The organism is Pedobacter sp. AK017, from assembly GCF_014200825.1.
Taxonomy (GTDB): domain Bacteria; phylum Bacteroidota; class Bacteroidia; order Sphingobacteriales; family Sphingobacteriaceae; genus Pedobacter; species Pedobacter heparinus.
The window spans coordinates 132046-189269 of sequence record NZ_JACHCW010000001.1; the positions used below are offsets into that span (position 1 = coordinate 132046).

The 57224-nt window shown below is 41.4% G+C and carries 60 protein-coding genes, 1 tRNA gene and 1 riboswitch (2 of these 62 only partly in view); of the genes, 28 read left to right on the forward strand and 33 right to left on the reverse strand.

Features of this window, described 5'->3' with window-relative positions:
- On the reverse strand, positions 1 to 386 hold the 5' portion of the coding sequence (locus HDC92_RS00590; protein ID WP_183871625.1) for a histidine phosphatase family protein. Its footprint begins 226 nt before the window's first position; the window shows 386 of its 612 coding nt (coding positions 1-386); it begins with the start codon at positions 384 to 386; the stop codon falls past the left edge of the window.
- A complete protein-coding gene (gene mqnE, locus HDC92_RS00595) occupies positions 387 to 1580 on the reverse strand; it encodes an aminofutalosine synthase MqnE (protein WP_015807702.1) in 1194 nt (397 codons plus the stop codon). It abuts the gene before it with no gap.
- Positions 1581 to 1693: 113 nt separating this feature from the next.
- Here mqnE and HDC92_RS00600 point away from each other — a divergent pair, with 113 nt between their 5' ends.
- Both HDC92_RS00600 and HDC92_RS00605 read left to right on the forward strand, forming a co-directional pair.
- Positions 1694 to 1903: a DUF6965 family protein gene (locus tag HDC92_RS00600; RefSeq protein WP_015807701.1), complete on the forward strand. Its 210-nt coding sequence runs from the start codon at positions 1694 to 1696 to the stop codon at positions 1901 to 1903.
- Complete coding sequence (locus HDC92_RS00605) at positions 1896 to 2675, forward strand: NIPSNAP family protein (protein ID WP_183871627.1); 780 nt, start codon at positions 1896 to 1898, stop codon at positions 2673 to 2675. Before HDC92_RS00600 ends, HDC92_RS00605 begins: the two co-directional genes overlap by 8 nt.
- A 158-nt stretch (positions 2676 to 2833) precedes the next feature.
- Here HDC92_RS00605 and HDC92_RS00610 read toward each other — a convergent pair whose 3' ends face one another.
- Positions 2834 to 3325 (reverse strand): lipocalin family protein, encoded by a 492-nt coding sequence (locus tag HDC92_RS00610; RefSeq protein WP_183871629.1) that lies wholly within the window; start codon positions 3323 to 3325, stop codon positions 2834 to 2836.
- Positions 3326 to 3440: 115 nt separating this feature from the next.
- On the opposite strand from HDC92_RS00610, the gene HDC92_RS00615 reads away from it, so the two are divergent.
- From HDC92_RS00615 to HDC92_RS00630, 4 genes are all read left to right on the forward strand, one after another.
- On the forward strand, positions 3441 to 4556 hold the full coding sequence (locus HDC92_RS00615; protein WP_015807698.1) for a trans-sulfuration enzyme family protein: 1116 nt from the start codon (positions 3441 to 3443) through the stop codon (positions 4554 to 4556).
- Between the two features lie 162 nt (positions 4557 to 4718).
- Positions 4719 to 4832, forward strand: a riboswitch (SAM riboswitch).
- Positions 4833 to 5058: 226 nt separating this feature from the next.
- Complete coding sequence (locus HDC92_RS00620; protein WP_015807697.1) at positions 5059 to 6363, forward strand: O-acetylhomoserine aminocarboxypropyltransferase/cysteine synthase family protein; 1305 nt, start codon at positions 5059 to 5061, stop codon at positions 6361 to 6363.
- Between the two features lie 33 nt (positions 6364 to 6396).
- Positions 6397 to 7455, forward strand: a complete 1059-nt coding sequence (gene metX, locus HDC92_RS00625) for a homoserine O-acetyltransferase family protein (protein WP_015807696.1) — start codon at positions 6397 to 6399, stop codon at positions 7453 to 7455.
- An 8-nt stretch (positions 7456 to 7463) separates the two neighbouring features.
- On the forward strand, positions 7464 to 8705 hold the full coding sequence (locus HDC92_RS00630; RefSeq protein ID WP_015807695.1) for a homoserine dehydrogenase: 1242 nt from the start codon (positions 7464 to 7466) through the stop codon (positions 8703 to 8705).
- 71 nt (positions 8706 to 8776) lie between these two features.
- Here the strand turns inward: HDC92_RS00630 and HDC92_RS00635 are convergent, their stop codons facing one another.
- Genes HDC92_RS00635 through HDC92_RS00645 form a run of 3 tightly spaced genes read right to left on the reverse strand, consistent with a single transcriptional unit; the run spans position 8777 to position 14060 of the window.
- Positions 8777 to 10099, reverse strand: a complete 1323-nt coding sequence (locus tag HDC92_RS00635; protein ID WP_183871631.1) for a dihydrolipoamide acetyltransferase family protein — start codon at positions 10097 to 10099, stop codon at positions 8777 to 8779.
- A gap of 50 nt (positions 10100 to 10149) precedes the next feature.
- On the reverse strand, positions 10150 to 11397 hold the full coding sequence (locus HDC92_RS00640) for a competence/damage-inducible protein A (protein WP_183871633.1): 1248 nt from the start codon (positions 11395 to 11397) through the stop codon (positions 10150 to 10152).
- Positions 11398 to 11411: 14 nt separating this feature from the next.
- Positions 11412 to 14060, reverse strand: coding sequence for a putative LPS assembly protein LptD (locus HDC92_RS00645; protein ID WP_183871636.1), 2649 nt, complete (start codon positions 14058 to 14060; stop codon positions 11412 to 11414).
- Positions 14061 to 14149: 89 nt separating this feature from the next.
- On the opposite strand from HDC92_RS00645, the gene HDC92_RS00650 reads away from it, so the two are divergent.
- From HDC92_RS00650 to HDC92_RS00660, 3 genes are all read left to right on the forward strand, one after another.
- The gene (locus HDC92_RS00650) at positions 14150 to 15028 is read left to right on the forward strand and encodes an N-acetylmuramoyl-L-alanine amidase (RefSeq protein WP_238326457.1); all 879 of its coding nucleotides are present in this window, start codon (positions 14150 to 14152) and stop codon (positions 15026 to 15028) included.
- 29 nt (positions 15029 to 15057) lie between these two features.
- On the forward strand, positions 15058 to 15903 hold the full coding sequence (locus HDC92_RS00655) for an N-acetylmuramoyl-L-alanine amidase (RefSeq protein ID WP_015807690.1): 846 nt from the start codon (positions 15058 to 15060) through the stop codon (positions 15901 to 15903).
- Positions 15904 to 15967: 64 nt separating this feature from the next.
- The gene (locus tag HDC92_RS00660; protein ID WP_015807689.1) at positions 15968 to 16918 is read left to right on the forward strand and encodes an MlaD family protein; all 951 of its coding nucleotides are present in this window, start codon (positions 15968 to 15970) and stop codon (positions 16916 to 16918) included.
- Here HDC92_RS00660 and HDC92_RS00665 read toward each other — a convergent pair.
- The 4 genes from HDC92_RS00665 to HDC92_RS00680 all read right to left on the reverse strand — a co-directional run bounded on the left by HDC92_RS00665 (position 16915) and on the right by HDC92_RS00680 (position 20216).
- Positions 16915 to 17826, reverse strand: a complete 912-nt coding sequence (locus HDC92_RS00665) for a ribonuclease Z (RefSeq protein WP_015807688.1) — start codon at positions 17824 to 17826, stop codon at positions 16915 to 16917. The genes HDC92_RS00660 and HDC92_RS00665 overlap by 4 nt on opposite strands.
- On the reverse strand, positions 17826 to 18212 hold the full coding sequence (locus tag HDC92_RS00670) for an STAS domain-containing protein (protein WP_015807687.1): 387 nt from the start codon (positions 18210 to 18212) through the stop codon (positions 17826 to 17828). Before HDC92_RS00670 ends, HDC92_RS00665 begins: the two co-directional genes overlap by 1 nt.
- 79 nt (positions 18213 to 18291) lie before the next feature.
- Positions 18292 to 19242 (reverse strand): phosphoribosylaminoimidazolesuccinocarboxamide synthase, encoded by a 951-nt coding sequence (locus tag HDC92_RS00675; protein WP_183871638.1) that lies wholly within the window; start codon positions 19240 to 19242, stop codon positions 18292 to 18294.
- 5 nt (positions 19243 to 19247) lie between these two features.
- Positions 19248 to 20216 (reverse strand): PhoH family protein, encoded by a 969-nt coding sequence (locus tag HDC92_RS00680; protein WP_015807685.1) that lies wholly within the window; start codon positions 20214 to 20216, stop codon positions 19248 to 19250.
- Positions 20217 to 20318: 102 nt separating this feature from the next.
- On the opposite strand from HDC92_RS00680, the gene HDC92_RS00685 reads away from it, so the two are divergent.
- The 3 genes from HDC92_RS00685 to HDC92_RS00695 are packed head-to-tail and all read left to right on the forward strand — an operon-like array spanning position 20319 to position 21788.
- Positions 20319 to 21098 carry an S-adenosyl-l-methionine hydroxide adenosyltransferase family protein gene (locus HDC92_RS00685; RefSeq protein ID WP_015807684.1) on the forward strand — a complete coding sequence of 260 codons (780 nt, stop codon included), beginning with the start codon at positions 20319 to 20321 and terminating at the stop codon, positions 21096 to 21098.
- A 40-nt stretch (positions 21099 to 21138) separates the two neighbouring features.
- Positions 21139 to 21648, forward strand: a complete 510-nt coding sequence (locus HDC92_RS00690) for a hypothetical protein (RefSeq protein WP_015807683.1) — start codon at positions 21139 to 21141, stop codon at positions 21646 to 21648.
- Positions 21645 to 21788, forward strand: a complete 144-nt coding sequence (locus HDC92_RS00695; RefSeq protein ID WP_015807682.1) for a hypothetical protein — start codon at positions 21645 to 21647, stop codon at positions 21786 to 21788. Before HDC92_RS00690 ends, HDC92_RS00695 begins: the two co-directional genes overlap by 4 nt.
- Here the strand turns inward: HDC92_RS00695 and HDC92_RS00700 are convergent.
- From HDC92_RS00700 to rpsO, 7 genes are all read right to left on the reverse strand, one after another.
- Positions 21785 to 23029, reverse strand: a complete 1245-nt coding sequence (locus HDC92_RS00700; protein ID WP_183871640.1) for a DUF1015 domain-containing protein — start codon at positions 23027 to 23029, stop codon at positions 21785 to 21787. The two genes, HDC92_RS00695 and HDC92_RS00700, sit on opposite strands and share 4 nt — an antisense overlap.
- Positions 23030 to 23095: 66 nt before the next feature.
- Positions 23096 to 24046 carry a D-2-hydroxyacid dehydrogenase gene (locus HDC92_RS00705; RefSeq protein WP_015807680.1) on the reverse strand — a complete coding sequence of 317 codons (951 nt, stop codon included), beginning with the start codon at positions 24044 to 24046 and terminating at the stop codon, positions 23096 to 23098.
- 11 nt (positions 24047 to 24057) lie between these two features.
- The gene (gene serC / locus HDC92_RS00710) at positions 24058 to 25122 is read right to left on the reverse strand and encodes a 3-phosphoserine/phosphohydroxythreonine transaminase (RefSeq protein WP_015807679.1); all 1065 of its coding nucleotides are present in this window, start codon (positions 25120 to 25122) and stop codon (positions 24058 to 24060) included.
- Positions 25123 to 25172: 50 nt separating this feature from the next.
- Positions 25173 to 27551: a TonB-dependent receptor gene (locus HDC92_RS00715; protein WP_183871642.1), complete on the reverse strand. Its 2379-nt coding sequence runs from the start codon at positions 27549 to 27551 to the stop codon at positions 25173 to 25175.
- 21 nt (positions 27552 to 27572) lie between these two features.
- Positions 27573 to 28247: a ribulose-phosphate 3-epimerase gene (rpe, locus tag HDC92_RS00720; RefSeq protein ID WP_183871644.1), complete on the reverse strand. Its 675-nt coding sequence runs from the start codon at positions 28245 to 28247 to the stop codon at positions 27573 to 27575.
- Between the two features lie 156 nt (positions 28248 to 28403).
- A complete protein-coding gene (gene pnp, locus HDC92_RS00725; protein WP_015807676.1) occupies positions 28404 to 30554 on the reverse strand; it encodes a polyribonucleotide nucleotidyltransferase in 2151 nt (716 codons plus the stop codon).
- Between the two features lie 149 nt (positions 30555 to 30703).
- Positions 30704 to 30982, reverse strand: coding sequence for a 30S ribosomal protein S15 (rpsO, locus tag HDC92_RS00730; RefSeq protein ID WP_015807675.1), 279 nt, complete (start codon positions 30980 to 30982; stop codon positions 30704 to 30706).
- 121 nt (positions 30983 to 31103) lie between these two features.
- Between rpsO and HDC92_RS00735 the strand changes: the two genes are divergently transcribed.
- Both HDC92_RS00735 and HDC92_RS00740 read left to right on the forward strand, forming a co-directional pair.
- Positions 31104 to 31523 (forward strand): acyl-CoA thioesterase, encoded by a 420-nt coding sequence (locus tag HDC92_RS00735; protein ID WP_015807674.1) that lies wholly within the window; start codon positions 31104 to 31106, stop codon positions 31521 to 31523.
- Between the two features lie 186 nt (positions 31524 to 31709).
- Positions 31710 to 33137, forward strand: coding sequence for an MATE family efflux transporter (locus HDC92_RS00740; RefSeq protein ID WP_015807673.1), 1428 nt, complete (start codon positions 31710 to 31712; stop codon positions 33135 to 33137).
- Here HDC92_RS00740 and HDC92_RS00745 read toward each other — a convergent pair.
- Positions 33127 to 33513, reverse strand: a complete 387-nt coding sequence (locus tag HDC92_RS00745; protein ID WP_015807672.1) for a hypothetical protein — start codon at positions 33511 to 33513, stop codon at positions 33127 to 33129. The two genes, HDC92_RS00740 and HDC92_RS00745, sit on opposite strands and share 11 nt — an antisense overlap.
- A gap of 58 nt (positions 33514 to 33571) precedes the next feature.
- A complete protein-coding gene (locus tag HDC92_RS00750) occupies positions 33572 to 34159 on the reverse strand; it encodes a Crp/Fnr family transcriptional regulator (RefSeq protein WP_015807671.1) in 588 nt (195 codons plus the stop codon).
- A gap of 127 nt (positions 34160 to 34286) precedes the next feature.
- Here HDC92_RS00750 and HDC92_RS00755 point away from each other — a divergent pair, with 127 nt between their 5' ends.
- On the forward strand, positions 34287 to 35057 hold the full coding sequence (locus tag HDC92_RS00755) for a DUF3575 domain-containing protein (RefSeq protein WP_183871646.1): 771 nt from the start codon (positions 34287 to 34289) through the stop codon (positions 35055 to 35057).
- A 68-nt stretch (positions 35058 to 35125) separates the two neighbouring features.
- On the opposite strand, the gene HDC92_RS00760 is transcribed toward HDC92_RS00755, so the two are convergent.
- Positions 35126 to 36112, reverse strand: coding sequence for a D-alanine--D-alanine ligase (locus HDC92_RS00760; RefSeq protein ID WP_015807669.1), 987 nt, complete (start codon positions 36110 to 36112; stop codon positions 35126 to 35128).
- A gap of 165 nt (positions 36113 to 36277) precedes the next feature.
- Between HDC92_RS00760 and HDC92_RS00765 the strand changes: the two genes are divergently transcribed.
- The 4 genes from HDC92_RS00765 (at position 36278) to HDC92_RS00780 (ending at position 39300) form a co-directional block, all read left to right on the forward strand.
- Complete coding sequence (locus HDC92_RS00765; RefSeq protein ID WP_015807668.1) at positions 36278 to 37042, forward strand: PASTA domain-containing protein; 765 nt, start codon at positions 36278 to 36280, stop codon at positions 37040 to 37042.
- A 20-nt stretch (positions 37043 to 37062) separates the two neighbouring features.
- Positions 37063 to 38109, forward strand: coding sequence for an endolytic transglycosylase MltG (gene mltG, locus HDC92_RS00770; protein ID WP_015807667.1), 1047 nt, complete (start codon positions 37063 to 37065; stop codon positions 38107 to 38109).
- 19 nt (positions 38110 to 38128) lie between these two features.
- On the forward strand, positions 38129 to 39121 hold the full coding sequence (locus HDC92_RS00775; protein ID WP_015807666.1) for a YihY/virulence factor BrkB family protein: 993 nt from the start codon (positions 38129 to 38131) through the stop codon (positions 39119 to 39121).
- Positions 39122 to 39215: 94 nt separating this feature from the next.
- A tRNA-Ser gene (locus HDC92_RS00780) sits at positions 39216 to 39300 on the forward strand.
- Positions 39301 to 39456: 156 nt separating this feature from the next.
- Here the strand turns inward: HDC92_RS00780 and HDC92_RS00785 are convergent.
- Positions 39457 to 39831 carry an NAD(P)H-binding protein gene (locus HDC92_RS00785; protein WP_183871648.1) on the reverse strand — a complete coding sequence of 125 codons (375 nt, stop codon included), beginning with the start codon at positions 39829 to 39831 and terminating at the stop codon, positions 39457 to 39459.
- Positions 39832 to 40054: 223 nt separating this feature from the next.
- On the opposite strand from HDC92_RS00785, the gene HDC92_RS00790 reads away from it, so the two are divergent.
- The 4 genes from HDC92_RS00790 to HDC92_RS00805 all read left to right on the forward strand — a co-directional run bounded on the left by HDC92_RS00790 (position 40055) and on the right by HDC92_RS00805 (position 45252).
- Positions 40055 to 41125, forward strand: coding sequence for a sensor histidine kinase (locus HDC92_RS00790; protein ID WP_183871650.1), 1071 nt, complete (start codon positions 40055 to 40057; stop codon positions 41123 to 41125).
- 3 nt (positions 41126 to 41128) lie between these two features.
- Positions 41129 to 41866: a LytR/AlgR family response regulator transcription factor gene (locus tag HDC92_RS00795; RefSeq protein WP_183871652.1), complete on the forward strand. Its 738-nt coding sequence runs from the start codon at positions 41129 to 41131 to the stop codon at positions 41864 to 41866.
- A gap of 195 nt (positions 41867 to 42061) precedes the next feature.
- Positions 42062 to 43633 carry a hypothetical protein gene (locus tag HDC92_RS00800; protein WP_255484302.1) on the forward strand — a complete coding sequence of 524 codons (1572 nt, stop codon included), beginning with the start codon at positions 42062 to 42064 and terminating at the stop codon, positions 43631 to 43633.
- An 11-nt stretch (positions 43634 to 43644) separates the two neighbouring features.
- A complete protein-coding gene (locus HDC92_RS00805) occupies positions 43645 to 45252 on the forward strand; it encodes a putative Ig domain-containing protein (protein WP_183871656.1) in 1608 nt (535 codons plus the stop codon).
- Positions 45253 to 45260: 8 nt separating this feature from the next.
- Here HDC92_RS00805 and HDC92_RS00810 read toward each other — a convergent pair whose 3' ends face one another.
- Positions 45261 to 45650, reverse strand: a complete 390-nt coding sequence (locus HDC92_RS00810; protein WP_183871658.1) for a group III truncated hemoglobin — start codon at positions 45648 to 45650, stop codon at positions 45261 to 45263.
- Positions 45651 to 45834: 184 nt separating this feature from the next.
- Here HDC92_RS00810 and HDC92_RS00815 point away from each other — a divergent pair, with 184 nt between their 5' ends.
- Positions 45835 to 46206, forward strand: coding sequence for a DoxX family protein (locus HDC92_RS00815; protein WP_015807659.1), 372 nt, complete (start codon positions 45835 to 45837; stop codon positions 46204 to 46206).
- 68 nt (positions 46207 to 46274) lie between these two features.
- Here the strand turns inward: HDC92_RS00815 and HDC92_RS00820 are convergent, their stop codons facing one another.
- From HDC92_RS00820 to HDC92_RS00845, 6 genes are all read right to left on the reverse strand, one after another.
- Complete coding sequence (locus HDC92_RS00820) at positions 46275 to 46652, reverse strand: GreA/GreB family elongation factor (RefSeq protein WP_183871660.1); 378 nt, start codon at positions 46650 to 46652, stop codon at positions 46275 to 46277.
- Positions 46653 to 47078: 426 nt separating this feature from the next.
- Complete coding sequence (locus HDC92_RS00825) at positions 47079 to 47714, reverse strand: DUF6266 family protein (protein WP_183871662.1); 636 nt, start codon at positions 47712 to 47714, stop codon at positions 47079 to 47081.
- Between the two features lie 6 nt (positions 47715 to 47720).
- Complete coding sequence (locus HDC92_RS00830) at positions 47721 to 48332, reverse strand: peptidoglycan-binding protein (RefSeq protein WP_255484303.1); 612 nt, start codon at positions 48330 to 48332, stop codon at positions 47721 to 47723.
- Positions 48251 to 48631 (reverse strand): hypothetical protein, encoded by a 381-nt coding sequence (locus tag HDC92_RS00835; RefSeq protein WP_183871664.1) that lies wholly within the window; start codon positions 48629 to 48631, stop codon positions 48251 to 48253. Before HDC92_RS00835 ends, HDC92_RS00830 begins: the two co-directional genes overlap by 82 nt.
- 164 nt (positions 48632 to 48795) lie before the next feature.
- Entirely contained in the window at positions 48796 to 49248 is a 453-nt protein-coding gene (locus tag HDC92_RS00840; RefSeq protein WP_183871666.1) for a DUF6266 family protein, read from the reverse strand.
- A gap of 374 nt (positions 49249 to 49622) precedes the next feature.
- Positions 49623 to 50786 carry a hypothetical protein gene (locus tag HDC92_RS00845; RefSeq protein ID WP_183871668.1) on the reverse strand — a complete coding sequence of 388 codons (1164 nt, stop codon included), beginning with the start codon at positions 50784 to 50786 and terminating at the stop codon, positions 49623 to 49625.
- A gap of 134 nt (positions 50787 to 50920) precedes the next feature.
- On the opposite strand from HDC92_RS00845, the gene HDC92_RS00850 reads away from it, so the two are divergent.
- Positions 50921 to 53137 (forward strand): hypothetical protein, encoded by a 2217-nt coding sequence (locus tag HDC92_RS00850; protein ID WP_183871670.1) that lies wholly within the window; start codon positions 50921 to 50923, stop codon positions 53135 to 53137.
- 299 nt (positions 53138 to 53436) lie between these two features.
- On the opposite strand, the gene HDC92_RS00855 is transcribed toward HDC92_RS00850, so the two are convergent.
- Complete coding sequence (locus HDC92_RS00855) at positions 53437 to 54060, reverse strand: class I SAM-dependent methyltransferase (RefSeq protein WP_183871672.1); 624 nt, start codon at positions 54058 to 54060, stop codon at positions 53437 to 53439.
- Between the two features lie 65 nt (positions 54061 to 54125).
- On the reverse strand, positions 54126 to 55115 hold the full coding sequence (locus HDC92_RS00860) for a DUF6602 domain-containing protein (protein WP_183871674.1): 990 nt from the start codon (positions 55113 to 55115) through the stop codon (positions 54126 to 54128).
- 405 nt (positions 55116 to 55520) lie between these two features.
- Here HDC92_RS00860 and HDC92_RS00865 point away from each other — a divergent pair, with 405 nt between their 5' ends.
- Entirely contained in the window at positions 55521 to 55673 is a 153-nt protein-coding gene (locus HDC92_RS00865; protein ID WP_183871676.1) for a hypothetical protein, read from the forward strand.
- Between the two features lie 3 nt (positions 55674 to 55676).
- Here the strand turns inward: HDC92_RS00865 and HDC92_RS25045 are convergent, their stop codons facing one another.
- The 3 genes from HDC92_RS25045 to HDC92_RS00875 form a co-directional block, all read right to left on the reverse strand.
- Positions 55677 to 55847, reverse strand: a complete 171-nt coding sequence (locus HDC92_RS25045; protein WP_255484304.1) for a hypothetical protein — start codon at positions 55845 to 55847, stop codon at positions 55677 to 55679.
- Positions 55841 to 55951, reverse strand: a complete 111-nt coding sequence (locus HDC92_RS25050; protein WP_255484402.1) for a hypothetical protein — start codon at positions 55949 to 55951, stop codon at positions 55841 to 55843. Before HDC92_RS25050 ends, HDC92_RS25045 begins: the two co-directional genes overlap by 7 nt.
- A 151-nt stretch (positions 55952 to 56102) precedes the next feature.
- Positions 56103 to 56480, reverse strand: coding sequence for a hypothetical protein (locus HDC92_RS00875; protein WP_183871678.1), 378 nt, complete (start codon positions 56478 to 56480; stop codon positions 56103 to 56105).
- A 346-nt stretch (positions 56481 to 56826) separates the two neighbouring features.
- Between HDC92_RS00875 and HDC92_RS25055 the strand changes: the two genes are divergently transcribed.
- Complete coding sequence (locus tag HDC92_RS25055) at positions 56827 to 56985, forward strand: hypothetical protein (RefSeq protein WP_255484305.1); 159 nt, start codon at positions 56827 to 56829, stop codon at positions 56983 to 56985.
- Positions 56986 to 57041: 56 nt separating this feature from the next.
- Positions 57042 to 57224, forward strand: partial view of a hypothetical protein gene (locus HDC92_RS25060; RefSeq protein WP_255484307.1) — the 5' portion only. The gene runs 60 nt beyond the window's last position; 183 of the gene's 243 nt are visible here — the first part of the coding sequence; it begins with the start codon at positions 57042 to 57044; its stop codon lies off the right edge, out of view.

Below are 57224 nucleotides of genomic sequence, written 5' to 3' on the forward strand. Positions count from 1 at the left end.
CTAACCACATCATTTGGACTTTCACCCCCCTCAAAATGGGCATCATAATCGCCGGCTTCCCAAGCCTCCATCAGGCCTTTAAATGCAGTAATGGCATGTTCATCATTAGGTTTACCTTCCCATATCCCCCAGGCCAGTTCATCCAGTCCGGCCAGTTGCTCCCAGGGGGTACCGGCATCAATAAAACCTTTAACTGTCTGATGTGTACGCTTTAATTCAGAGGTATATACTTTATCAAAAGGTATGTTTTTATACGCTTCGTAAAAAGCTGCCGCCTGTGCCTTTCCGGTATCATTCAGGTCGCTGTTGATGCCCCTGCCCTGTACTATTCCCTGTTTGTTTAAATCTGTTTCACCATGTCTGATGATATATATTTCCTTATCCATTTAATTGATTACTGGCAATTTATAATATTGTGGTTTTACTTCATCCTCAAAGGTAACCTGGCTGTAATCCGTTACTACGTTATACAGTGTATCCCTTTCTATTGGTTTCCGTTTTACCTGTTTGATGAGGTCGACCAGGTCGCGGGTACTCATTGCCGGGTGTTGTTCCTCTGCACCTGCCATAGAATAGATCTTGGTCGTATCGTCTAAAGTACCATCTATATCATCAACACCAAAGTTTAGCGACAACTGCGCGGTTTGCCTGCTGATCATTGCCCAATAGGCTTTAATGTGGTCAAAATTATCCATGTAAATACGGGCAATGGCATAATTTCGCAAATCTTCTATCACCGAAACCTCCGGAACATGGTCCATCTGGTTGTGCTGGTTCCTGAATTTAAGCGGAATAAAAGCCTGAAAGCCTCCGGTCTTGTCCTGTTGCCGGCGCAAACGCTCCATATGGTCTACCCTGTGCCAGAATTGCTCTATATGACCATAAAGCATGGTAGCATTTGTTTTCATGCCCAGTTTATGCGCCTGTTCGTGAATATCGAGCCATTGCTCGGCATTGCATTTATCGTGTGCAATTTTTTCCCGTACTTCCGGATGAAAGATCTCTGCCCCACCGCCGGGCATGGAATCCAAACCGGCTTCCTGCATGTATTTCATCCCGTCATAATGGCTCAGTTTCGCCTTTTTAAAGATATAATAATACTCAACAGGAGTTAATGCCTTGATGTGCAGCTCCGGGCGGTGTGCTTTTGCCCTTCTGAAAAAATCGCTGTAAAATTCAAGGTTCTGTTTAGGCACTACCCCGCCGGTAATGTGCACCTCTGTTACGGGTTCATGGTCATATTTCTTCAATACCTCCATCATACCGTCCACACTCATTTCCCAACCTTCTTCTTTCTGTTTGATCAGACGGGAGTAAGAGCAGAATTTACAATCGTACACGCAAACATTCGTAGGTTCTATATGAAAATTCCGGTTGAAATAGGTATTGTCGCCGTGCTTTTGTTCCCTGATGTAATTGGCTAAAACACCCAGATAGCCCAGTTCCGCATTTTCATACAGGTAAACGCCCTCATCAAAGGTAATCCTTTCCTGGTTCTGAACTTTTAGGGCAATTGCTTTGAGTGCTGCCGGAAGATCAGCATCTGCTAAGATCAATGCAAGTTTTGAAGTAGTATCCATCTGTTAGGTATAATGGACAAAAATAGCATAAAATCATTAGATACCTGTTTTTTAAACCGATTTAACCTGTCAGCATTGTGTAAAAGAGCTTCACTAACCTTATATTTGCGACTATGACAATTGAAGAACTAGAAGCCCATTTTTCAGGAATAGATTTACCCCAATCGATAAACCTTTGTCCAGGTACCAGAATAAATGATGTTGCCCATTGTGTACAAACCCACCTGGTAGTTTTAAAGATACACGGTAATGTAAGGCCCTTTGAATGCTTTTATGACCGTCTGATCAAAATCAAAGAAATTATAGAAACCAACCATGCCTAAACTTATCACTATTTTCATTGGTATACTCCTGCCGGTAACCCAGCTTCTTGCCAATGCACCTGACAAAGATTTTTATCAGATCAGGATTTATCATCTGAAAAACGCGGAGCAGGAAAAAACCGTAGATGATTTTCTAAAACTGGCTTACCTTCCTGCGCTACATCGTGCAGGCATTGCTAAAGTTGGTGTTTTTAAACCCGTCCGGACAGATGATCCCCAGGCCGAAAAACTGATCTATGTATTTATTCCCTTTCGTTCCTACCAGCAGTTTTCCAGCCTGGAAAATGTATTGGAAAAGGACAGTAAATTGAAGGAAGACGGGAAAGCCTATCTCGATGCCTTACATACGGCCGCGCCTTATGAAAGGATGGAAAATATATTGTTAACTGCTTTTGAAGGACATCGGAATCTTAAAATGCCAAATTTGTCTTCAGCAAAAGCAGAACGCATTTACGAACTGCGCAGCTATGAAAGCCCGACCGAAAAGCGCGCTAAGAACAAAATAGAAATGTTTAATAAAGGAGATGAAATAGGCTTATTTAAACGTCTGAATTTCAATGCCGTTTTTTATGCTGAGGTGATTGCAGGCAGCAGAATGCCCAACCTCATGTATCTGACCACCTTTGAAAATAAAGCAGACAGGGACGAACACTGGAAGACCTTCGGAAAAGATGAGCAATGGCAAAAACTAAAAAACATGCCGGAATATCAGAACAATGTATCCAAAAACGACACCCGGTTCTTATATCCTGTTGATTATTCGGATATATAAAAAAATTATATATGCTATAATAACAAATCAAGGTGCCGTTTGGGCACCCTGATTTGTTATTACTTGAAAGAAAAATCACCTTCTCAGAAAAGTCCTGGCATCTTTGCGCTTTTTCAGCGCAATTATGCAGACTTAGAAGAGAAGGGTTATTTTTCCCCTTATTTTGCAGCTTTATTAAAATTCAGCACAATGTAAGCTGTTGCACTGCCATATTCAACCGGTGTTTTGATCACCATATTTTCACCATTGGTTGAGGCCAGTAACATCCTGTAGCCTTCTGTTACATTTTTAGGCTTATCACCTTCGTATATTTTTTTAAACTGGAAAGTGTCCTCTTTTGTGCTGGCCGACCAGTAAATGGTTTGTGTTTTAGCGGCACAGCCTGTTCCACCCGGCAAGCTATAACTACCATTGCCACTGTTGGTTAACCGCCATGTACTGCCTACAAAACAAGTGTAGGAGCCTTCTCCGAACAAGGATTTTACGGAAGATTGAGGGATTCCTTCGAAAGTAATGTCATTTAACACCCAGCTACCTGTAATGTTACCTCTTTTTAAAGGTTGTGTAGTGGCTGCACCTTTTGGTGAACAGCCTTGCAATACCATTAATGCACTGCAAAAAATGGCTGCTATCAGGAATATTCTTTTCATATCTTAATTTTTTACTTTTTAAATACATAAATCCTGCCAAAACTTCAGCATAATAATTTTTACCTTTAACCTCATTATACCTTTACGCTATATTTTAGCATTTAACCCCATAATAATGAGAGCAGAAACATTGGCCATACATGCTGGAAATTTATATGAACCCCATACAAAAGATGTTACAGCACCGATAAATTTATCTACAACTTTTTTAAGGGACGCTGACGGTGGATACTCTGGTGGACATATGTATAGCAGAATGAGTAACCCTAACCGAGCTGCATTGGAAAAAACAATGGCAGAGCTGGAAAAGGGTGCGGATGCCTGTGCTTTTTCATCAGGCAATACTGCCGGAATGAGTGTTTTTCAGGCTTTAAAACCGGGCAGTCACATTCTGGCACCGGACGACATGTACTGGGGTTTTAAAAGACAGTTACAAAGCATATTTGCCGATACCATTGAGATCGACTTTATCGATTTGACAAACCCGGACCTGATTGGCGGGCACATCAGGAAAAACACTGTGATGATCTGGGTAGAAACCCCATCGAACCCCCTGCTGAAGATTACCGACATTGCTGCGATTGCACAAATCGCCAGATCAAAGGGGTTGATATTGGCCTGCGACAGTACCTTTGCTTCGCCATGCCTGCAAAACCCGATCGCACTGGGTGCTAATATTGTGATGCATTCTTCAACCAAATACATAGGCGGACATAGCGATGTGCTGGGCGGCGTACTCGTTACCGCAGAAAAAGATGAACTCTGGGAGAAAATCAGGAACATACAGCAGGTAGGTGGCGCAGTACCTTCGCCCTTTGATTGCTTTTTATTGAGCAGGAGCATCAAAACACTAGCCTACCGCATGCGGGGGCATTGCGAAAACGGAATGGCACTGGCCCTTTACCTGGAAAAACATCCTGTTGTTGAAGCCGTATTTTATCCTGGACTGCCCACACATCCAGGTCATGAAACCGCCAGACAACAGATGACTGGTTTTGGAGGTATGCTGTCCATCCTGATCAAAGGTGGAGCAGATGAAGCGAGACGGGTTGTAAACAAAATGAAGCTGTTTGCTCAGGCGACAAGTTTGGGCGGGGTAGAAAGTTTAATTGAACACCGGGCCTCGATAGAAGGTCCTGACACCAAAACACCACAAAATTTAATTCGGATATCAGCTGGACTGGAACATATTGATGACTTAATTGCTGATTTTGAACAGGCTTTATCTTAAAAAGGCTAAGGCTAAGCAGGGTTAAAAATCAAATTATAAGCTTAAATATCAATTAATTACAAAAAAATCAGAATTAAATTTTGGTTATTTTGTTCCTGAGCCCTACATTTGTGGCATCAATTGGCGAAAGCCGATCAAGTCAACACCTCCTAACAAAGGTTTGATTTATAAAGAAGTGGCGAGAGACAGGCTCTTTGACCCACTGGCAACCCTCCCAAAATGGAGAAGGTGCCAATTCCTGACCAGGCAGCATGGTGCTGTTTGGAAAGATAAATTAAAACAGATGAAAACGATTATTTCAACACTTCGTAATTATTGTTGCCCAAAGCATACCAACTGTATGTGCTGTTGCATGCAATAATCCTTAAAATCTTCCTTTTGCATTTCTTGATCCATCCGGAAGGCCCTTTTGGGTACGCTAAACAAAACATGCTTTCAGGCTAGAATTATGCCCGGTCGCATCCCATAGAAAATCAATTACACCATATAAAATTCAAAAATTATGTCAGCTTCTCATAAATTCGAAACACTACAAGTACATGCAGGCCAGGAAATTGATCCTACAACAGGCTCAAGGGCCGTTCCAATATATCAAACGACTTCTTACGGCTTCAAAAACTCCGAACATGGTGCAAACCTTTTCGCTTTAAAAGAATTCGGGAACATTTACACCCGTATCATGAACCCTACTACAGATGTGTTTGAAAAAAGAGTGGCCGCACTGGAAGGTGGTGTAGCAGCCCTTGCCGTAGCATCGGGACAGGCCGCACAGTTCATCGCTTTAAACAACATTTTAGAGGCAGGAGATAATTTTGTATCCTCATCCCATCTGTACGGAGGTTCGTATAACCAGTTTAAAGTTGCCTTTAAGCGTTTGGGCATTGAAGTTAAATTTGCCAATGGCGATGATCCTTCAGATTTTGAGGCCAAAATAGACGCCAATACCAAAGCTTTGTATGTAGAAAGTATCGGTAACCCGGCCTATAGCATCATCGATTTCGAAAAATTAGCTGCTATTGCCAATAAACACGACCTGCCCCTGATTGTAGACAATACTTTTGGTGCAGCCGGTTATCTGTTTAAGCCCCTGGAACATGGTGCGCATATTGTGGTACAATCGGCCACCAAATGGATTGGCGGACACGGGACCAGTATAGGTGGGGTAATTGTAGACGGCGGAAACTACAATTGGGGAAATGGTAAATTTAAACAGTTTACCGAGCCTTCTGAAGGTTACCATGGCCTTGTTTTTAACGATGTATTCGGAATAGGCGGCCCATTTGGTAACATACAGTTTATCATTCGTGCACGTGTAGAAGGATTAAGGGATTTTGGTCCGGCCATTGCGCCAATCAACTCTTTCCTCTTGTTACAGGGTTTAGAAACCTTATCCCTTCGTGTGCAGCGCCATGTAGACAATACGCTGGCCCTGGCCACCTGGCTGGAAAACCATGAAGCAGTAAAAAGTGTAAGCTACCCGGGTCTGGAAAGCAGCCCTTATCATGCCAATGCTAAAAAGTATTTGCAAAATGGTTTTGGTGCAGTATTGTCATTTGAACTAAAAGGAGATAAAGAACAGGCTACAGCTCTGGTAGACAGCCTTAAACTGGTAAGCCACCTGGCAAATGTTGGCGATGCAAAAACCCTGATCATCCAGCCTTCGGCTACCACCCATCAGCAACTGAGCGAGGACGAACAAATTGCTGCCGGGGTTAAGCCCAATCAGTTAAGGGTATCGGTTGGTATAGAGCATATAGACGATATCAAAGCAGATTTTGAACAGGCCTTTGCCAGTATCAAAAAATAAACACCTGCTCCTCAATTTTACCAAGATTTAGTAATGAGTACAATCTCCATATATAATTACAACAAAACCTTTAAACTTGAAAATGGCAAAAAGTTGCGTAAGCTTGAAATTGCCTATCAGACTTATGGTAAATTAAATGCCAAAAAGGACAATGTAATTTGGGCCTGTCATGCACTTACAGCGAATTCTGATGTGCTGGATTGGTGGAAAGGGCTTTTTGGCAACAATGCGCTGTTTAATCCTGATGAACACTTTATCATATGTGCCAATGTATTGGGCTCGCATTATGGCAGCACCAACCCATTGAGTACCAATCCGGTAACTGGTCAGCCTTATTACCTGGCCTTTCCGGAGTTTACCATCAGGGACCTGGTTGCAGCACACCGGCTGCTTGCAGCACATCTGGGGATCAGTACGGTTAAGGTATTGATTGGCGGTTCATTAGGGGGACAACAGGCATTGGAATGGGCCATCACTGATAACAATGCCATAGAGAACCTTATTTTAGTGGCCACCAATGCCGTACACTCGCCATGGGGCATAGCCTTTAATGAGAGCCAGCGGCTGTCCATTACAACGGACCGTAGTTTTTATGCACAAAAACCTGATGGCGGGTTAAAAGGATTAAAAGTTGCCAGAAGCATTGCTTTATTGTCCTACAGGACCTATGATGCCTATTCGGCTACCCAGCTGGAAAGTGTGAACGATAAAATCGGTAGCTTCAGGGCTTCTTCCTATCAGAATTACCAGGGAGAAAAACTCTGTAAGCGTTTCAATGCTTACAGCTACTGGTACCTGAGCAAAGCGATGGACAGTCATAATGTAAGCAGGAACAGAAATAGTGTAATTGACGCCCTGGCATTGGTAAAAGCAAATACCCTGGTAATAGGTATTGAAAATGACATTCTTTTCCCATTGGCAGAACAGGAGTTCATGGCAGAAAACATCCCTGGTGCAGAATTCCAAAGTCTGAAGTCGGCCTACGGCCATGACGGTTTCCTGATTGAAACAGATGCGCTTACAAACGTTATTGGTAATTTCCTTAAAGAGAGCGTACACAAGAAAATAATTAAATTACATAAAACAGCATAAATAAACAGATGAGCAAGAAACTTAAAATTGGGTTATTTGGTTTTGGAGTAGTGGGCCAGGGATTACATGACATCATCCGCGGTCAGGATCTGAATCTTGAAATCATTAAGATCGCCATCAAAAACCCCGACAAAAAGCGCAGCCTGGATGCACACCTTTTTACTACAGATCACAATGAATTGCTGAACAATAGCGAGATCAACACGATTGTAGAACTGATTGATGATGCTGATGCTGCTTTTGATATTGTTAAAAGGGCATTGATCAGTGGCAAGAACGTAGTTTCAGCCAATAAAAAAATGATCGCTTCGCACCTTGCCGAACTGGTAGAGCTACAGGAAAAATATGATGCATCGCTACTCTATGAGGGTGCAGTATGTGGCAGTATCCCAATTATCCGTAACCTGGAAGAATATTACGATAACGAACTGTTGCATGGCATCAGCGGGATATTTAACGGTTCGTCAAATTATATCCTTTCAAAAATATTTAACGAAAACCTGGAATATGGGGTGGCTTTGAAACAGGCACAGGACCTTGGCTTCGCAGAAACAGATCCAATTCTTGACGTAGGGGGTTATGATCCTAAATTTAAGCTGGCCATTGCTACGGCGCACGCTTATGGTTTATTCATCAATCCCGATAAAATCCTTAATATTGGCATTCAGAACCTTTCTGAAAATGACATCAGATATGCAAGGGAAAAGAACTTTAAAATTAAACTGGTACCTACAGCCCGCAAAATAAGCACTAAACAGGTGGTTACTTATGTATTGCCCAAATTTGTAAAATCTGATGATTTTCTTTACAATGTAGAGAATGAATATAATGGGGTAACTGTGCAGGCTGCATTTGCCGACAAGCAGTTCTTTTTTGGAAAAGGAGCTGGCGGACATCCGACTGGTGCAGCTGTATTGTCTGACATTGCTGCCCTAAGGTATGGTTACCGCTATGAATACAAAAAATACCACCAGCACAATGGACTGTTACATACTGACGATGTAAACATTGAAGTTTACCTGCGTTATGTACACGAATACACTGTAGAAAAACTGCAGATTGAAAATATTGTGGAACGTTTTTCACGTGATGATTATAAATACGTGATTGGCAATGTAAGCCTGAAAAGCCTGATAGCTAATCGCGACTTACTGGAGCAGAAAGACGTATTTATTGCCCACACCGGAAAATATACTTATACGGAGCAGCAGATTAAAACTGTAGCAGACGAAGAGGTATTATTTAATTAATTATTTTTTTGTTTTTGATCATGAAAAAGGCCCCATTGGGGCCTTTTTCTATGAGTTGTTCTTCTACGCTACTATATTTCTCTGTTCAGGTCCCAGTTTTCCAGGTAATCGGCCACCCGGCGTACGAATGAACCCCCAAGGGCCCCGTCAACAACCCTGTGGTCATAAGATAAAGAAAGGAACATGATATGCCTGATCGCAATCACATCACCAGCTTCCGTTTCCAACACCGCTGGTTTCTTTTTAATGGCACCCACAGCCAATATAGCTACCTGCGGCTGATTAATGATCGGTGTGCCCATTACATTACCAAAAGAACCCACATTGGTTAAGGTGAAAGTGCCGTTTTGCGTTTCATCAGGCTTTAATTTCGAGGCCCGGGCACGGCTGGCCAGGTCGTTAACCGCTTTTGTTAAACCCAGCAGGTTCAGCTCATCCGCATTTTTTATTACCGGCACAATCAGGTTACCACTTGGTAATGCAGCTGCCATACCGATATTGATATCTTTTTTCTTAATGATCTGATTTCCGTTTACCGATACATTGATCATCGGAAAATCTTTGATCGCCCTGCTTACCGCTTCCACAAATATGGGCGTAAAGGTGATCTTCTCGTTTTCACGCTTCTCGAAATCCCTTTTTACCTTTTCACGCCATAGTACCATATTGGTTACATCTGCTTCTACAAAAGAGGTTACATGCGGAGAGGTCTGTTTGCTCATTACCATGTGTTCGGCAATTAACTTACGCATCCTGTCCATCTCAATGATCTCATCACCACCACTTATACTTGCCGCTGCCTGAGTTGGCTGAACTTTTAGGGGTTGTGCGACTGCAGACTGCTGGGCTACGGGCTTCACTTCTTCCTCTCTGCTTACATCGCCAGTTTTTTTCCCGTTTTGAATATAGTTCAATAAATCATCTTTAGTTAAACGCCCTTCAGCACCGGTTCCGCTAATTGTATCCAATTCTTCAACAGTTATACCCTCCTGTACTGCAATATTTTTTACCAGGGGCGAATAAAAACGGTCTGAGACAAAATCAGCAGGTAGCTGTTCCATCCCCGGTATGTTTGCTGTAACTGGCTCCGCCTCAGGTACGCTTACTGCTGCGGGAGTTTCAACTGCCTGCTCAGCAACTACCGGGGCATCGGCATCCGTTTCTATAATCGCAATTACGGCACCTACCTGTACAATATCGTCTTCTTTAAATAATTGCTTTACTAATCTACCCGCTATTGGCGATGGGACTTCAGAATCTACTTTATCCGTGGCAATCTCCAAAACGGTGTCATCCATCTCAATCAGTTCACCCGGTTGTTTAACCCATTTAATTATGGTTGCTTCCGCAACGCTCTCCCCCATTTTAGGTAACAATAATTCGTATTGAGCCATTTTTTATTTTATGATTTGTATCAGGTGCAAAAGTAAAGTATTTCCCAGACTTAACCCACATCTTGTTTCAGCTCATTCAAAACCATCGTTAATGCAGCTATTGCCGCACGTTCAATATTTTGTGCACGACGGTTGCCAAACCTGAACAACCTGGCCACTACCTTATATTGGGTTGCTACTGCAATCCACACAGTACCAACGGGTTTCTCTTCAGTACCTCCATCCGGGCCGGCAATTCCACTCACGGCGACCGCATAATCTGTTTTGAAATTAGCAACCGCACCCATGGCCATTTCTTTTACTGTTTGCTCACTCACCGCTCCGTAATTTTCCAGGGTTTCAGGCAGCACACCAAGGACGGACATTTTTAATGCATTGGAATAAGTAACCGCAGCGCCTGCAAATACGGCAGAACATCCAGGATGCTGCGTGATCAATTGAGAAATATAACCACCAGTACAACTTTCGGCAGTGCTCAAGGTAAGCTGCCGTTCCTGCATGATGTTCAGCAGTGCCTTTTCCAGCGGAATATCCTGGTCGGCCACCACATTTTTTTTTACCCTGCCGATCAGTTGCTGTGCATAAAACATCACTTCCTGCTGCAGCGTTGCTTCATCGGCACCTGTTCCACTTAATCTCAGCCGTACCTGTCCAAGTTTGGGCAGATAAGCCAGTTTAATGTGATCAGGTAAGGCATTTTCAATGTCTTCAATTTCCTGGGCCAGGAAAGATTCGCCAATACCGGCCGTTAAAATGGTTTTATGAAAAATAGCGGGCAGTTTAAATGCGTTTTTCAAACGTGGCAGGATCTCTTCCGTCATCAGGTACATCATTTCGAATGGCACCCCTGGCATAGACACATAGATTTTTCCATGTTGCTCAAACCACATACAAGGTGCCGTACCATTCTTATTCTGGATCACCTCACAGCCATCGGGCACATCAGCCTGCCGGCGGTTCAGCTCTATCATCGGTCTGTTCAGGCTCGTAAAAATATGCGTTACATGGTCTAAAGTTTCCTGGTCCCTTCTAAAACCCATATGGAAGTACTTTGCTATAGTTACTTTGGTCACATCATCTTTAGTAGGCCCAAGACCTCCGGTAATCAGGATTACATCCGCCCGACCTTCGGCAAGTTTCAGCGCTTCTGTAATATGTGCTGCATCATCAGACACCGAGGTAATCTGTTTAACCTTAATACCGATCAGGTTTAATTTCTGTGCCATCCATGCAGAATTGGTATCTACAATCTGCCCGATCAGTATTTCATCACCAATGGTTATAATTTCAGCTAACATAGCGTAATGTTTTTTTAAAATTTGGTATAATATCCTTTTCTTTTGCTCAGCTTCAGGTCCTGAAGAATAGAGGCCTTCACTTTAATGTCAACTGAATAGCTCTGGTAAAAACCAAATGGCACCCAGCTAAAGCTCATGTCCCAGCAATGTAAATCCCGGTATATCGAAAAATTGGTCTGGGAAATGGTATTGCGCTGAAAGTCCCATCCGGAACTGAATGTAACCTTCCATTTGGGGGTAATATTGGCATCACCATTAAAGTTTAAAGTATTGGTAACTGTACCATTCTGACCCACCTCATTGGTACTGTAATTGAAAGTATAAGAGAAGGCAAAATTCCATGGGATGTTAAAATCAACAAAGGCATTCGGATCGCGGCTCACCTTAGCCAGGGCCTCTGCCTGTTCTGGAGTGATGGCACCACTATTGGCCTGCTCCTTTATTTTATCGTTCGCATCATTTTTCTTTTTTAAAGCTTCCGGGTTCAGGCTGTAGTTAAAAGAGAAACCAAAATTGGTAAGGCGGGGCAGTTTGCCTTTTGTCCAGGTGTACTGATCTTTAAGCCTCATTGCTTCCAATTTGGTTATAGAATCTGTATATACTTCGGTTAAATACGGATTTAAAGTACCATAGTAATTTATCCCCAGTTTATCTGTAAACTGTGAACGGCCGCTAAAGCTCAAGGTTGATAATTTAAAGCTTTCGGCAAGCAGGTTATAGGATCCGCTGATCCCTAATCCCTGAATGATGGGGATTTTCTTTTCTCCGGTGCCTGTCGTGTCTTTTGGTGATAAAAATTTTGCTTCTACTGTATTGTCAACCGAGAAACCAATAGAAGCATTTTTTCCCATTCCGGGCCCGCCATAATAAGAAGATTCATGAATGGAATACAGCAGCGGTACCAGGTTGCCCTTTGCGTCACGCGTCATCACTTTGGTCCTATCATCATAAAGGGCCTCCTTATAATTCCCCAGCTTAAGGGCGGAAAAATCAGGGGTATAACTAAAATTCACACTTGGGGTCATCACATGTCTGATGGCCTTAAATTTTCCGAAATTTTTAAACTGGGCAGTAGAATAGATTTTGGTCGACATTCCCCCGCTGAGGGAATACTGGCCAGAACGGTTAAAACCAGGAATGGTATCTATGAAAATAGCATCTGCTTTGTTGGGCACTTTAAAATAAGTTTTTCTGATAGATTGAAAATGCCATTTCTCTGTATAGGTAGTACCCACATTAAAATTAAAATACCTTAGTAAATTAAAGGCCATGTTAACAGGAATGGTATGCTGGAAGCCACTTCTGAACTTCTTGAGCGATTCTTTTTTAAACAATAAAGAATCAGGTGAAGTGATCTGGTTGGTGGCCTGCATATTATAACCTACTGTTATTTTCTGGTACCATTTCTGCTCGCCTACCCTGTCCTTAGAATCAAAAGGGTTAAATGTGGGCACAGACAACGTGACATCGGGAAGCACCAGACTTACACTCTTTGTGGCAGTTTCCTGCGAATGGCGCAGGGCGCCTGTAAAGTTTATGCCCTGACCAAAGGTACGGCCATAAGAGATACTTGATCCCAGTGTATTTCTTGCGATCCGGTTTGGATCGTACGTTCCTCCGGCAGCTGTCTCCCGGTCAAAGGTACTTGTACCCGCATCAACACTTGCAGAAAATGTTGTTCCCGGCTTGGCATTGGCATTTTGTGAATGGTTCCATCGTATGCTAAAATCTTTACTGGTACTAAAGTCCTGCGTTCCCCTGGTCCCGTTCTTGGTAAAAGCATAGCTCAGGTCTACATTACCATTAAACTTATATCTTTGGGTATAAGTAGAGGCCAGCCGGGCATTATAAGAACCATAGCTATATATACTTCCGGTTATCCTGGCGTCCCAGTAATCGCTGAGGCCCAGGTAATAGCCCCCATCCTGTAAAAAGAAGCCCCTGGTATAATCTTCTCCGGGTGTGGGCAGGATAATCCCCGAGCTTCTTTTGTTCGGCTTGGGGAAAAATGCAAAAGGCAGGGCTATAGGCAAGGGTATATCTTCTATCTGTAAATACACCGGCCCTGTAATGATCTGGTTTTCTGTTACAATCCCCTTGGTAATGTGCAGGCCATAATGCGGATGGGGCAAATTACAGGTACTATAGGTCTGTCCTTTACTGTGAATTTCATCATCGGGTTGTTTTTTAGCTTTACCACCAGAGAAAAAACCACCCTCCTGTTCTGTAAAAACCCCATATATATTCCCCTCTTTCGTGATTGTATTGAACCTGAGCGAATCGGCCAGTGAAGTTCCCTGTCCTTCCATTTTAAAGATGGGCCGGCCTATATATTTTCCTTTTGTATCTTTGGTTCCACGGGCATAAATCAGGTGGGTTTTGTTGTCATAAGTAATGTAGTCGGCATCCAGTTCCAGTCCCTGATAAATTACCCTGGCCTTACCGTACAGATAAACTATACTGCTATCTTTGCTGAAAGCGATAGAATCTTTAGCAGCATATTGAATTTTTTCTGATGCAGTGGTATCTTTAGGATCACTTTTAACCATACCCTTTTTCAGGGTATCCTTCTTTGCGGTATCAATTTGCTGTACAACCTGAAACGAAGAAAAAGAAGTAAATGCAAATGCATGGTTACCAACAGATGTTAGTAAAACAAGCATTTTAAAAAAAATGATATAGCGTAAAAGTTTCAAATTCGTGTGTGAATGTTATTTTTGCATTAATGTTTAATCCAAAACGTTCAAAATTAATGAAAAATATACCATTGCTCAGACCAAATGCAATTTTGATCGTATTTATTTCTTTTATTTTTACTATCGCATCTAATTACCAGGCATTTACGCAAGAGTATAAAATAAAAACCATCGTAATTGACGCCGGTCATGGTGGGCGGGACGGCTCTACCAGAGGCCTGTATTCAACAGAGAAGGATGTAGCTTTAAAAACTGCCTTACACCTGGGTGCAGCAATAGAAGCCAATATGAAGGACGTAAAGGTAATTTATACCAGAAGTACAGATGTATTTATCCCATTATACGAGCGTATAGCAATTGCCAATAATGCAAAAGCTGATTTATTTATTTCTATCCATTGTAACGATATGCCCGTACACCGGTCTACCATTGTAACGGGATATAAAAAGAACAGTCGTGGTAAAAGAGTGGCCATTACTGAAACCGTATACCGTAAAAGTACTTCTACCAGAGGAGTGGAAACCTTTGTATCCGGGATGGGGAGAATGAACGAACAGGACGAGGTGATCAAAAGGGAAAATGCGGCGATCTTTCTGGAAGACAATTACAAAGAAAACTATGAAGGTTTTGACCCGAACAATCCTGAAAACTACATCATCCTGTCCTTAATGAAAAACACCTTCAGGACCCAAAGCCTTAAACTGGCCAAACTGGTGCAGGACCAGTACATCAGGGTTGGCCGTATTGATCGCGGCGTGCAGGAAAAAAGCCTTGCTGTACTTGCCCGTGCAGGCATGCCTGCTATTTTAACGGAAATTGGTTTCATCAGCAATCCCGATGAAGAGAACTATATGAACTCTGAAGCAGGGCAAAATGAAATTACGGAATGCTTATTGAAGGCTATTGAAAATTACAGAAAAGGAATTGAGGGATAATACACTAAAATAAAAAGAATAAAAAATAGATGAGATTGAAGATATATGTATTCCTGGCTGCCATTTCACTAATTATAAGTTCGCAAGCTACTTTTGCTCAGGGATATAAAGTTAAGACCATTGTGATAGACGCGGGTCATGGCGGGCCAAAATCGGGTGCAGCAGGGAGTTATTCACTGGAAAAGAATGTTGCCCTCAAAGTGGCCTTAAAACTGGGCAAAAAGTTTGAAGAAGAAATGCCGGAAGTTAAAATCCTGTACACAAGAAAAACCGATGTGGACGTTGAATTTCACAAAAGAGCCGCCCTGGCCAACGACAATAAAGCCGATATATTCATTTCCATACACTGTAATTCTATGCCCGACAGAAGGGTTGTAACAGGTTACACCACTACAAAAGGCGGCAAAAAAATAGCCAGATATGGTTATGTAAAAAATACCTCAACCAGTGGGACGGAAACGTTTGTAGCCGGATCGCACCGGCTGGACGAGCAGGATGTGGCCATAAGGGAAAATGCGGATATCAAACTGGAAAAAAACTATAAACAGAATTACGATGGTTATGATCCGAATGACCCTGAAACATTTATTATACTATCTTTGTTCAAAAATACATTCAGGGACAAAAGCCTGAAGTTGGCAAGGTTAATCCAGAACAATTACACAAACGATGACAAAAGGGTTAACAGAGGTGTAAAAGAACAGGGCATTTTAATTTTACAAAGATGCGGAATGCCTGCAGTTTTAACGGAAATAGGGTTCATTTCTAATCCAAGAGAAGAAGATTATATGAACTCGGCCAGTGGGCAGGATGAAATTGTAAACTCCATCTTTAAAGCGGTAAAGACATATAAAAGAGAAACTGAAATCAATTAAGACCGCCGAAGGTAGCTGAAGGCAATGATAAAATAAATATTACTGAAAAAACAAAACATACCTGATGAAGATAGCAAACGAAACTAAAGTAGGCATCCTGGCGGCCTTTTCAATTACCTTATTAATTATTGGTTATAACTTTTTAAAGGGTAATGCCATTTTTTCGAATGAGACCGTGCTGTACGCCAGATACCCTAGGGTTGATGGACTGGGCGTGTCCAAACCAGTTCTGATCAATGGTTTTCAGATTGGCCGCGTAGATAAGCTACAATTACAATCAGATGGGAGTATCCTGGCCACTTTAAAGATCAAGGGAAAATATGAAATCCCAAAAAACAGTATAGCTAAACTGGAAGGTACCGACCTGCTGGGCAGTAAAGCTATTGTAATGGAACTGGGCACGGGTCAGGATTTTGCGCAGGATGGGGATACCCTTAATGCAAATGTGGCTAAGGGTCTGCTTGAAACCGTACAGCCGGTTCAGAAAAAAGCGGAACTGATCATCACTAAAATGGATTCAATCCTGACAAGCGTAAACTCTATTCTAAACCCTAACTTTCAAAAAAATGTTGATAAAAGTTTTAACAGTATAGCTTCTACGCTTTCTTCACTGGAAGCTACATCTAAAAAGGTAGATAATCTGGTGGGCTCTGAAGGGTCCAGGGTATCTGCAATCCTGGCCAATGTAGAGGCCATTTCAAGTAACCTGAAAAAGAACAATGAAAAGATAAACGGCATATTGAATAACATTGGCAATATTACAGATCAGGTGGCTGCAGCTAATTTTAAACAGACCATAGAGAATGCCAATAAGGCCATGGCCGATCTGCAGACCATTGTTAATAAGGTGAACAACGGACAAGGAACCCTGGGTATGCTGGTGAATGATACAAAAATGTATGAAAACCTGAACAATGCCTCTAAAAACCTGGATAATCTGATGATAGACCTGAAACAAAATCCTAAACGTTACGTTCACTTCTCCGTATTCGGAGGTGGTAAAAAGGATAACTAAATCGTATAGGTATTTCCTTCAATCGCCAGTTCAGTATTTTCAAATACGGATCTGGCTTCCTCCAGCAGTGGCTGTAAAGTCTTGTACCTGGAAGAAAAATGTCCGATAAGCAATTTAGCTGCTCCGGTCATTTTCGCAATCTCAGCGGCCTGTAATGCGGTGGTATGGTGTGTCTGGTTTGCCCTGTCTACCATTTCGTGTAAAAAAGTGGCTTCATGGTACAGGGTATCACAACCCTGTATACTTTCAAAATAAGTTTCGTCGAACAGCGTATCAGAACAATAGCAATATTGCTTAGGGCGGTCAGAATCTGTTGTATAATCTGCGTTCAATAAAACCCTGCCATCAGGCAGATCAAGGTCAGCCCCTCTTTTCAGCAAGGGATAACAATCAACAGGAATTTCTTCAGCTTCCAGCTTTTCAACAATCAATTTTCTCAGCCTTTTCTTTTGTACAAATTTAAAGCCTGTACAGGGAATCCTGTGGTTTAGAATAATGGTTTCTACCTTTAGGTCCGCATTTTCAAAAATCTCTGCCGGCGCATCTGTCTGTGTGGCCACGAACTCAACCGGATACCTGATCACCGTTTCCGAATGTTTAAACTGCAGCTCGAGTATTTCAGCCAGAGCTGCCGGAGCAAATATTTTGATGGGCTTAATCCGTCCGTTTAAATGCAAGCTGGAAAGCAATCCAATCAATCCAAAATAATGATCGCCGTGCAAATGGCTGATGAAAACAAAATCTATCTTATTGGCTTTAAATCCAAATCTGATCAGTTGTTGCTGAGTTCCTTCCCCGCAATCGATCAGATAGAACTTTTCGTTGCAATTTAAAAGCTGGGCTGTCGGATTTCTATTGTATACAGGTGTTGCAGAACTACTGCCTAAAATAGTGACCTCAAACTTCATTAATCTTTATCTACGCTCCCCAACAGTTCTTTTTCTATTTCTTCCATAAAGATCAGGTCTGTAGCCTCATCAATTTTAGAAACAATGGTAAGTGACTGGTCAAGGCTCGACATTTCCAATATCTTAGCTACAACCTCATTGATACCGGTTACAATAAACAATCCGTTGGCTTTTTTACACAATCTATCACCAAAAAGTAAACTGCTCAGGTCCTGAGAATCATCACACTGCTTTACCGATGAAAGGTCTAATACAATATTACAATAACCTTCTGTGTTCAATAAAATGAACTCAGATTTCAACTTTGGTGTATTGTCGTTTGTAAGCTTTGATTCATTAAGCTTTAAAACCACATACTTTTCATGCTTATCTACTGAAAATTTCATGATATTGATTGTCTATTTAGTCCGATATGAATATTTAGTCTGATACGAAAGTAATTAATTTTATTTGTATGTGCAGGGTTTAAAATTTAATTGTACTTAAAAAGCCGTTTACATTTTTTTCAATACGCGCTACCACATCTGCCTGTTCATTTTTCACAAAACGGTCTCCCGTAATCTGTTCATAAAGTTCAATATAGCGATCGGCTATCGAATTCACGATCTCAGGGGTCATTACCGGAATACTTTGTCCCTCTTTACCCTGAAAACCATTTTCGATCAGCCACTTACGCACAAATTCTTTCGACAATTGCTTCTGCGGCTCATTCTGTTCCTGCCTTTCCGAATAACCTTCGGCATAAAAATAACGTGAAGAATCCGGCGTGTGGATCTCATCAATTAAATAAATCTCCTCACCCACTTTACCAAATTCGTATTTTGTATCCACCAGGATCAGTCCGCGTTCAGCGGCCATCTGTGTACCACGCTCGTATAAGGCATACGTGTAATTTTCAAGTTGCGTATAATCTGCTAGCGAAACAATACCTTTAGCCAGTATATCTTCCCTTGATATATCTTCATCATGGCCCACCGATGCCTTGGTTGTTGGTGTAATGATCGGCCCGGGTAGTTTATCGTTTTCTTTTAACCCTTCCGGTAAAGCCACACCACAAACGCTGCGTTTACCGGCACTATACTCTCTCCAGGCATGTCCGGCAAGGTATCCCCTTACTACCATCTCTACTTTAAATGGCTCACAGATGCGTCCAATGGTTACCATTTCATCCGGTACCGCAATTACCCAGTTGGGCACAATATCCTTTGTTGCATTTAAAAACTTAGCTGCAATCTGGTTCAATACCTGTCCTTTAAAAGGAATTGCTTCCGGTAAAACCACATCAAATGCAGATATCCTGTCAGTAACCACCATTGCCATAAAGCGGTTATCTATGGTATATACATCGCGTACTTTACCCTTATAAAAACTGGTCTGCTTCGGAAAGCTAAAATTTGTTTCTTTAATTGCTGTCATTCTTATTACTGTATATCGCCGTATGCTTTTAATATTCTTTTTACCAGTTTATGCCTTACCACATCATCGCCATTGAGGTAAATAATCTCTATACCAGGTATATCGTCGAGTATGCGCAGGGCATTGTGTAAACCGGACATCTGTTTTTTGGGCAGATCAATCTGTGTGACATCTCCCGTTACAATAAATTTTGCCGATGGCCCCATACGGGTCAAAAACATTTTTAACTGCAGGTCGGTCGAGTTTTGTGCCTCATCCAGTATCACAAAACAATTGTCAAGCGTCCTTCCACGCATAAAGGCCAAAGGTGCAATTTCAATCGTCCGGTTCTCTATATAGGTTTTCAGCTTCTCCGCCGGTATCATATCGTCCAAAGCATCATACAAAGGGCGCAGGTAAGGATCTACTTTTTCTTTTAAATCTCCGGGCAAAAAACCCAGGTTCTCTCCCGCCTCTACAGCCGGCCTGGTTAATATAATGCGTTTGATTTCCTTATTTTTCAAAGCCCTTACTGCCAAAGCCACCGCTGTATAGGTCTTTCCGGTTCCGGCAGGGCCGATAGCGAACAGCACATCGTTTTTTCCGATACTGTCTACCATTTTCCTCTGGTTCGCAGTTCTGGCCTTAACCATCAATCCGTTTGTACCAAATACGATCACTTCGCCTCCCCCACCTGTGTTTGCCGGTTTCTCGGTCCCATTATCAGCTGCAACCTGCGCCTTCTTTGAAACTAAAATCGATTCCACATCATTTGGTGTCAAAGAACTGTATTGCTCCAGGTGACCAAGCAACTGGTTATATTTCTGTTCAAAGCCCTTAAGTTCCTGATCATCACCAAGTACCTTAACCTCATTCCCTCTTGCTACAACTTTAAGTTTAGGAAAAGCATTTTTAATCAGCTCGTAGTGCTCATTATTTGTGCCCCAAAACTGTACCGGATCTACCGATTCTAGTGTTAATTTTAGTTCGTTCAAAATATTGTTTTTTAGATAGGAGTGTATATTTTGATATAAAAATTGAATATTTGTACGCGATTTGCCGCTTACGCAAGATTAAGAATAAATATTCAATTTTTAATGGCCATTATTACATTAACAACAGATTTAGGATCAAAAGATTTCTACCAGGCTGCCCTTAAGGGTAGTATCCTGACTATCTTGCCTACAGCTACAATTGTTGATGTAACCCATGAGGTGCCATCCTTTAATATCTCGCACGCTGCTTTTGTATTAAAAAACTGTTACCTATACTTTCCTAAAGGAACAGTCCACCTCATTGGCATCGATTCTGTATTCAGTGAGCACACCAAATACATTGCATTAAAACACAAAGATCATTTTTTTGTAGGTGCCGACAATGGGATCTTCTCTTTATTATTTGATGAAAAACCAGATGAAATTGTAGAGCTCAATATTATGCAGGACCTGAAGTACCTCCATTTTCCACTGGTAGATATTTTTGTAAAGGCAGCTACACAGCTGGCCAGGGGTGCCAAATTAAAAGACATAGGTGTACCTACCGAGAACATTGAGGAACGGATGCTGCTTAACCCTGTTATCGAACGGGACATCATCAGGGGAAGTGTAATTTATATTGATACCTTTAGCAATGTGATCACCAATATCACCAAAGAACTGTTTACCAAGATTCAGCGCAACAGGGATTTCACTTTGTATTTTCGCAAAAGCGAAACCATCAGTCAGCTGAGCTGGCATTACAATGAAGTGCCCGAAGGCGAAAAATTATGTTTGTTCGGTATCAGTAACCATCTTGAGATCGCCATCAACAAAGGAAAGGCCAGTGGCCTGCTGGGCCTGCACCTGAACGATATTGTCAGGGTCGAATTTCATCCTTAAGGCATGGAGTTTGCTGGATAAGCTGCAAAACCATAAAACAATGCGTAATATCCTGTTTTTTTTCCTGCTCTTTTTTATATCTCTTAAAGTATCGGCAGCTCAAAGTGACACCAGTGCCTATCAGACCCAGCGCCTGAAGATCAATGCATTGCTGGCCGAAAGAAGTGCCAGGTTCGGACAGTATGATGAAAGTTTAAATGCCCGCACGGGAATATTCGGGTTTCAGACAAAAAAAGACATCAGGAATTCCAATGAGATACTCAGACAGCTGGTGTTGAATGATAATAATATTTTTAAGGAACTCAAAATTTTAATGGATTATAAAGACCTGGAGGTACAACAGGTAAAAACCAGTGCCGGTGAAAGCGACGAGAGGATACAGAATTACAAGCTGTCCATCAAACAACTTCAGGATCAAAACCAGTTACTCAAAGCCGAAGCGGGAACAGCAATAAAAGATAAACACTTTGCCTACACCTTGAGCTTATTGTTACTGCTGGTTACCGGAGGAATGGCATGGTACGTTCTTAAAAAAATAAAACGGATATGAAAAAACAATTGTTTAAAATATTGGTAAAGCTCAATAAAGTATTGCTGCCCAGCCTTTACAAAAAAGACCCGATGAAGCTGTCCACTGTTCAGAAAGCCATTTTAGGCTATAAGTACTGGACTCTAACCAATTCCCTTTAATTGAAATAGCTCGTCAGCAACCCCACCAGAAATTTGGGTTCTACCCAGGTCGACTTAGGGGGCATCACCCCTGCTGCATCTGCTACAGCAATCACTTGTTCAACAGAAGCGGGATACAAGGTAAAAGCTATAGCAAACAAACCGTTATCTACACGGGTCTGCAGCGTAAAGACCGGCGTTCTACCTCCTTCAAAAGTAATCCGGGCATCAGTTCTCGGATCCTGTATGTTTAGTATAGGTCCAAGAATAAAATTCTGCAAAATGCTCACATCCAATACGGCAACGGGATTATATTTATCGTACAAACCCGCTTTTGGATGTAGTGTATACCATTGTCCGTTAAAATACATACCTATTTGGTGCAATGCCCCCGGTTTCACCGCAACTGCAGATTTTTCCATTAAAAATGACTGGGCAACAGCCTCCAGAAAGTGTTCGGCTTTCAGCCCTCCCATATCCCTGATCAGCCGGTTAAATTCAAGTACTTTTACCTCCTGGGTGTTCATGTATACCGTACTGAAATAATTGTAAAGTTCAGTTCCCTCGTGTTTTGTACCGTTCAGCATTTTTTTTTGCAGGCCCATCTTTGCCATAGAAGCAGCCCTATGATGGCCATCTGCAATGTAAACTGCAGGCATTTGTGCAAATGAGTGTACAATGGTTGTTAAATCGGCTATATCAGTAATGGCCCACACCCGGTGGGCCGTACCATCTTCAAAAACAAAATCCAGGTCAGGATTTTGTAACAGGTATTTTTCCGTCAGCCGGTCTACCAATGCATCTGGCTGGTAAGTAATCAGTACCGGGTTAGCATCCAGCCCTGTTTGCTGCAGATAATCGGCCAAAAGCTTCTCCCTGCGTTCTACGGTAGACTCATGTTTCTTGATCCTGCCTTCCAGATAATCGCTGATGTGTGTAAGTGTCCAGATTCCTGTTTGCACCAGCTCATCGTGGCGCACCTGGTAAATGTAAATGGCGGGTTGTGGTTGTTTAACCAAATAGCGGTGTTCTATAAAACTTTCCAGGTTTTCACTGATCTTTTTAAACACCAGTTCCTGTCTGGTACCCCTCAGATAAGGATTGTCCAGTTCCGGATCAATTAAATGCAGAAAACTGCATGGATTTTCCGAAGCAATCAGCTTTGCCTCACCCGTGCTGTAATTTTCAAGCGGCCGCGTGACCACTTGCTGTTGCAAATGAGCAGCGGGTTTAAGCGCACAAAATGGCTTAATTTCAGGCATATATTTGGTTTAAAAACAAAAAAGGGTACCTAATTTTAAAATCAGGTACCCTTTTTCAAAATTTTACTACTTCTTAAAGTGCTCAATAATCAGGGAAGCCAGTTCCGTACCAATACGTTCCTGGGCTTCATTGGTAGCAGCACCAATATGAGGCGTTAAAGATATTTTTGGATGCTGTAAAATAGCAGTGTCCGGCGTAGGCTCATTATCGAATACATCCAGGCCTGCAAAAGCAAGCTTACCGCTGTCAAGGGCCGCAATTAAAGCCGTCTCATCAATGGTACCACCACGTGAACAGTTTACCACGCCCACACCGTTTTTCATTTTAGCAAACTCTGCTGTACCTAAAATAGGTTTATCCGCAAAAGGTGTATGTAAACTGATGAAATCACTCTTCGCAATCACTTCATCCAGTGAAACGGTCTTGAAAGGAATTTCTACCGAAACGCCGCCCTGGAAAGTTAAAGGCAGTGTACCTTCTGCAGGGTAAAGATCATAAGCCAAAACGTTCATGCCCAGTCGGAGTGCCACTTTAGCAGTTTCACGACCAATACGCCCAAACCCAATGATACCCATAGTTTTGCCTTGTAACTCTACACCACCAGCATAGGCTTTTTTCAAGGCATTAAATTTGGTATTGCCTTCAACCGGCATTTTTCTATTGGAATCCTGTAGAAAACGGATACCGGTAAACAGGTGTGCAAAAACAAGCTCAGCTACCGACAAGGATGAAGCGGCAGGTGTATTTACTACTGCTATGCCTTTACTGCGGGCATAATCCACGTCAATATTATCCATTCCAACACCACCACGGCCAATCAGCTTTAGGTTTGGCACCTGATCTATCAGGTCCTTACGTAACTTGGTTGCACTTCTAACCGTAATACCATCGTAATTTTTTAAAGCTTCAACCAATTGGTCTTGCGGTACAGTATCTGTATCCACCACAAAACCCGCTTCTTCTAATAATTTTTTACCAACAGGATCTATCCCGTCGTTTGCAAGTATCTTAATCATTAATATATATGTTATTGGTGTTTCTCTGCAAAAATCTGCATTAATTCTATTAAAGCATGTACGCTTGTAATTGGCAATGCATTGTACATTGAAGCCCTGAAACCACCTACACTTCTATGGCCTTTAATCCCTTCAACACCATTTTCTTCAGCAAATTTCAGGAATGGCTTTTCAAGCTCAGGGTTTTCCATTACAAAACAAATATTCATTCTTGAACGATCCTCCACTGCACAGGTACCTTTAAATAAAGGATTTCTGTCAATTTCAGCATACAAAGCCTTTGCTTTAGCGATGTTTTCTTTCTCAATCTCGGCAACTCCACCCTTAGATTTTAACCATCTCAGGTTCAGCATGGCCACATAGATAGAAAATACCGGCGGGGTATTGTACATAGAACCACCATCAATATGAACTTTATAATCCAGCATAGAAGGAATACTTCTACCCGATTTACCTAAAATCTCATCTTTAACAATGGCAATGGTCAAACCAGCCGGGCCAATGTTTTTCTGTGCACCCGCATAGATCAGGTCAAACTTAGAAACATCAATTACCCTGCTCATAATGTCGGACGACATGTCACAAACTAAAGGCACACTGGTTTCCGGGAAACTGAACAGTTCAGTTCCGTAGATCGTATTGTTTGAAGTGCAGTGAAAATAAGCACTGTCTTCAGGAATGGTATAATCTTTAGGAACAAAAGTAAAGTTATCCGCTTTAGAAGAGGCTACAATATTAGCTGTTCCAAAAGTTTTCACTTCTTTAATTGCCTTGTTGGCCCAAACACCGGTTTCCAGGTAAGCTGCAGTACCGCCCTGAGGCAGTAGATTCATAGGAACCATCGCAAACTGTAAACTGGCACCACCTTGTAACAATACTACCGAGTATCCCGATGGCACGTTCATTAATTCCTTAACCAGTTTTACGGTTTCATCTACAACCGCTTCAAATTCAGGAGTACGGTGAGAGATTTCCAGAATGGATAAACCATCTTTAAAATCCAATACCGCCTGTGATGCTTGTTTAAATACTTCCTGAGGTAAAATACATGGGCCTGCGCCGAAATTGTGTCTCATCTTTTATACTATATTTATTGCGTGTAAATGTAACAGTTTTATGTCGTTTATCATTTCGATTTTTTAAACTTGATCACCAATTTCACATTAAGCCGCCTGCCGGTTAAGTAGTTAGGCACAGCATATTGTACGTTATCCAGATCTTTCAACCATAAATAAGAAACTGTATTATTGATATTCAACAAATTAAATACTTCAACGCTGGCTGTAAACGAACTAAAATATTTCTCTAAAAAACCTGATTTTTTTACATTAAAATCATCTAAAAAATCTTTAGAGAAACCAATATCCAGCCGCTTATAGGCCGGGATGTGAAAATCGTCAGAATACCTCTGCAGCAGTGGCGAACCCACGGGCAGTTTAGCGCCATAAAGCAAAGTGAGGTGTACTTTGTAGGCCGGACTGTTCAACAGCCTGTCCTGAAAGTATGCAGAAAAGTTTACACGCTGATCCGCGGGTCGTTTCAGGTAACCCAGCCCATCGTTTTTCAGGTCCTGGGCCGACTTCATAAAAGAAATCCTGAAATACGACAGCAGGTCCTTTACAAACTCACCACCAATGTTAAAATCAGCTCCATAAGTATAGCCGGTTGCCACTTCCTCGGCCAGGTATTTCACCCGTACATTGTCCATCATATAAGGTACCAGCCTGTCCAGATATTTAAAATAGAGCTCAGAACTGAACTTTAAGCGTGTACCCAGGGCATCAAATGCATAGTCCAGACCTGCCGAAGTATTGTACGAGCGCTGTGCCTTCTGATGTAAGTTCAACATACCATTAAAGTCGCGTATACTCCTGTAGTCGGGCGCCTGCTGATAAACCCCTGCACTAAAACGAAAGATTTTTCTGTTGTTCGCGGGACGGTAGGCCAGCAAAAGCCTTGGACTCAGTAAAAACTGGGTACTCAGACTGTTATACCCCGCTCTTAGCCCCAGTTGCAGGTCCGTATTGGCCGACAAGCGGTAACTGTCCTGCATATAAGCCGTGTAATACTGAATGGCCAGCTTGTTTTTAACAGCTACACTGTTGTTCTGGTAAAAATTATGTACCTGCTGATTGGCGATGTAACCAGCTGAATCAATCAGGCTGTACTCATTCAGGTCATCGTTGTAATCCTTGTTTTCGAACCTCAGGCCCCAGGAAAAAGTATGGTTCTTAAAGGTCTGGTCGGCCTTCAGTTCTGTACTAAAATTTTGTGAAGTAAGCTTGTTCATGGCATAATTGATGTAACCACCTATACTGCTTTCCTTTGAAGTGGACGGACCATCATCTTTGTCAAACAAATACCAGCCCGCTATGTCAATGTGCTCTTTTTCGTCTGTTTTGAAATAACTGCTGATCCATTTGATCACATAATCTGGCCTGGGGGTAAATTTTAAGGTTATTGCAGCACCGGCCGACTGGTAATTGTCCTTTTCTTCCCCCTCATAATCTACATTCAGACGTAATTTTGTATCGGCAGTACCAAATTCAGTTTCCCTGCTTTCCGGGATCAGTTTAAACCTGCCACTATTGTAATTGCCCAGCAAACTTAAACTGAACCTTGACGATAAATTATAATTATATAGCAACTGCACATCCGTAAAACTTGGTGTATAAACCCCCTTGTTGTCCTGGCTGTTCAATATTCCAGTATTGTTCTTGTACCGTATTCCGGTAAGCAGGTAGCTGTTCGGGCTTACAATTTTTGAACTGAATGCCAGGCCAAGCAAGCCAGCGCTTACTGCAGCCGAACTGCTGTCGGGCCTGTCATATTTTACATCCAGTACAGAGGACAGCTTATCGCCATATCTGGCTTCAAATCCCCCGGCCGAGAACTTTGCTGAACTCAGGAGATCAGTATTGATAAAGCTCAGGCCCTCTTGCTGTGCATTGCGAACCAGCACAGGCCTGCTGATCTCTACATCGTTAACATACACCAGGTTCTCGTCAAAACTACCGCCGCGCACGCTATATTGTGCGCTCAGCTCATTATTGGGTGATACGCCTGGTAAAGTTTTTAAAACAGCTTCGAAATTTCCCGATACCGAAGGCATAGCAGCCGCGTCCGTTAGGTTAATGAGCGTACTGTTGCTCAGCTGGTTTTGTTTATTGGTAATGGTCACCTGTTCCAGTTCATTTGGATTTATACGCATTACAACATGTTGTGTAACCCTTCCGGCCTTGTCCTGTTTGATACTGACCAATATGGGGTTATATCCCAACAGCGTATATTTCAGGGTAAATATTTTACTTTTAGAATAGATGTTATAGGCTCCCTGTTCGTCAGTTATGGTAGACTGGCTTTGTCCTATTACAGTAACAGTTACCTGCTGTAAGGATTTACCCAACTCATCTGTAACCAGCCCCGATATTTTTATCAGGGGCTGTGCGACAGCTTTGCCAAAACCGAGCAAAACGACAAAGACAAGCAGGCAAGTTTTGAGCATTAAACCATCGTTTTAATTACATTAAGCCCTCTGCACTAGCCCACCCTCAATCTGTTTAAGTTCGGCAATCATACCGGCAGGTGATGCAGCTGCAAAAATAGCGTTTCCTGCAACCAGTACATCGGCCCCGGCCTGCAATAAAGCAGCTGTATTGTGCAGCCCCACACCACCATCAACTTCTATCAGCAGATCTGGATTTACTGCTGATGCCATTTTTCGCAGTTCAGAAATTTTATTTAAGGAATTTGGGATGAACTGTTGCCCGCCAAAACCCGGATTTACGGACATGATCAGCACCATATCCAGATCGGTAAGCAGGTCTTTCAACAGGCTGACAGGTGTATGCGGGTTAAGCGCTACCCCGGCCCTGCAGCCTGTAGCATGAATGGCCTGCACAGTTCTGTGTAAATGGGTACAGGCCTCATAATGCACCGTAATCATCGCGGCACCGGCAGAAGCAAAACGTTCGATGTACTGATCAGGGTTTACGATCATCAAATGCACATCTAATGGTTTTTCAGCGTATCGTTTTATGGCTTCCATTACCGGAAAGCCAAATGAAATGTTAGGCACAAACACACCATCCATTATATCCACATGAAACCAGTCGGCCGCACTGGCGTTGATCATTTCAATATCGCGCTGCAGGTTGGCAAAATCTGCTGAAAGTACGGAAGGGGCAATTAGATGGGACATTTTTATTGACGATTTACAATTTAAGATCTGAGGTTACAATACCGCCTGCCAGCCATTTCTGATCTGCGGTTTGCGTTTCTGTAAAGATAAGTAAATAACCCGTGTAAATAAAAAAGGCCCCACAAATTGCGGGGCCTTTATATCTGTCTTTAAAAACTATGCTTTATTTTCAGTAGCAGCTGCAGCTTCAGGTTTTGGCGGACGCGGCAATAAGGCTTTTCTGGAAAGCTTCATTTTACCTTGTTTATCCACATCCAGGAGCTTAACTTCAACCTTATCACCTTCTTTAAACACACCGTCCATCGTTTCCAAACGTGTCCAGTCTATTTCAGAAATGTGCAGTAAGCCATCTTTACCCGGCATGATCTCTACAAAAGCACCAAACGGCATAATAGATTTTACTTTACCCTGGTAAGTGGCACCAATTTCCGGTTTTGCAGCAATTGCGTTAATGCGGCCAACAGCAGCATCAATAGCAGCCTTATTGTCAGCAAAAATTTCAACGATGCCTTTGTTGCCCACTTCTTCAATAGAGATGGTAGCGCCGGTTTCGCGTTGCATTTCCTGTATAATTTTACCGCCTGGCCCAATTACCGCACCAATAAATTCTTTGTCGATGCTCAGTGAAACAATACGTGGTGCATGTGCTTTGTAATCCTCACGTGGTGCAGCAATCGTTTTTTTCATCTCGTTTAAGATGTGTAAACGTGCTTCTTTAGCCTGGTTTAAAGCATTGGTTAACACTTCCCACTTCAAGCCATTGATCTTTAGGTCCATCTGGCAGGCAACAATGCCTTTTTCAGTACCGGTAACTTTGAAGTCCATATCTCCTAAATGATCTTCATCACCTAAAATATCCGAAAGGATAGCATATTTACCACTTTTCTCGTCGGTGATCAATCCCATAGCAATACCCGAAACAGGCGCCTTGATTTTCACACCGGCATCCATCAGTGCTAAAGTACCTGCGCAAACAGTTGCCATTGACGAAGAACCATTAGATTCCAGGATATCAGAAACAATACGTATGGTATAAGGATTTTCTTCCAGTCCGGGCAATACCTTTTTCAAAGAACGCATAGCCAGGTTACCGTGACCAATCTCGCGACGGCCTGCACCCCTGTTCGGGCGAACTTCACCAGTCGAGAAACCAGGAAAATTGTAGTGCAATAAGAATTTATTGTATCCATTAATAAAAGCACCATCAATCATTTGTTCATCATCTTTAGAACCCAGTGTAACCGTAGTTAAAGATTGGGTTTCACCACGTGTAAACACTGCAGACCCGTGTGCAGCAGGCAAATAACCAACTTCACTCCAGATTGGGCGCACTGTACGTACATCACGGCCATCTAAACGGATACCTTCATCCAGTACCAGGTTACGGATGGCGTCATATTGAACATCGTGGAAATATTTTTTAGCCAAAAAGCCGGTTACGTCATCAATTTCTTCGCCTAATGTAGCAATGAAATCCATCAGCACCTGACCAAAAGCATCACCTCTTTCACCTTTACTGGTGTTGCTTTTTGCAATGGCATATACTTTATCATAAGTAGCGGCATAAACCTGTTCTTTTAACTCAGGGTTGCTGTCTTCATGAGAATACTCACGTTTAACAGTTTTACCCACCAGTTCAGCCAGTTCTTTTTGTGCCTGAACCTGGATCACGATCGCTTTGTGTGCAAACTCGATTGCTTCAACCATTTCAGTTTCAGAAATCTCATTACACTCACCTTCTACCATTACGATGTCTTTCTCTGTACCGGCAACCAGGAATTCTATGTCAGCACGCTCTAAATCAGTCACATAAGGATTGATCACAAATTTACCATCAATTCTGGCCACACGTACCTCAGAAATTGGTCCATTGAAAGGGATATCTGAAACCGCAATAGCAGCCGAAGCAGCTAAACCAGCCAAACAATCAGGCATTATATTTTTATCAGAAGAGATCAGGGAGATCATCACCTGGGTATCGGAGTGATAATCTTCAGGGAACATCGGACGTAAAGCACGGTCTACCAAACGTGAAATTAAAACTTCATAGTCAGACAACCTGGCCTCGCGGCGAAGGAAACCACCAGGTATACGCCCTGCGGCTGCATATTTCTCCTGGTAATCTACCGATAAAGGTAAAAAATCAACCCCAGCTTTAGCACCTACAGTAGAAACTACAGTAGCTAAAAGCATGGTGTCACCCATTTTAACAACAACAGCACCATCAGCCTGTTTGGCCAGTTTTCCTGTTTCAATTTCGATTGTTCTTCCATCGCCCAGATCGAACGATTTTTTTATTACATTCATTTAATAATAGTTGTGGTATGTTTTCCTCTTTCTACACACCTTGTTTATATATGTTTTTTTTGTTTTTCAAACTTAAGATAAAAACAAACAATTTTATTATAAAAATAAAAAGCCATCCTTAAAGAATGGCTTTTCCTGATAAAAGCTCTTTATTTAATGATATCCCTTAAACCTAAGTTCTTGATGATAGCACGATAACGCTCAATATCTTTTTTAAACAGGTAAGCCAAAATACCACGGCGTTTACCTACTAATTTTTGTAGTGCTAACTGAGTAGAGAAATCTTTACGATTTTTCTTTAAATGCTCTGTTAAGTGCGCAATACGATATGTAAATAACGCTACCTGACCTTCTGCAGAACCCGTGTTTGTTTCTACTTCGCCGTGTTTTTTAAAAATATCGGCTTTTACTTCTTTACTTAAATACATTCTTGAATGATACTAAAGTGTTTATAAATTAATTAATTGAGCGCAAAGATACGGTATGTTTTAGTGATTAGCAAGTATAAGTAAATTCTAAATCTTATGTTTGTAAAATCAATCCTGATCTATGGAAAAAAACCAGTACAGTATATTTGAAACCGAGTTAAAAGTACGGCCTGACGACATAGACATGTTTAACCATGTACACAACAGCAGGTATTTCGACTATGTGCTTGCTGCAAGGTATGAACAGATGGCCGAATTTTATAAAATGCCAATGGAATCTTTCCTGGAAAGCGGATTTGGCTGGGTTGTACGTACTGCCCTGGTTGATTTTAAACGCCCGCTTATCCTTGGTGACATTATCCTGATCCGTACAGGTATTCTTACCATCAACGAAAAAGGCTGCCGGGTACAGTTTGAAATTGAAAACAAACGGACCCGCAAAATTGCAGCCGATGGCTGGTTCGATTATGTGATGATTGATACCGCAACTGGTAAGGGCTGCAAAGTGAATGACGAAATGATCATTGCCTACAGCATTTAAATGCTAATATTATTTATTTTCTCAGAAAAAGATTTATATTTGCCGGATAACATAACCGCAAAAACGATGAAGATCTTTGCAGTCCGTTTAAGGTTCTAAGTACCGAGGGCTCCTCCCTTCCCGCAAACATCAAAATCAGCATATCAATGCTGATAAACGGTTTATATTTTATTTTTCCCATTTTTTATGTCAAAACAGAAAACAGCTTCCATGGGCAAGCTATCTCAAATTTTTATTCTTTTAAAACAGGCCCTTAAAGGTGAAGAGCTCGACTTTACACAGGGCAGTATGCGCCGCGCCGTGCTTTTACTTGCCATCCCTATGATGTTGGAAATGGCGATGGAGTCTGTTTTTGCATTGGTAGACCTCTATTTTGTAGGTCACCTGCACAACAGCAGCCATGCCATCCAAACGGTAGGTTTAACAGAATCGGTACTCACCGTTATTTACTCGCTGGCCATAGGTATGAGCATGGCTGCTACCGCGGTAGTGGCCCGCAGGGTTGGCGAAAAAGACCCGGAAGCCGCCGGAAAAGCGGGTATGCAGGCCATCTTTATCGCCGTATTTTTTAACATACTGATCAGTATTGCCGGTTTTATTTATGCCCGGGAAATCCTGTTGCTGATGGGGGCTTCGGTAGAAACAGCCGATCATGGTACTACTTTTATGCGCATCATGATGGGTGGAAGTGTGATCATTGTATTGCTGTTCCTGATCAACGGCATATTCCGCGGTGCGGGTAATGCTGCCATAGCCATGAAAAGCTTATGGATCGCCAATATTGCCAACATCATTTTATGTCCTGTACTGATCAATGGATTTGGCCCCGTACCTGCATTTGGATTAACAGGCGCTGCCATGGCTACCTCCATGGGCCGGGGCATAGGTGTTTGTTACCAGCTGTACCATTTATTTAAAGGCAGCGGGGTATTAAAGATCAAACTGGCTTATTTAAAACCACACTGGGAGCAGATAAAAGCCTTGTTAAAAATTGCCACACCTGGTATATTCCAGTTTGTGATCGCCTCCTGCAGCTGGATATTTTTAGCACAGCTAGTGGCTACAACCGGGGGAGACCACGGTTCGGCAGGCTATCAGACGGCCTTAAGGTTAATGATGTTCTTTATGCTGCCAGCCTGGGGCATGAGCAATGCGGCTGCTACACTGGTAGGTCAGAACCTCGGTGCCAAACAGCTGGAACGCGCTGAACAGTCGGTCATGAAAACTGCCAAATACATTATTATATATATGTTAATGGTAATGGCTTTTACTTTTATTGGCGGCAGGTTTTTCATCTCTTTTTTCAGCAATGATGTGCTGATACAAGATGTAGCCATAAACGCCTTGCAGATCATGAGCCTTGGTTACATTTGCTACGGCATGGGTATGGTGCTGATCAGTACTTTTAATGGTGCCGGCGATACCTGGACACCTACCTGGGTCAACTTTTTTGGCTTCTGGTTGTTCCAGATTCCCCTGGCCTATGTTTTGGCCAAACACTTTGACATGGGCCCAACCGGCGTATTTATTGCTATTCCGGTGGCGGAAACGGGAATTGCCCTTGCCGGTTTCATCCTGTTCAGGAGAGGGAAATGGAAAACAGTTAAGGTTTAGGCGCATACCCTAAACCAGGGGTTAGCCAGTGTAAAAGAAAAACGCGTGAATAACGGTAGTTAAAAGGGGCAAATAAAAATACGCCCAGCAGGATAATACCTACATATATCCACAAGTTTTCGTATACCAGATCGATACCCAGCACGTAAGTAGCCACACTAATGCTGATCATCTCTGCTACGTTCATCGCATAGCTGATGAACATGGCTACATAGAAAAACCCGGGCTCCCGCTCGAAGCGCAGGTTACATACCGAACAATACTCGTTTGTAACCTGCCCTTTAAAAGAATATATTTTACCGGAAAATATAGCTCCCTCCCTACATCTCGGACATTTGCATTCAATAACTGCCTGTAATTTTGATATCGGTTTCATAAACTTCATATTTTCATACAAAAATACGGCAGATATCATAGTTAATTTATGATCCAGATCATATTCCGGTTTTTACGATCTTTCCTTTAATCAGCTTCAGCTCTTTCTGTGCAGCCAGTTTTTTAACCAGACGGATTACTGTTTCTACCCTTAAACCGCTCATATCGGCCAGCTGCTGCCTTGTTATATCCAGCACCTCAGCTTCTGCAAGGTTCCTGAGCAGGTAACTGATCAGTGTTCTGATGCGGTGTTCTGCCTGCTCATTGGCCAGTTCTTCCAGCATCATAGATTTGTAAAATAACCTGTTGCTTAAAGTTCTGATCAGTTCCATGCTAAACCCCCGGTCTTCCTCAATCATTTTAAAGAAATCTGTTTTGTTTACAACAATGATTTCAGCATCCCTGGTAACAATGGTATAGGCCAGATAAGGTTTATTTACCAATAAGGCAGGTTCGCCAAAATACTGGTTTGCCTTAAAAATACCCTGGATAAATTCTTTACCATCGTCATTTACAGTAACCATCCTTACCTCGCCGCTTTTAATAAAATACACAGCTTTGGGCAGCGCGCCAGGTACGTAAATCACGGCATCCTTTTTATAGGTATGTACAGGGTAATGATTGTTTAACAGATATTTTATGATCATAGCTAGCCAAAATGGTTACCTGCTAAGTTAAACATAGCATTTTTAAAATACCTACTAATGGGTATTTACAGTATAGTAAATTTAATGTAACTTTGGCGATAAAAAACCAAACAAACAAAGCGTTATTATGAAGAAAATCTTTACTAAAAATTCAATTATTTTATCAATCCTGTTATTTTTCTGTATTGCCGGAAAGGTAAATGCACAGGAAAACGGTACAGAAACAGCTGGCAAAAACCTGGTTAAATGGAATGTTGGAGCTATTTTCCTGAACAACTACTCTTTTCAGTATGAACGCGCAATTGCACCAAAAATCTCAGTAGCCTTGGGGTTAAGGTTTTCACCTAAATCGAGCCTTCCTTTTAAATCGTCTATAGAAAAATCAATCGACAACGACGATACCTGGAACAATATTAAAGATTTTAAGACCGGCAACTTTGCACTTACACCAGAGGTAAGGTTTTACCTGGGTAAAGGTGGGTTCAGGGGTTTTTACATTGCACCTTTTGTAAGGTACGCAACTTATTCGGCTGAAGGGCCATTTACTTTTGATGTAAATGTGGCCGGTACAACAAGGACAGAGACCATGCCTTTGAGCGGCGATATTACTGCCTTAACGGGTGGTGTGCTTTTTGGTGCACAGTGGAAGCTGAGCAAGCTGGTTTATCTTGACTGGTGGATTTTAGGCCCTAACTATGGTACCTCATCAGGAAGTATTTCCGGTAAGAAAAGTCTGAATTCTGACGAGCAGGCTGCATTACGCGATGCCCTGACTGATCTGGACGATCTGCCATTGGTTAAAACAAAATATACCGTAGATAGCGAAGGTGCAAAAGTTGACTTTGACGGACCATGGGCTGGCTTAAGGGGCGGACTAAGCATCGGCTTCAGGTTCTAAGCTTAAATTAACCGACAAAAAAAGCGCATATTGTACGATATGCGCTTTTTTTGTCGGTTATATATTTATCAGCCTATCGTTTCTCTGATCAGTTTGGTATAAAAATCGTTCAGTTTCATGCCGGCAGCAGCAACCTGTTGCGGAATAAAGCTGGTAGCCGTTTGGCCAGGTATGGTATTGATCTCAATGAAGTAAAAATCGCCTTCATCTCCGTTAAGGATAAAATCTATCCGCACTACCCCCCTGCAGTTCAGTTTCAGATATACGTTTTTAACAATCTGTGTTACCCTCTCCAATGTTTCTTTTCTGATAGGTGCCGGTGTAGTTTCGGTAGCTACTCCTGGTGTATATTTGGCTTCAAAATCAAAAAACTCTTTGGCTGTTTCTACTTCTGTAGCCGGTAAAACGGTAATTTCACCGTCCAGCTTTACTACGCCAATGGTAAACTCCCTTCCCGAAATAAACTCTTCAATCAAAATCTGACTATCTTCTTTAAAGGCACGGTCTATTGCGGCCTGCAAATCATCAGGATGGTTTACCTTGCTCATACCTATGCTGCTTCCGCCGTTGTTGGGTTTAACAAAATACGGTACTTTAAGCGTTTTTTTTATCTGTTCCAGGCTATAAGGGGTACCTTTAAAGATTTGTGCCGATTTCGCAATATTCAACTCCGCTATACCATCAACAATGGCCTTTGTATAGCCCTTATTCATGGTAACCGCCGACGTCAGTGCATCGCAGGTAGTATAAGGTATACCCAGCATGTCAAAATAGCCCTGCAGTTTACCGTCTTCGCCCGGCGATCCGTGTATGGCAATAAACACCCCCTCAAACTTTACTTTTTTTCCTTTCAGGTTAATAGAGAAATCGTTACGGTCTACCTCAATTTTTACAGAATCGGCAGGCTCATAGAACCAGCCCTGCTGGGTAAGCATAATCTTATATACATCAAATTTGTCGGCATCCAGGTTCTGAGCGATAGTGGCAGCGCTTTTAACCGAAACTACCCATTCGCCGGTAGTACCACCAGTTAGTAATGCTATTTTTTTCTTCATCTTAATATCATGTGTAGTTTTTAATGTATAGGCGGCAATTGTCTACCATAACAATTGTTATAGAACCCAAAAATATAAAATACTAATTGCATGTCATTTTAATTCCAATAAAATATTTTTTTAGCCTAAATTTGGCCTCAATACCTTAAAGAAACAAATCGTGCTATGGGCAAATTCATTACTTATCTAAAGACCACCTCTTTTAGAAATAACCTTATTGCTGCTATACTTACAGTTGTGGTAATTTTACTGGCTGCGTTCTTTAGTTTAAGGTATTATACCAAACATGGACAGGGACTGAATGTTCCCGCTTTAAAGGGACTTGCTTTTACCCAGGCGGTAAGTAAGCTGGAAGAACTGGGCCTGCGCTATGAGGTCGATTCTGTTTACATCATGGATTCCCCTCCGGGCATTGTGGTAGATCAGGATCCGAATGCCAATACCTTTGTGAAAGACAACCGTACCATTTACCTGACCATTAATACAGCTCTTGCCCCTGATTCAAAATTCCCTGATGTCGAATTTAAATCTTTAAGAGAGGCCCAGGCATTGATAGAGAGTTTTGGTTTTAAATTGGGAGATACAACTTTTAAAGCTGATGTAAGTACAGATGTACTTCAAGCCTCATTTGGCGGTCAGGTTATTAAAGCCGGAGAAAAATTACCTAAAGGTTCGCGTATTGATCTGGTACTGGGCAATGGCCAGGGGGATGAAGAGAGAGAAATTCCTGTATTAATCGGTTTAACAAAAGATGAAGCAATATTTGCGATCAGAAATGGTGCCAAGCTAAACCTGGGTATGGTTACTTACGAAGGGACGATCACAGATTCTGCAACAGCGGTTGTTGTTAAACAAACACCTCTTGCTACCGACTCAGTAACAAAAGTTAAAGCAGGCACATTGATAAACATTACGCTTTCAAACAAATAATTGATTATTACTTTCTGTATATGACAAACGAAAAGAAAACTTCTAAAAGCAAAATTATACTGGCTTTGGTGCTGGCTGTTTTAGTAGTGGGTGGTTATTTTGGATTTAATTTTTATAAAGTATACTTTGCCCCCAATACTACAGGAAAAGAGAAATACCTGTATGTCAGAACAGGCGCTACACTGGACGACCTGTTTGAGGAGCTGAGGCGTAAGGATATTTTAACGGAAATAGGTACTTTTAGTCAGGCTGCCGCCAAAATGGAACTGGCACGTGCTTTAAAACCAGGCCGCTATCAGCTAACAAAAGGTATGAACAACCGCAGCATCATCAATATGCTCAAGTCGGGCAACCAGGATCCTGTAAAGCTGAAATTCCAGAACTTAAGGAAGAAGGAAAACTTTGCTGGCTATTTATCACGTAACCTGGAGCCAGACTCTTTAACCTTCATTAACCTGCTGGATTCGGCTGCGCTGATAGAGAAATATGGCTTCAATAAAGACAACAGCTATGTAATGTTTATTCCCAATACCTATGAAATGTACTGGAATATAACCGCATTGGATTTTTTTGAAAGAATGCATAAAGAATACGAGAAATTCTGGAATGATGAACGGAAACAAAAGGCAGCAGCCTTAAACCTTACACCAATACAGGTTTCTATCCTGGCTTCAATTGTAGATGCCGAAGCTTTATATGACAAAGAAATGCCTACTATTGCAGGCCTGTATTTAAACAGGCTGAATAAAGGCATACTGCTGCAGGCCGATCCTACAGTGATTTTTGCCAATGATGATTTTACGGTGAAACGTGTAACCAATTCGCTGTTACAGGTACAATCGAGATACAATACCTATAAATATGCAGGCTTGCCCCCAGGCCCCATCATGATGCCGAGTATCAATGCCATCGATGCGGTGCTGAACAGGGAAAAGAACAATTATATCTACATGTGTGCAAAAGAAGATTTTTCAGGTTACCATAATTTTGCGGTAACCGTGCAGGAGCATGAACTGAATGCAAGGAAATACAGAGAAGCCTTAAATAAACGTAACATTTACAAGTAGATTTAAGTAGATTTGGTAAATGGAGTGGGTACACCGGCAGCTGTTAAAGATCAGGATTTATGCTTTATTTATAGACTGGACCAAAGTATGCGTACTGCCGGGTTTTAGTCCCCTGCCCCTTTATACCGTTGCCAGTTTTTTTTTTAAAGAGATAGGAAAGGATTCTTTGGTAAACAAAGCCTCTTCCCTGGCTTATAATTTTATGCTGGCTATTTTTCCGGCCATTATCTTTTTATTTACACTGATCCCTTTTATTCCCAAAAGGTTCCATTTTCAGGACCAGCTGATGCAGCTGATCATGCTGATTTTGCCGGCCGATGCCTATAATGCCTTTAGTGCTACACTTGATGAGATTGTACACAAACAAAACCGGGGATTGTTATCCTTCGGTTTCTTGCTTTCCCTGTTTTTTGCAACCAATGGTGTACACAACCTGATGATGGCTTTCAATAAATCCTCATTGATTATAGAAACACGTACCTGGTTAAAACAGCGGCTAATTGCCATTGTATTGACACTCACTATTGCTTTATCGGTTATTGTATGCATTATTGCAATGGCCATTGGCGAGTATGCCTTAAATTATATAGATACGGGGCTGGACATCAAAGGCGATTTTATTGTTTACCTGATTAAGCTGACCAGGTGGTCGCTGCTGGGTATTCTTTATTTTGTAACCATATCTATTTTATACCGTTATGGTCCTGCACATGCCAAAAAATGGCGTTTTTTTAGTGCAGGCTCCTGGCTGGCTACCATCCTGGCCTTTCTAACCATCTGGGGGTTTTCTTTTTATATCAACAACTTCAGTTCCTACAATAAGATCTATGGTTCTATTGGTACATTGATTGTAATTATGATCTGGCTTTACTTGAATTCTTTGATCTTACTGATCGGTTTTGAGCTGAATGCAAGTGTAGACCTGTCAAAAAGAAGTGTAAAAATCATCCGTCCTAACTTCAATTTATTCAAAAAAACGGCCTCAATTGATGAAAAACCGGAGAAAAGATAAATTTTTCTCTCTCAGTTTTAAGCCTTTATCCATTTTTTACTAAAATAAGCAAAACAGAGTTTGCAGAATCGAACGGAGTTTGTACTTTTGTCGCGGAGAGTTGGCAGAGTGGTCGATTGCGGCAGTCTTGAAAACTGTTGAGTGTAATAGCTCCGGGGGTTCGAATCCCTCACTCTCCGCATAAAGAGAATGATTTCTCGTAAAAATAGGGCTGCCCGATATCGGACAGCCCTATTTGCTTCAATACCAACTAAATTCTTCTCCTTCCTCTATGCATTTATTCGCCATAAACTGTACTACTGCACTGCGCTAAAATAAGGTCCTGATAAATTCCTTCAATGTTGTTTTTCCAAATCACCCAGGCCATTTCCCGGCTGGGCGCCATAAGTAGATTCAGCTACCACCTTTTGAATGCCCGAGCCTTCCAAAGCAGCAAGGATAGCGTTCAGCGTTTTTTGTTCTTCCTCAACGGTATTGCTGGAAGGTGCGGCAGGCGGATTCAGCATAAATAGCCGCTCCCCTGTATTGAAAACCTCTCGCAGCCCTTCCACATTCAGCACGTCCACCCGGGCAAACTTTGCCCCCTTCTCCTCCCATTCCGCCCGCTTTTTCTCGTCATGGGAAACTACCGTAACCGCTTCCCCCAAATCCAGTAAAGTTCCGGCCAGCGCAGAACCAATATTTCCAGTACCTCCTAAAATGATGTGCATAAATCCAGTTTTAATGAACAATAGCTAAACAACAACTCAAAAGCAGCGAAGGTTTATCATCAAATCATCATTTCAAAAAAATCAATCCAGAAAATACTGTCCCGGAAATGAATACCGCAAAAAACCATCTGCCATTTATCGACGAAATCCTCTTTTCATCTACCAACATCTACAACATAATGCCTTTAACCTTAACTTTGCGGAAAGTAAACCTGGCTTAATCTTGACAATAAATTACCCGATAGTAAAACATTTTCTGTACTGGTTGATTGCATTCAGCCTGCTCACTTTTATTTATGGTACAGCTTATGGAAGTTATAACCTGGGTACAAAAGTGATCCTGATCCTGCTGCCCATTCACATGGGTTACTTTTACATTATTGTGAACTGGATAGTACCACGTTTTTTTTTCAGCGGTAAATATATCAGGGCTTTTTTCGCTGTATTGATGGTCATGTTTCTTATAGCCGTATTGTACAGACTTACAGAAGTTTTTATTGCTGATCCTTACGTTTATCAGTTTTACAAATCAAGAGACAGTAGTTTTACCTGGGACAAGATCAGTCACTCCTGGTGGGAGCAGCTCAAAAACCCCGTTGATTTCGTAAATGCAATAGAAAGGAGCAATTCAGTCGCCTGGATTTGTGTAACCCTGAAACTATTTGTCTTGTGGCATGAACGTAAACAAGCCGTTCTGCAAGCCGAACTTAACTTTTTAAAAGGACAGTTACACCCTCATTTTCTTTTTAATGCACTGAACAATCTCTATGCATTATCCTTAAACAATTCGCCCAAGGCCCCTGGAATTATTCTTGGCCTTTCCAATATCCTTAGGTATGTACTTTATGAATGTTCTGCCGACCAGGTGCTGCTCAAAAGGGACATTGAGGTACTCAACGATTACATAAAGCTGGAACAAATCCGATACGAAGACCGCCTTGAGCTCAATGTAAATATCAGTAACCATGCCGGCTATTGTAAAATTGCTCCGCTACTGATGCTCCCCCTTGTAGAAAATGCCTTTAAGCATGGAGCTGCCGAAACTGTTGATGCACCATGGATCAACATAGAATTATATGTTTCTCCTGCCGAACTGATATTGAAAATCAGCAACAGCAAACCGGAACACAGCATGATACAGGATAAAGTAGCCATAGGCAATATCGGATTATCCAATGTTCAAAAAAGACTGGAACTTTTATATCCGGATAAGCATTCATTTGAATGGTTTGATGAGGATGATTGTTTCATTACCGAATTGAATATTCAATTAACTGTAAACGATAAAAACTAAAAGATGGCTATCCGTACACTTATAGTAGACGATGAACCCCATGCATTGGAAATTATAAAAAAATATGCGGTAAATGTTCCCGAAATAGAAATCGTGGATACGTGTAACAATGCCCTTAAAGCCCTTCAACTTGTCCAGCACACCAAAATAGACCTGGTATTTCTCGACATAAAAATGCCTGGTCTTACAGGAACAGACCTGATCCGTGGCCTGAAAACACCTCCTATGATCATTTTTACAACGGCCTATCAGGAATACGCCATTGACGGATTTGAGCTAAATGCAATAGATTACCTTCTCAAACCTGTTCCCCTGGAACGTTTCCTGAGGGCGATAGATAAGGTAATGCAATTTATAAATGGTGATAAAAACCGACGGCATTTAAAAGAGCCTGAAGGATTGGCCACAGCAGCGCCCACCCATTTTTTGTACCTGCGAATAGAACGCCAGCTGGTAAAGGTTGATACCAGGGATATATTGTGGATTGAAAGTGTGAAGGATTATATTAAAGTGGTTACAACGGATAAAACATTCCAAACCAAACAAAAAATCAGCGTAGCAGAAAAACTACTCCCTATTGGCGAGTTTATGCGCATTCACCGCTCTTTTATTATTCCTGTAAATAAAACAGACGCTTACCATCCCAATTACATGATCATAGCAGGAAACAAAATCCCTATCGGACGTAATTACAAATTAGCCTGTTCACATAAATTTAACCCCGGGACAGACCTTCTTTAATTTCCGGAAACAACTGCAAGTTAATTGTTAAAATAGCTTATTACTAAGCTATTTTGCCATATAAAATTCTGCTGCCTTTATATGTAGTTTCGTTAGGGCTATCTTATTAAAAAAGCTCAGGATGTCATCATATAGAAAAACAGTAAACAGATGAAGCATATCGATTCGCGAATTCCACGGGTAAAAATGGCTTTAATGCTATTTTTACTATTAACCAGCACATTTGTACAAGCCAAAGCATCCAAAAAGGATAAAGATCCAGGAAAAAGTGAATGGATTTATTTTGGGGCTGACGGCAAGCTGGTTTATAAAAAAAGTGCCAAGGGCGACCGCATAATGGATTTCTCTCATGCTGGCTATATGGGCGGTGGTGTGGCATTACCAGATGTTACTGTAAAAGTTACAGTTAAGCCACCGGGCGATGTGAATGCAGATTGTACAGCCTTAATTCAGGCGGCTATCGACAAGGTATCGGCACTGCCACTGGATAAAAATGGTTTCCGCGGGGCTGTTTTACTGGCACCTGGTACCTACCCTTGTGCCAAAACCATAAAAATAACAGCAGATGGTGTGGTACTCCGCGGAAGCGGCAAATCGGAAAACGGAAGTATTATTGCCATGAATGGTGAAAAACATACTGCTGTAATCCTATCCAATGGCCTTAATCAACGTGCCGGCAATCGACTGGGTAATGCTGCAGGCAATGAAAAAACGGTTAAAATAACAGATAAATATATCCCTGCCGGAAGCCTATCTTTTAATGTAGCAAATGCAGCTGGATTTAAGGTTGGTGATAATGTTGAGATCAGAAAACCAGTTACCGACAAGTGGGTAAGTTTCATGCACATGGACGATCTGGTACGGGATGGCAAGGCGCAAACATGGATTAAAACAGGCTCCTTATTGATCACCGAACGTCACATATCAGCTATAAACGGCAATAAAATTACTTTAGACGTTCCTTTGGTAGATTCGTATGATGTAAATTATACCAATGATGAAACCACAATGGTATTGGCCAATGATGTAAAACGGCTTAAACAGGCTGGCTTAGAAAATTTACGCATTGTATCTCCCCCGCAAGCAGTTAACCATACAAAGGCACTCTACTATGCGGTTAGGCTAAACGGCGAGGATTGCTGGATGAAAGATCTGGACCTGATGGAAACCATGGAAAGCGTAGGAACCGGCGGACGCAGGATTACACTGCAGCGCATCGCTGTCATCCGTAAGGCCTTACATGATGGTGCATCGAAACCGGCAGAATTTGCACCCAATGCAGGGCAAATTCTGGTAGATCGCTGTTCGGTTGAAGGTGATAACATCTGGTATGTAGCACTGGGCGCCGGACAAACAGGCCCCATCGTTTTTTTGAATTGTAATTTTGTTGGCAATGGCCGCATTGAAGGACATCAGCGTTGGAGCACAGGCATGCTTTTAGACAATTGTAAGGCACCAAATGGTGGTATGGACTTCAAAAACAGGGGCAGTATGGGCTCTGGTCATGGCTGGGGAACTGCCTGGTCTGTTGCCTGGAATTGTGAAGCAGGCAGCTATGTAAATCAGATACCTCCGGGCACCTACAATTGGGTAATTGGCAGTAAAGGAAAAAGTATGCCTTTGCCAAGACCATTTAACAATGCCGGCCCGGCTTTGCCGGAGGGTATTTTTGATGCTCAAAACACCCGGGTCAATCCTTCAAGTTTATATCTGGCCCAACTGGAAGAACGTTTGGGTAAACAGGCCCTGAAAGCAATAGGGTATTAAAAAGAATAAAGATGAAACAATTTATAACAGGCTGCTTACTTTCCTTTGGCATTTTATGTCTGACCAATCACCTGGTAAAGGCGCAGGGCGCTCCGGATACCTTAAAAAAATATATCCTTACGCCTGCCCCACCCCAAACTCCGCGCATCAACGGGGCCAGAATATTTGGGCTCCGTCCAGGCTCTGCCTTCCTTTATACCATCCCCGCAACAGGCATTCGCCCGATGCACTTCGGAGCTTTGAATTTGCCAAAAGGTTTAACCGTAGACCCCGGTTCTGGCCGGATAACGGGAAAAATAACAGAACGCGGGGAATATGAAGTAACCCTGACCGCAAAAAATTCATTAGGAGAATCGAAACGGACATTTAAGATAGTAGTGGGTGATCAGATAGCCCTAACACCTCCAATGGGCTGGAATAGCTGGAATTGCTGGGGCGATGCCGTAAGCCAGGAAAAGGTATTGAGTTCGGCCAAAGCAATGGTAGAAAAAGGCCTGCTGAATTATGGCTGGCAATACATCAATATAGACGATGGCTGGCAGGGACTTCGTGGTGGAAAATACAATGCCATTCAATGTAACAGCAAATTTCCTGATATGAAGGGTCTTGCCGATGAAGTACACAGGATGGGACTTAAAATAGGAATTTACTCTGGTCCCTGGGTAGGAACCTATGCCGGGCATCTCGGGGCTTATTCTGACAATGCCGATGGCACGTACGACTGGGTGAAACAAGGAAAACACAATGAATTTTACCGTTTTGTTGATCCTGAGAAAAAGGAAAAGCATGGCATAAACTACCACCACGGCAAATATTCATTTGTGAAAAATGACGTACAGCAATGGATGGACTGGGGAATGGATTACCTGAAATACGATTGGAACCCCAACGATGTATACCATGTAAAAGAAATGAAGGACGCATTACGTTCCTATAAACGGGATGTAGTATACAGTTTGTCTAACAGTGCCCCTTACGGAGATGCCACACAATGGGAAAAAATGGCCAATAGCTGGAGGACTACCGGTGATATCAGAGACACCTGGGAGCGGATGTGCCAGCTTGGCTTTAATCAAACCAAATGGGCCCCTTTTGCCGGTCCCGGACACTGGATAGACCCAGATATGCTGGTAGTAGGTATGGTAGGCTGGGGACCTAAACTACATTATACAAAGCTAACTGCAGATGAACAATACACGCACATCAGTTTATGGTGTTTACTCGCTTCTCCCCTGTTAATTGGCTGTGATATGGCCCAGCTGGATGACTTCACCATCAGTTTGCTAACCAACAACGAGGTGATTGATGTAAACCAGGATCCAATGGGCAAGTTTGGTATGCTGGTCTCTGAAAATGGGGAAACAGTGGTATATGCCAAACCGCTGGAGGATGGTTCAATGGCTGTTGGTCTGTTTAACCGTGGACAAAAATCAGAAAAGATCACTGTCAACTGGAAAACCCTGGGATTAAGGGGCGAACAAACGGTTCGTGATCTATGGAGACAGCAGGACGTTGCCAAATCCGATCAGGAATTTTCATCAGAAGTGAACCCGCATGGTGTCCGTTTTATAAAAGTATATCCTGGAAACAGCAAAACACAGGCAACTTCCGGAAAATAAGCAGCTTATCAGACCAGTATAATTTTATCTGCGCCACCCTTCATATTTTCAATCTTACTTAAAAACATAATCGCCATCATATCGGCTTTCTTTTTTGTTTCTTCTGCCATAGCACCTTCAAAATAAGTATCTATAGTTTGCCTGAACAGCAGCAGCCAGCGTTCAAAATGTTGCTTCTCCAGCGATAGCGGGGCATGTTTGGCAAAGGGATTGCCTTTAAAACCGGGCACACCAAAAAGAGCTGCATTCCAGAAATTATACATCTTTTCCAGATGTGGCTGCCAGTCGGTAATTACTGCACTAAATATTGGCCCGATCAGTTCGTCCGACTGAACCTTATCATAAAAACTGTTTACAAACAGTACAATATCTTCAAAATTAGCGAGTTCTGTTTTCATGGGATCATTAATAATATATAAATACCTTTTTATCTTTTATTGTTTTTAGTCTTCTTGCACTTGTCGCAAACGCCCCCTAACATTGACGTTTCTACCCGCCGCAGGTCTGATCATTGAATGTTACTTTTGTATAAGTTAAATTAATAACTAAAAACAGTAAATTAGAATATAAACAAAAAACATCATGAAAAAGGACAAAATTATTTTTTGGGTTGCCACCATTCTTATTTTTTTATTTGAAGGTGTAATGCCGGCATTTACCTCTCAAACTGAATTAGCTAAAGAAGGTATCAGACATCTGGGCTATCCGGAGTATTTTGGAAACGCACTGGTTGTATTTAAAGTTTTAGGTTCAATTGGCCTGGTTGTTCCCCAAATCAAAGGTCGGTTTAAAGAGTGGATCTATGCCGGCTTCGGATTTGATTTTATATTTGCCTGCATCAGCCACTGGGCTGTAGATGGTTTTGGTGGACAAGCGCTCTTCCCACTGGTAGTTTTAGCTATCCTGGCCATCTCTTACATTTATTACCACAAATTAAACAAAGCAACTGTTTAGCAACACCTTTTTAGCAGAAAAGAACATCTTATAATACAAATACCGGCCAAAAGCCGGTATTTGTATATTTATGCTAACCTGGTAACCTCTTCTATCCTGTAAGCTCTAATGCCTTCTGGCATTTCCCATTTTAATTCAGAACCCTGACCATAACCCACCATAGCTACGCCAATGGGCGATAAAATAGAAAGGGTATTGTGTTTATTTCTGGCCTTTGCAGGCGGAACAAGTGTATAATTAAACTCTGCACCTGTTTCCAGTTCTTTAACACGTACACGGGTATTCACTGTTACCACGTCGGCAGGAATGTCCTTACTCAGGATCTGCCTGGCATTACGAAGTTCCTGTTCCAGTTTTTCCTGGTTATATTTACTTAGTTTTCTTCTTCTGATGTGATCTTTTAACAAGTCAAAAATTCCCGTTGATAATATAATTGATGTAGTCATAATGTAATTGATAATGTTTAAACAATAAATGCTTTGATTTTTCCTCTCCAGCTGTTATGGTTTGTAAGCTGCGTGGCCAAAAAGAAGAGTACAAGAAGGTTCAACCGTAGCTTATACCCGCCTAACCAGAAAAAACAATAAAAAGAATAATTAAAAGGAACTCCCCAAACCTGTATAAGGCTGGGGCTTATTTGATAAAGTCCTTACTGCTTTTTAAAAAAGCATCTCCCAGTTCAAATTGGATAGAAAGAAAACAGTTAAACATAGCAGTGGCCACTCGCAACTGATTTGCGAATTTTTCATCCAGCCTTCTGTTTAATTGTTTAAATGGGTTCATTAATAGCAAATGTAGCCCAATTACCCCCGATAAAAAAATATTTGGACATTGAACCAGGTTTTATGGCAAAATTATGCCAAATGGAAGGCTCATACCATCAATGCACCCAAATAAACACTTGTACTTACGGCATTGCCTTCAACATTTACAAAGTGCTGCCAGGCATGTACAGTATCACCTGCAAAATCTTCCGGCAGCTGTAAAACCGCATCTCTATCCGCCCGCGCTGCTGCATTTGTAAAAGTAACAAAGGCTTCTTTTGCCGGGTTGTAAATGATAAAGCTGGCCTTATCGCTGTCATTGCTAAATACAGATGTCGGGCCATTGTCCCATTTAATGCGCAATACCGCATTTACCAGACACAAAACTTCCAGTATCCAGGATGCCAGCAATTCGCCCCGGCTAAATATCGCTTTCTTAAAATCTAAACCATAATCGGGTGCATCTCCTGTTACAGCTTCCCTCAGGTGATAAGATACTGCGCGGTTCATTGGTGTTTTATCCCCTGTCAGTATCTGGTACCCTATATTGATGATGTTGAGCAAAGGCTTTAACCAACCCATTACCAGTGCAAACTTTAAGCGCTGGTTGATCTGTTTTTGAGTAGGCCCTTTAGTGGTTTCAGGCAAGCTTCTTAAATAAGCTATGCCCCTGCAAGTGGCACCAACCACATTGCCAATTTTCCCGGATACTGCTCCGTTTATTCCATTTTTATATCTTGCCATAATGCTTTAATTGTTAATTATCCAGTCTGCATAAACTTTAATCGTTCGCTTATGCCTTAATCTTTGATACACCCCCGTACCTTCCCTGCTCCCATCCGGCGATGAATTTCCCTCAATGCTGTAAATCCAGTTATCCTTAACCTTTTCCACCAGGCCAACATGCGCAATCCTTTTCAGCTCTGGAAACCATATCCCAAACACATCCGCAGGCTTTGGCTCTTTTACAATCCTTGATATCGGAAACATTGCAGGCGACCAGGCCGTCCTGGGCTGGGCATAACCAGCTTTCCCAAAAACAAAAGAAACATAACTGGCACACCATGGAGCTGGCACTTTAATCCCTGTATAGGCCAGATATTCAGCAACCCGATTACCATCATTATTACCCCTCAGCTCTCTTACTCCTACCTCTGCCCGTGCAATACACAACACGTCATTGCGTTTTCCCGTCATCTCGACAGAGCGCAGCGACGAGAGATCTCCTGAACTATACCTAAGCAAGAGATCTCTCCCTGCGGTTCGAGATGACGGGGCGCCTACACCACTGCCGCCAAACACCCCAGCCCCACCAATAACACCAAGGCAAACGATGCCCAGAAAAATGCGATTTGCTTCCATAACTCCATTTCTTTATAATGTAAAACCATGCTGTCAATTCCCGGCAAACCAACCCTTTGCCACAGCCTGTTCAATAACCACCAGCTCAGTTCCAGCAGCAGTAAAAAGGTAATTAAACTCAGCACTACCATCAGCGGCACACTCTGGTTTATCCCTGCACTCATTTCGGCACTGCTAAACACATTCGTTATCACACTCCATAACAGCATCAGTACTATTACCAGGTGATGTTCTTTTTTAACCTCGTTTACAAGGTTTATGAGGTTCATACCCCAATGTTTTATATTTAATGTTTTCATAATTTTCTCTTTTAATTGATTTTAATTCGGTCGTCATTCCGAACGCAGTGAGGAATCTCTTGAACTATACCTAACCAAGAGATATCTCCTATCGTCGATATGACGCGCGTGAAGTACATTAAGAAAGTTAAAACAAGGGCGGTGCCGCGCACCGTCCCTTTAAATTAAAGCACAATAAACTCCCCTACATACACACTATCACTCACCTGCTTACCATCCGCACTTACAAAAGAGATCCATGCATGTACCCCATCACCAGAAAAGTCGCCCGGTACCGACAATACATAAGCCTCTGCCGATCTTGGCGCGGCAGCAACCAGTGTAACCAGCTTGTCTTTGGTTGGGTTATAAACCAGCAAAGTTGCCTTATCCGTACCATTAGTACTGTCAGGCTCAGCATCATTCACCCAGGCAAAGTCAAGCTTAGCGGCAAGGGTAATGTTTACTTCAGCTCCTTTTGGCGCCAGCAAATCACCTGCACTAAACACTACCTTCTCAAAATCAAGCGCGTAATTCAAGCTGCTCGTACCAGTAATGGCATACTTCAGGTGATAAGAAGTAGCGGCGTTCATTTGTCCCTGGAGGGATAAAATGAAGAAATTGCTTAAAAACACCATCCTTTAATTTTTTGATAAGGTTTATATCCATATCAATTTCATTGCGTCTTTCCTTGGCATGCACCGTATTAAAAGACTGGAATTTGTTTTTCCGCCTAACCTCTTTTAAATAAAGCTTTTCCTTCCTGTAAATTTCCCGAAGTTTTTTAACTGAGTCTTTTGATCGCATTAATTTAGTCGTTCTTACATTTATGACAAGCTATCTGCCAACGGTTAATTTGGTAGGCAACGAAATTACAAAAAAAAATCTAAAGCTATCAGGTAGAGATTAGAGTACATTTTGTACACAAACACATATTAAATGTGAATTTAATGAAATATTCGGTATGGATATTATGCAATACAATGAATAAAGAGCTGGCAAAATTGGCGTACTATGATTCATCAAAATCCATATACCTGTTCTTAATTTCTTTTGTAGCTACTTTTCTGAAAGGGAAGTTATTTTTAAGCTGCATTTCGATTAAATCATCATAAATCCACTCTTGCTCTACATACATCCAGTTCATATCAATAAAGTTTTCCCCCTTTTCAATATGGGTTTTAATAACAACACCTACGCACTTGCCCGCTTTCTGATCATATTTGTGTGCCAACGTATAATTGTACAAAGCGTTATACCATTTCCCAGCTTTTGTTTTGACTAACGGAATAAAAATAAAGGCACAGTCTGTACGGGGAAGGTACATTCTGTAAGGTAAATTTAAATCTCCCTCTTTACAAACCTCCCATGCTTTTACAAACCGCTTCTTAAATTCTCGAAGTTCACTACGTTTTAATTTAGCAATTTCTTTAATGATCGGGTAGTATTCGGTAGCACCATTAGCTAGCCGAATGCTTTTGGTAAAATTGTTGATGATACCAGAAATGTCAAAATCATCGGTATCAAGTTTAAAATTCCGCACATTGTTAATGTATCTAGGTATAATTTGGTCCACATCCAGTGTTTCTAAGAAATGCCCTAGTACATATTGCTCCGGTAAATGGACAATTATATGTCCCTGAACTCCAAATAGATTCTCTCTAAAATCTAAGTATTCTTCAATCTCTGCAGGGGTCTGTAAATATTTACATATCCAAGCATAGTCCTCCGCATGAAATAAGTGTACTAATCCAATCTGGCTACTTTTATAAAATTTCAAATTCCGTTTTTCATCAGGAAAATTATACACGGGATTATAAACAATCACCATTCTTTTCTCAAGTCCCTTAGCGTCAGATAAATTGAATTCGTGGCCTTTATTATTTATCAAGGGGATATGATTGTATTCTTCAAGGTACTTAAGGGTATTTTTGATTTGTTTAACTGCCTTATTGATAACTTTGTTTTGGAACCATTTAACGCCATTCTCTGCATTGGTTGGATTCCTATCCTTTATCTGAAAAATAAAAAATAAGTCGTCCATCCAAACCACATGATCAGCCAGTTCAAGCTCTAGTTTACCGACCATGAATTCGTTTCTACTAAATGTGAACTCCTTAAAAAAGACTCCCTGATTTACCTCGTTTACAAGACCTTCGCTTTCATTCTTCTTCATGTTGATAAAATTAAGCAATACTCCCCAACCAAAAAATTTTGGTTATATAATACTCTGTTAATAAAATATTATATAGCAAACACCCATTGAATCTTAATATATTTAAGACTTTATAACGCTTACAATTTTTTAGGATGAAACCAGAAGAAATGCCAAATCCAGAATATTCTCATGAAGAAAGTGACAAAATTTATCAAGAATGGCTGGCATCGCTGCCAGTGATGATTGAGGAAAATTACAATAAGTTTATCGAGCGGACCAAACTATTTGACAGCTTTCAACTGATTGCTAACATTTGCCATTACAACCATCAACATGATGCAAACCAGTATACTGATTATCGTGAGGACAGAATGTTCATCATTTCTGAAATTGTTGCTATTCATTGCTTGAGGAATGAATACAAAGATACTTGTGAGTTAATGGCTGAAGATTTTTTCGAGGCAATATCAGAAGTTCAGGAAGCTGTTGGAAAATATTTTGGACTACAATCTGCTCTATCAAGAACTGAGACATGTAGTGAAGAAGAATCAACTCTTGAACAAATCACCAATAAACTTCATAGGGACGAAATCTTAGTGAGAAACCCCGGTCACCCGGATCACCACCTACTTTTTAGTGGCGAACTCTTCAAACCTCTTAGTAAGGAATTAAATGAGCACTTCGGTTTTACTTTAGAAGAATCAATAATAATTCGTCAGCAACTACTTCAAATGATCAGTATCAGATTTTTTTCGGAAATTGATGCTGCCAAAGTTAAAGGCGATCAGCTTAAAGATCAGGTTGTCAGATTTAGAAACACTGGCCAGTTACCCGAAGAATCCCCCTTAACTATAGAGCAATTTCGTGAACTGGCAAACAAACCTTCTAAAAAGCTCAAGGAAATGTTTGGTGGCTATTATATAAATGAAGTATTGTATAATCTTAAGTCGGTCTATACCTTTACTGCTGAAGAACTAGCCAGCCACTGTAGGATACCAACACTTTCAGCAGAGAACTTCCTAAAACATTTATCGATAGGTTTTGGTACCATTGACAAAGATCAACATTTGATCTCGTCTAATAGCATTTTAAAGACTAAACCGATTATTAATCACGGTCAGCACTATATTGTCCCCTCCTTCTCTTTGTTGACATGGAGCGTAGAGCCTTTATATGAAAACTACATTAAAACCGATCAAAAACTGTCTTCCAAGTTTAAAGATGTTAAGCATGACTTTCTTTTGAATAAAGGAATGGAATACTTTTCAATACTTTTCAGGACCGGAGTTGTTCATCCTCAAAATTTATTTTATGAAAAAGATGGTAAGGTATGTGAAACCGATGGCCTAATTGCCTACGATACTATTCTGTTTATCATTGAAGCAAAGGGAAATAGAATAAGCATGAAAGCCAAACAAGGAAACTACCAACGCACTGAAGCTCATTTAAAGGATCTGATCAGAGACGCCACCAGTCAAGGTAAGCGTACCATGGATTTCATCAAAGAGTCTGAAGAAGCTGTATTTTTCACTAAAGGGAAAAGAGAAAAAATAATTATCGATCCAAAGAAATTTGATGAGTTTTTTATTGTTAGTTTAACACTTGAGCCCGTAGGACATTTAACACCACTTATAAAAGTCGCCAACGACCTTAAATTCTTCCCCGAAGATGTATTTCCATGGATCATCAGTATTTATGATTTAGTAGTGATTGCAGATCATATTGAACTTCCTATATTATTCCTCCATTACTTGAGGCGGAGAAAACGTTTCTTAGAACTCAACCATTTTAGCATTTATGAAGAAATAGATTTATTGGCTTATTTTCTGTTTGATGGGCTTTATATCGAAAACTTGCTTCGGGAATCAAACGAGAAGAACATCAGTATGATGAGTTTTGACAACAATACAGATGAAATCAATGATTACTATATGTATAAGTTCGGGCATAAAACGAAATTTACACCAAAAGTAAAATGCTACCTACCAAAGGAATTCCTTCATATGCTGGAATCAATAGAACATTCAAATATAGAACACCGTACTAAGATCATGTTAGAAATACTTGCTGCAAATGGAAGTTCTATAAACAAATTAATGGATCAAATAAAAAAAATCAGAAGCCAATACCGCAAAGATGGTCAACTACATGATTGTTCCATCAGTACAGGATATGTTATAAATGGTACGGGAATAACCTATATGATTGCAAAAGATCGCCGGGAATTGGATTATAAATTACACAATTACTGTCTGTACAAATTTGACACACTTAAGGCTGAAATCTGGGTGGGTATTGGAGATTTAAACCCCGTAAGAGAGGACTATAATATCAAATGTGGTTTCATAGCGAAAAGGTGCTCACTATGAGAATTAGCTTATTAATTCGGCCTTTTATATTTTGCTGAATGGAATAAATCAAATTGGGATGTACCGCTGAAAGAGGTATACTTAACTGGAATTATGGAGTTCCCGTTTTAACACCATCAACAGCAACTACCTTCACAGTATTGCCCTTATGAACTAAGATACAGGTAAGTTTTTTTTTACAAAAGGGTTCCAGATCTGCGAAGCAAGCTTCATATCCGTTAAAAATATAACGTATCTAATGAAAACATTTTTAAAATTGCGGAAATGAGTATGGAATTAAATGGATCGTGGAATTAAAATCACGATGACTTAGTCTTTCGTACACACCAGGTAGTCATACTTCTAAGGTTCTGAACATTGGTCGTCTTAATTGGTTCATGAAGTTCTCCACCAATCTTTTTTGTAAGTCTGAGCAGCATCTCCTGGTTCACTAGGAACCGCTCTGATCCATCAGGAAGAATATACCTGCCGCTTTCGATAAATCTGACCAGTGATTCAATACCGATTTCTGAAGCCAGCCGGCAGAAAAAATACCCTCCAGGCTTGAGCACCTCCCACATGGAACTCAGCATTGCTTCAAAATGATTAAGGTTTTCTGCAAAATGTAATACCGCACTGCTGATTACCAGATCAAAGGTTTCAGCAGCAAAGGGCAACCCCTCTACAGCAGCTACCTTAAAGTTCTCCTCCGGATCCACTTGAGGAAATGAGCTTGCAAGCGTCCTTAGTTGCGCAATGGCTTCAGGGTTCTGATCTACGCCAAAAACATTTGCGCCGCTTTGTAAAAGATATAGCAAATTCCTACCTGTTCCGCAGCCGGCATCTAGAATCATATGACAATCATCATACGTTCCTTTTAACAACTGATCAAATAAATAAATATCAATATTCCCGAAAGTATCCTGAATGTGCTGCTTTTTCATCTGCGTGCAAAGATAATCACAAGGTAGTTCACATTAAAACGTTATTACGTCCGCCTATCAATGAGCTATTCGTTATAAAAACCACCACCGAAAATTTTCTCGACCTCTTCCCGATACCTTTTAACATGCTCTGGATTTGCATATGTTGTACTAATTGCGCTGCCCTTTTCCCAATCAGATGTGCCAAAGCCATACATGCTCGACAAGGCGTACGGAAGATAAGTACCCTTGAGCAGTGCAATAATGTCAAATGCAAATTGTGAAAAGTGGGTTTCCGAATGTAATAGCCTTGCCCTCAAATAGAGCTCATTTAACCTCTTGCATTTTGAGTTAGCCCAGAACAGCAGGGAACTGTTATTTGGCACTATGTCCTCATCTAAGTATTCAAAAGTTATTCTGCCACTGGAATATTTCTCAATTGATTCCGGGCGAAGAATATAGCCTCCATAAAAGCCCCTTAAATCCGTGCCATCAAGCATAGCGTCCAGTGCCGCAAATTCCCTTTCATCCTTCTTATGGAGTTCGTAAAAAACTGTCGCACAAAAGAAATTTTTGGGTAGGTAAAATCTGTAGTCATGCACCGATGGTTTACTGGAGCCCATCAACGGTCGTAATTTTCTCAATTGCTCGACCGCCTCCTTAACACTCCTTTTATTAAACACCGCCTTCACCTCAATCACGCCACAAACATATTCTACAGGAATGGCCATCGATCTTCCCTGTGGAGAAGAATCTGAACTAGCGTCTACCCAAAGAACAGGGGATTCCAGCTGGTCATAGATGATCACATCGTATTCGACAAAATCCTCCGAATTTGGCACGCCCTGGGAAATAATGAAACCCGAAGTAACCCCGTATCGTTTTGGCAAAAAATCGCTGAGCCACTTTCGGAACTCAGCTTCAGCGACATTCCCGTGTCCGGTCTGTACCGTTCTTTTATTGCTATGCACACGCGCCTTGTCGTAAGCATCGAGCATTTCGTCCCTTGCCGTTAGAAACTGTTTCCATCCCTGATTGGGAATCTGAATCTTCAATGGAGATTGACCTTTTGCCATGCTATTAATTTGGATACTCTAATGTACAAGTTTCGAAGTATTAAGGTATAAGCTATGATTTGATTTTTCGGGAACTGCCGACGAGCCAACCTAATCGAACGTAACATTTTCTCGCCCTGGCCCGACAAAAACTGGTAGGGCATGTATTCGGGATCTTCGAAAACGAAACTTTTATCGGCATTGCAGCATAATTCCGCAAACAGATATCCACCGTATGAACGCCGAGATCGGCTATTGGATAGGCGAAAATTATTGGGGAACGGATACGGAACTGATCCGTGTCTATGAATGAGGAATGGAAACATTTAATAAAGGCGTAGAATATGAAGCTTTTTTGGTTAAAAGGACCGTTCTATAATCTGCTCTGAATTTATGGAACTAATTAAAAATAATTATATTTGTATTATGAAAATCAAGGAATTAAATAAAAAAAACATACCTAATGTTGCAGTAGACAGCACGTTGGATAAATATAGAAACCATCCTGCTTTTCAGTCAAAAGTGGACAAAGCGAATGATATACTACGCACAGTTGGATTGCCTAAATTAAAGAGGTAAATTTCATAAGAGTAAGTTAACCCCTTTATCGCAAGCGTAATGCGTATAAAACGGGATAAAGTACTTGACAAAGTTCATTTTAACACTTTCTATCTTTTCCCTCAATAATCTTCTGAACTCCTCTTCGTTGATGGTCTCTTTTTTCCAGTCACCGCTATCTATCGCTCTTAGCAAGAAATGTCGGGATTGAGGGGGTATCCTTTTTTGATGTACCATTCCATATCATACCAGTCCCGCTCTACAATCGTGCCCCACTTGCGAAAAAGCAATGCATGCATCTTTCCGGCAAAAAGGCCGGGAAGCGACAGGCACTTCACGTAAAACGAAAAAGGTTTGAGCAATAACTTTTCTTCAGTGCTATATAAAGTCCTTTTTTGACTAGTTTCGATTCCTCACTCGGGGTCACGGTTTTTCCTTTCCATTGGCTATTTATTTGTTTTTACCACCTTTTACAATTATACCACCAATTGGATTACCGGGGCTGGCTACCTTTGCTTCAGAGTTATGAAGCGGGTTATTTTGGCTACCGGCATTTCCCTGGTACAAGGGGTTTTCTGTTTTCGCTGCACCTGAAGCTACTGCAGAGCCCGCTGCATGTAAACCCTGGTTCACTTTTTCGCCAAATGTTGTACCTTGGGTTTGCTTAAAAATAATGGTCTTAGCCGTGTCTGATGGCACAATAGCTTTTCCTGTCGCGGCATAAGACGCAGCTGCTGCCCCGCCCCCGCTGCCTCCCTTTCCTTTGACCTGGCTAAATGCAATTGAACTGATAAATGATAAGGCAAAGATTAATGTGTAAGTTTTCATGATATTCTTTTTTAAAGATTAAATACTGTTTGTTATAGGTATATCAGGAAAAGCGGAAAATTGTTACCCCTGCTTTTTTGAAATAGTGTGCCAGGGCTAAAACTACCAGAATATAAATATTCTAACCTATTATATGCTATACAACATCATGCTGATTACTGCTGCCTTCGGCATCAGCATTTGGAAAACTAGTTACAGAATTTCATGTTGAAATTGCAATTCTGAAACCTACAATTCCAAACTAAATTTCAAAAACCCTTAACAATTCAGCGAATTTAGCTGAATTTCGGCCAACTTAGGTTTCACAACTTTTACCAGAGTAGCTTTGTATTATCAAAAACTTAAAATGCCGGAAGAAATCAACCATCCTGTACAAGGAAGCAAATACGACAAGATTTTTAGGGAAAACATGCACAACACCCTACCTGGTATAATTAAACACGTCCTTCATTTAAACGTCAATACTGTAGAAGAACTTACCGATGATGTGTTGTTCAGGAAATAGAAACCCATATTTCTACATTAGAACAAGGGCGTTATTTTAGACAGCTAAGGATACTTTTGCAATTACGTAATTTAAATAAAAAAGCAATTAAAGATATGGCATTGGTAGGAAAAATATTTAAAGAAGAAAAAGACATTTTATATCGTAGAGGAGAAATTAAAGGCGAGATTAAAGGTATTGAAAAAGGTCGTTATGAAGAAGCATTGGAAATTGCTCTTGAACTTAAAAAAGAAGGATTA

Coding starts and splice junctions, on each gene's coding strand:
- HDC92_RS00860 (WP_183871674.1), bottom strand. CDS start 55,115: ATGGCAAAAGGTCAATCTCCATTGAAGATTCAGATTCCCAATCAGGGA.
- HDC92_RS00675 (WP_183871638.1), bottom strand. CDS start 19,242: ATGACAGCAATTAAAGAAACAAATTTTAGCTTTCCGAAGCAGACCAGT.
- HDC92_RS00615 (WP_015807698.1), top strand. CDS start 3,441: ATGAGAGCAGAAACATTGGCCATACATGCTGGAAATTTATATGAACCC.
- HDC92_RS00705 (WP_015807680.1), bottom strand. CDS start 24,046: ATGATTAAGATACTTGCAAACGACGGGATAGATCCTGTTGGTAAAAAA.
- HDC92_RS00795 (WP_183871652.1), top strand. CDS start 41,129: ATGGCTATCCGTACACTTATAGTAGACGATGAACCCCATGCATTGGAA.
- HDC92_RS00685 (WP_015807684.1), top strand. CDS start 20,319: ATGGCCATTATTACATTAACAACAGATTTAGGATCAAAAGATTTCTAC.
- HDC92_RS00600 (WP_015807701.1), top strand. CDS start 1,694: ATGACAATTGAAGAACTAGAAGCCCATTTTTCAGGAATAGATTTACCC.
- HDC92_RS00850 (WP_183871670.1), top strand. CDS start 50,921: ATGAAACCAGAAGAAATGCCAAATCCAGAATATTCTCATGAAGAAAGT.
- HDC92_RS00765 (WP_015807668.1), top strand. CDS start 36,278: ATGGGCAAATTCATTACTTATCTAAAGACCACCTCTTTTAGAAATAAC.
- serC (WP_015807679.1), bottom strand. CDS start 25,122: ATGAGACACAATTTCGGCGCAGGCCCATGTATTTTACCTCAGGAAGTA.
- HDC92_RS00715 (WP_183871642.1), bottom strand. CDS start 27,551: ATGCTCAAAACTTGCCTGCTTGTCTTTGTCGTTTTGCTCGGTTTTGGC.
- HDC92_RS00700 (WP_183871640.1), bottom strand. CDS start 23,029: ATGCCTGAAATTAAGCCATTTTGTGCGCTTAAACCCGCTGCTCATTTG.
- HDC92_RS00740 (WP_015807673.1), top strand. CDS start 31,710: ATGTCAAAACAGAAAACAGCTTCCATGGGCAAGCTATCTCAAATTTTT.
- HDC92_RS00835 (WP_183871664.1), bottom strand. CDS start 48,631: ATGAAAACATTAAATATAAAACATTGGGGTATGAACCTCATAAACCTT.
- HDC92_RS00695 (WP_015807682.1), top strand. CDS start 21,645: ATGAAAAAACAATTGTTTAAAATATTGGTAAAGCTCAATAAAGTATTG.
- rpe (WP_183871644.1), bottom strand. CDS start 28,247: ATGTCCCATCTAATTGCCCCTTCCGTACTTTCAGCAGATTTTGCCAAC.
- HDC92_RS00855 (WP_183871672.1), bottom strand. CDS start 54,060: ATGAAAAAGCAGCACATTCAGGATACTTTCGGGAATATTGATATTTAT.
- HDC92_RS00820 (WP_183871660.1), bottom strand. CDS start 46,652: ATGACTACATCAATTATATTATCAACGGGAATTTTTGACTTGTTAAAA.
- mltG (WP_015807667.1), top strand. CDS start 37,063: ATGACAAACGAAAAGAAAACTTCTAAAAGCAAAATTATACTGGCTTTG.
- HDC92_RS00605 (WP_183871627.1), top strand. CDS start 1,896: ATGCCTAAACTTATCACTATTTTCATTGGTATACTCCTGCCGGTAACC.
- HDC92_RS25050 (WP_255484402.1), bottom strand. CDS start 55,951: ATGCATGCATTGCTTTTTCGCAAGTGGGGCACGATTGTAGAGCGGGAC.
- HDC92_RS00645 (WP_183871636.1), bottom strand. CDS start 14,060: ATGCTTGTTTTACTAACATCTGTTGGTAACCATGCATTTGCATTTACT.
- HDC92_RS00630 (WP_015807695.1), top strand. CDS start 7,464: ATGAGCAAGAAACTTAAAATTGGGTTATTTGGTTTTGGAGTAGTGGGC.
- HDC92_RS00745 (WP_015807672.1), bottom strand. CDS start 33,513: ATGAAACCGATATCAAAATTACAGGCAGTTATTGAATGCAAATGTCCG.
- HDC92_RS00840 (WP_183871666.1), bottom strand. CDS start 49,248: ATGGTGTTTTTAAGCAATTTCTTCATTTTATCCCTCCAGGGACAAATG.
- HDC92_RS00865 (WP_183871676.1), top strand. CDS start 55,521: ATGAAAATCAAGGAATTAAATAAAAAAAACATACCTAATGTTGCAGTA.
- rpsO (WP_015807675.1), bottom strand. CDS start 30,982: ATGTATTTAAGTAAAGAAGTAAAAGCCGATATTTTTAAAAAACACGGC.
- HDC92_RS00785 (WP_183871648.1), bottom strand. CDS start 39,831: ATGCACATCATTTTAGGAGGTACTGGAAATATTGGTTCTGCGCTGGCC.
- HDC92_RS00655 (WP_015807690.1), top strand. CDS start 15,058: ATGAGATTGAAGATATATGTATTCCTGGCTGCCATTTCACTAATTATA.
- HDC92_RS00805 (WP_183871656.1), top strand. CDS start 43,645: ATGAAACAATTTATAACAGGCTGCTTACTTTCCTTTGGCATTTTATGT.
- HDC92_RS00760 (WP_015807669.1), bottom strand. CDS start 36,112: ATGAAGAAAAAAATAGCATTACTAACTGGTGGTACTACCGGCGAATGG.
- HDC92_RS00825 (WP_183871662.1), bottom strand. CDS start 47,714: ATGGCAAGATATAAAAATGGAATAAACGGAGCAGTATCCGGGAAAATT.
- HDC92_RS00610 (WP_183871629.1), bottom strand. CDS start 3,325: ATGAAAAGAATATTCCTGATAGCAGCCATTTTTTGCAGTGCATTAATG.
- HDC92_RS00775 (WP_015807666.1), top strand. CDS start 38,129: ATGGAGTGGGTACACCGGCAGCTGTTAAAGATCAGGATTTATGCTTTA.
- HDC92_RS00650 (WP_238326457.1), top strand. CDS start 14,150: ATGAAAAATATACCATTGCTCAGACCAAATGCAATTTTGATCGTATTT.
- HDC92_RS00635 (WP_183871631.1), bottom strand. CDS start 10,099: ATGGCTCAATACGAATTATTGTTACCTAAAATGGGGGAGAGCGTTGCG.
- HDC92_RS00640 (WP_183871633.1), bottom strand. CDS start 11,397: ATGTTAGCTGAAATTATAACCATTGGTGATGAAATACTGATCGGGCAG.
- mqnE (WP_015807702.1), bottom strand. CDS start 1,580: ATGGATACTACTTCAAAACTTGCATTGATCTTAGCAGATGCTGATCTT.
- HDC92_RS00660 (WP_015807689.1), top strand. CDS start 15,968: ATGAAGATAGCAAACGAAACTAAAGTAGGCATCCTGGCGGCCTTTTCA.
- pnp (WP_015807676.1), bottom strand. CDS start 30,554: ATGAATGTAATAAAAAAATCGTTCGATCTGGGCGATGGAAGAACAATC.
- HDC92_RS00665 (WP_015807688.1), bottom strand. CDS start 17,826: ATGAAGTTTGAGGTCACTATTTTAGGCAGTAGTTCTGCAACACCTGTA.
- HDC92_RS00755 (WP_183871646.1), top strand. CDS start 34,287: ATGAAGAAAATCTTTACTAAAAATTCAATTATTTTATCAATCCTGTTA.
- HDC92_RS00735 (WP_015807674.1), top strand. CDS start 31,104: ATGGAAAAAAACCAGTACAGTATATTTGAAACCGAGTTAAAAGTACGG.
- HDC92_RS00690 (WP_015807683.1), top strand. CDS start 21,139: ATGCGTAATATCCTGTTTTTTTTCCTGCTCTTTTTTATATCTCTTAAA.
- HDC92_RS00830 (WP_255484303.1), bottom strand. CDS start 48,332: ATGGAAGCAAATCGCATTTTTCTGGGCATCGTTTGCCTTGGTGTTATT.
- HDC92_RS00670 (WP_015807687.1), bottom strand. CDS start 18,212: ATGAAATTTTCAGTAGATAAGCATGAAAAGTATGTGGTTTTAAAGCTT.
- HDC92_RS25055 (WP_255484305.1), top strand. CDS start 56,827: ATGCCGGAAGAAATCAACCATCCTGTACAAGGAAGCAAATACGACAAG.
- HDC92_RS00845 (WP_183871668.1), bottom strand. CDS start 50,786: ATGAAGAAGAATGAAAGCGAAGGTCTTGTAAACGAGGTAAATCAGGGA.
- HDC92_RS00815 (WP_015807659.1), top strand. CDS start 45,835: ATGAAAAAGGACAAAATTATTTTTTGGGTTGCCACCATTCTTATTTTT.
- HDC92_RS00750 (WP_015807671.1), bottom strand. CDS start 34,159: ATGATCATAAAATATCTGTTAAACAATCATTACCCTGTACATACCTAT.
- HDC92_RS00800 (WP_255484302.1), top strand. CDS start 42,062: ATGCTATTTTTACTATTAACCAGCACATTTGTACAAGCCAAAGCATCC.
- HDC92_RS00810 (WP_183871658.1), bottom strand. CDS start 45,650: ATGAAAACAGAACTCGCTAATTTTGAAGATATTGTACTGTTTGTAAAC.
- HDC92_RS00620 (WP_015807697.1), top strand. CDS start 5,059: ATGTCAGCTTCTCATAAATTCGAAACACTACAAGTACATGCAGGCCAG.
- metX (WP_015807696.1), top strand. CDS start 6,397: ATGAGTACAATCTCCATATATAATTACAACAAAACCTTTAAACTTGAA.
- HDC92_RS00875 (WP_183871678.1), bottom strand. CDS start 56,480: ATGAAAACTTACACATTAATCTTTGCCTTATCATTTATCAGTTCAATT.